Source organism: Paenibacillus puldeungensis (assembly GCF_042678945.1).
GTDB classification, from domain to species: Bacteria; Bacillota; Bacilli; order Paenibacillales; family Paenibacillaceae; genus Fontibacillus; species Fontibacillus puldeungensis.
In genome coordinates, this window is record NZ_JBHTLM010000001.1 from 115,344 (window position 1) to 173,014 (window position 57,671).

49 protein-coding genes and 4 pseudogenes (2 of these 53 cut by a window edge) are annotated in these 57,671 nt (G+C 43.3%); 42 read left to right on the top strand and 11 right to left on the bottom strand.

The window, feature by feature from the left end:
- Positions 1–481, top strand: the 3' portion of a protein-coding gene (locus ACFQ3W_RS00555; protein WP_379315546.1) for a DUF4256 domain-containing protein. The gene continues 56 nt to the left of window position 1, outside the view; the window shows 481 of its 537 coding nt (coding positions 57–537); its start codon lies off the left edge, out of view; the stop codon is at positions 479–481.
- 43 nt (positions 482–524) lie between these two features.
- Complete coding sequence (locus ACFQ3W_RS00560) at positions 525–1,253, top strand: histidine phosphatase family protein (RefSeq protein WP_379315548.1); 729 nt, start codon at positions 525–527, stop codon at positions 1,251–1,253.
- Positions 1,254–1,272: 19 nt separating this feature from the next.
- Here the strand turns inward: ACFQ3W_RS00560 and ACFQ3W_RS00565 are convergent, their stop codons facing one another.
- Positions 1,273–2,607, bottom strand: a complete 1,335-nt coding sequence (locus ACFQ3W_RS00565; RefSeq protein ID WP_379315550.1) for an aminotransferase-like domain-containing protein — start codon at positions 2,605–2,607, stop codon at positions 1,273–1,275.
- Positions 2,608–2,736: 129 nt separating this feature from the next.
- Between ACFQ3W_RS00565 and ACFQ3W_RS00570 the strand changes: the two genes are divergently transcribed.
- The 10 genes and pseudogenes from ACFQ3W_RS00570 to ACFQ3W_RS00615 all read left to right on the top strand — a co-directional run bounded on the left by ACFQ3W_RS00570 (position 2,737) and on the right by ACFQ3W_RS00615 (position 11,851).
- Positions 2,737–3,591 (top strand): GNAT family N-acetyltransferase, encoded by an 855-nt coding sequence (locus ACFQ3W_RS00570; RefSeq protein ID WP_379315551.1) that lies wholly within the window; start codon positions 2,737–2,739, stop codon positions 3,589–3,591.
- 48 nt (positions 3,592–3,639) lie between these two features.
- Positions 3,640–4,743, top strand: a complete 1,104-nt coding sequence (locus ACFQ3W_RS00575) for a serine hydrolase domain-containing protein (RefSeq protein ID WP_379315553.1) — start codon at positions 3,640–3,642, stop codon at positions 4,741–4,743.
- Between the two features lie 88 nt (positions 4,744–4,831).
- Positions 4,832–5,743 carry a helix-turn-helix transcriptional regulator gene (locus ACFQ3W_RS00580; protein WP_379315555.1) on the top strand — a complete coding sequence of 304 codons (912 nt, stop codon included), beginning with the start codon at positions 4,832–4,834 and terminating at the stop codon, positions 5,741–5,743.
- A gap of 72 nt (positions 5,744–5,815) precedes the next feature.
- Positions 5,816–6,616 (top strand): annotated as a pseudogene (locus ACFQ3W_RS00585) (SDR family oxidoreductase).
- Between the two features lie 26 nt (positions 6,617–6,642).
- Positions 6,643–6,990 carry a nuclear transport factor 2 family protein gene (locus ACFQ3W_RS00590; protein ID WP_379315557.1) on the top strand — a complete coding sequence of 116 codons (348 nt, stop codon included), beginning with the start codon at positions 6,643–6,645 and terminating at the stop codon, positions 6,988–6,990.
- A gap of 320 nt (positions 6,991–7,310) precedes the next feature.
- Positions 7,311–8,531, top strand: coding sequence for an MFS transporter (locus tag ACFQ3W_RS00595; protein WP_379315559.1), 1,221 nt, complete (start codon positions 7,311–7,313; stop codon positions 8,529–8,531).
- A 19-nt stretch (positions 8,532–8,550) separates the two neighbouring features.
- A complete protein-coding gene (locus ACFQ3W_RS00600; protein WP_379315561.1) occupies positions 8,551–9,561 on the top strand; it encodes an ROK family protein in 1,011 nt (336 codons plus the stop codon).
- Between the two features lie 81 nt (positions 9,562–9,642).
- On the top strand, positions 9,643–9,945 hold the full coding sequence (locus tag ACFQ3W_RS00605; RefSeq protein ID WP_379315563.1) for an ArsR/SmtB family transcription factor: 303 nt from the start codon (positions 9,643–9,645) through the stop codon (positions 9,943–9,945).
- Between the two features lie 29 nt (positions 9,946–9,974).
- Positions 9,975–11,366 (top strand): aldehyde dehydrogenase, encoded by a 1,392-nt coding sequence (locus tag ACFQ3W_RS00610; protein ID WP_379315565.1) that lies wholly within the window; start codon positions 9,975–9,977, stop codon positions 11,364–11,366.
- 35 nt (positions 11,367–11,401) lie between these two features.
- Complete coding sequence (locus ACFQ3W_RS00615; RefSeq protein WP_379315567.1) at positions 11,402–11,851, top strand: DUF1569 domain-containing protein; 450 nt, start codon at positions 11,402–11,404, stop codon at positions 11,849–11,851.
- A gap of 61 nt (positions 11,852–11,912) precedes the next feature.
- Here the strand turns inward: ACFQ3W_RS00615 and ACFQ3W_RS00620 are convergent, their stop codons facing one another.
- The gene (locus ACFQ3W_RS00620) at positions 11,913–13,025 is read right to left on the bottom strand and encodes a hypothetical protein (protein ID WP_379315569.1); all 1,113 of its coding nucleotides are present in this window, start codon (positions 13,023–13,025) and stop codon (positions 11,913–11,915) included.
- A 367-nt stretch (positions 13,026–13,392) separates the two neighbouring features.
- Here ACFQ3W_RS00620 and ACFQ3W_RS00625 point away from each other — a divergent pair, with 367 nt between their 5' ends.
- From ACFQ3W_RS00625 to ACFQ3W_RS00655, 7 genes are all read left to right on the top strand, one after another.
- Positions 13,393–14,028, top strand: coding sequence for a glycoside hydrolase family 11 protein (locus ACFQ3W_RS00625; protein ID WP_379315571.1), 636 nt, complete (start codon positions 13,393–13,395; stop codon positions 14,026–14,028).
- Between the two features lie 89 nt (positions 14,029–14,117).
- Positions 14,118–14,960, top strand: a complete 843-nt coding sequence (locus ACFQ3W_RS00630; RefSeq protein ID WP_379315573.1) for a formylglycine-generating enzyme family protein — start codon at positions 14,118–14,120, stop codon at positions 14,958–14,960.
- 359 nt (positions 14,961–15,319) lie between these two features.
- Positions 15,320–16,501 (top strand): iron-containing alcohol dehydrogenase, encoded by a 1,182-nt coding sequence (locus ACFQ3W_RS00635; protein WP_379315575.1) that lies wholly within the window; start codon positions 15,320–15,322, stop codon positions 16,499–16,501.
- A gap of 12 nt (positions 16,502–16,513) precedes the next feature.
- Positions 16,514–17,848: an aldehyde dehydrogenase gene (locus ACFQ3W_RS00640; protein ID WP_379315577.1), complete on the top strand. Its 1,335-nt coding sequence runs from the start codon at positions 16,514–16,516 to the stop codon at positions 17,846–17,848.
- A gap of 98 nt (positions 17,849–17,946) precedes the next feature.
- Entirely contained in the window at positions 17,947–18,855 is a 909-nt protein-coding gene (locus ACFQ3W_RS00645) for a bifunctional enoyl-CoA hydratase/phosphate acetyltransferase (RefSeq protein ID WP_379315579.1), read from the top strand.
- A gap of 28 nt (positions 18,856–18,883) precedes the next feature.
- Positions 18,884–19,987: a butyrate kinase gene (buk, locus tag ACFQ3W_RS00650; RefSeq protein ID WP_379315581.1), complete on the top strand. Its 1,104-nt coding sequence runs from the start codon at positions 18,884–18,886 to the stop codon at positions 19,985–19,987.
- Positions 19,988–20,008: 21 nt separating this feature from the next.
- Entirely contained in the window at positions 20,009–21,250 is a 1,242-nt protein-coding gene (locus ACFQ3W_RS00655) for an L-lactate MFS transporter (RefSeq protein ID WP_379315582.1), read from the top strand.
- Between the two features lie 107 nt (positions 21,251–21,357).
- Here the strand turns inward: ACFQ3W_RS00655 and ACFQ3W_RS00660 are convergent, their stop codons facing one another.
- The gene (locus ACFQ3W_RS00660) at positions 21,358–22,923 is read right to left on the bottom strand and encodes a PucR family transcriptional regulator (protein WP_379315584.1); all 1,566 of its coding nucleotides are present in this window, start codon (positions 22,921–22,923) and stop codon (positions 21,358–21,360) included.
- 327 nt (positions 22,924–23,250) lie between these two features.
- Between ACFQ3W_RS00660 and ACFQ3W_RS00665 the strand changes: the two genes are divergently transcribed.
- Genes ACFQ3W_RS00665 through ACFQ3W_RS00680 form a run of 4 tightly spaced genes read left to right on the top strand, consistent with a single transcriptional unit; the run spans position 23,251 to position 30,318 of the window.
- A complete protein-coding gene (locus ACFQ3W_RS00665; RefSeq protein WP_379315586.1) occupies positions 23,251–24,441 on the top strand; it encodes an MFS transporter in 1,191 nt (396 codons plus the stop codon).
- A gap of 13 nt (positions 24,442–24,454) precedes the next feature.
- Positions 24,455–26,905: a pyruvate formate lyase family protein gene (locus ACFQ3W_RS00670; protein ID WP_379315588.1), complete on the top strand. Its 2,451-nt coding sequence runs from the start codon at positions 24,455–24,457 to the stop codon at positions 26,903–26,905.
- A gap of 20 nt (positions 26,906–26,925) precedes the next feature.
- Positions 26,926–29,343, top strand: a complete 2,418-nt coding sequence (locus ACFQ3W_RS00675; protein WP_379315590.1) for a glycyl radical protein — start codon at positions 26,926–26,928, stop codon at positions 29,341–29,343.
- A gap of 18 nt (positions 29,344–29,361) precedes the next feature.
- Positions 29,362–30,318 (top strand): glycyl-radical enzyme activating protein, encoded by a 957-nt coding sequence (locus ACFQ3W_RS00680; protein WP_379315592.1) that lies wholly within the window; start codon positions 29,362–29,364, stop codon positions 30,316–30,318.
- Positions 30,319–30,397: 79 nt separating this feature from the next.
- Here the strand turns inward: ACFQ3W_RS00680 and ACFQ3W_RS00685 are convergent, their stop codons facing one another.
- A complete protein-coding gene (locus ACFQ3W_RS00685) occupies positions 30,398–30,571 on the bottom strand; it encodes a helix-turn-helix domain-containing protein (RefSeq protein WP_379315594.1) in 174 nt (57 codons plus the stop codon).
- 201 nt (positions 30,572–30,772) lie between these two features.
- On the opposite strand from ACFQ3W_RS00685, the gene ACFQ3W_RS00690 reads away from it, so the two are divergent.
- From ACFQ3W_RS00690 to ACFQ3W_RS00700, 3 genes and pseudogenes are all read left to right on the top strand, one after another.
- Positions 30,773–30,961, top strand: coding sequence for a hypothetical protein (locus ACFQ3W_RS00690; RefSeq protein WP_379316351.1), 189 nt, complete (start codon positions 30,773–30,775; stop codon positions 30,959–30,961).
- A pseudogene (locus tag ACFQ3W_RS00695) lies at positions 30,943–31,486 on the top strand (formylglycine-generating enzyme family protein); the annotation flags it as partial. The gene ACFQ3W_RS00690 and the pseudogene ACFQ3W_RS00695, both read left to right, overlap by 19 nt.
- A 55-nt stretch (positions 31,487–31,541) precedes the next feature.
- On the top strand, positions 31,542–32,249 hold the full coding sequence (locus ACFQ3W_RS00700; RefSeq protein ID WP_379315596.1) for a DNA alkylation repair protein: 708 nt from the start codon (positions 31,542–31,544) through the stop codon (positions 32,247–32,249).
- Between the two features lie 42 nt (positions 32,250–32,291).
- On the opposite strand, the gene ACFQ3W_RS00705 is transcribed toward ACFQ3W_RS00700, so the two are convergent.
- The gene (locus ACFQ3W_RS00705; RefSeq protein ID WP_379315598.1) at positions 32,292–33,347 is read right to left on the bottom strand and encodes an AraC family transcriptional regulator; all 1,056 of its coding nucleotides are present in this window, start codon (positions 33,345–33,347) and stop codon (positions 32,292–32,294) included.
- 119 nt (positions 33,348–33,466) lie between these two features.
- Here ACFQ3W_RS00705 and ACFQ3W_RS00710 point away from each other — a divergent pair, with 119 nt between their 5' ends.
- The 3 genes from ACFQ3W_RS00710 to ACFQ3W_RS00720 all read left to right on the top strand — a co-directional run bounded on the left by ACFQ3W_RS00710 (position 33,467) and on the right by ACFQ3W_RS00720 (position 36,900).
- Positions 33,467–34,936 carry a family 1 glycosylhydrolase gene (locus tag ACFQ3W_RS00710; protein ID WP_379315600.1) on the top strand — a complete coding sequence of 490 codons (1,470 nt, stop codon included), beginning with the start codon at positions 33,467–33,469 and terminating at the stop codon, positions 34,934–34,936.
- Positions 34,937–34,960: 24 nt separating this feature from the next.
- On the top strand, positions 34,961–36,349 hold the full coding sequence (locus ACFQ3W_RS00715) for a PTS transporter subunit EIIC (protein ID WP_379315602.1): 1,389 nt from the start codon (positions 34,961–34,963) through the stop codon (positions 36,347–36,349).
- Between the two features lie 62 nt (positions 36,350–36,411).
- The gene (locus tag ACFQ3W_RS00720) at positions 36,412–36,900 is read left to right on the top strand and encodes a PTS sugar transporter subunit IIA (RefSeq protein ID WP_379315604.1); all 489 of its coding nucleotides are present in this window, start codon (positions 36,412–36,414) and stop codon (positions 36,898–36,900) included.
- Positions 36,901–37,008: 108 nt separating this feature from the next.
- On the opposite strand, the gene ACFQ3W_RS00725 is transcribed toward ACFQ3W_RS00720, so the two are convergent.
- Positions 37,009–37,299: a helix-turn-helix domain-containing protein gene (locus ACFQ3W_RS00725; RefSeq protein WP_379315606.1), complete on the bottom strand. Its 291-nt coding sequence runs from the start codon at positions 37,297–37,299 to the stop codon at positions 37,009–37,011.
- A gap of 280 nt (positions 37,300–37,579) precedes the next feature.
- Between ACFQ3W_RS00725 and ACFQ3W_RS00730 the strand changes: the two genes are divergently transcribed.
- From ACFQ3W_RS00730 to ACFQ3W_RS00750, 5 genes are all read left to right on the top strand, one after another.
- Positions 37,580–37,876, top strand: a complete 297-nt coding sequence (locus tag ACFQ3W_RS00730; RefSeq protein ID WP_379315608.1) for a hypothetical protein — start codon at positions 37,580–37,582, stop codon at positions 37,874–37,876.
- Positions 37,877–38,194: 318 nt separating this feature from the next.
- On the top strand, positions 38,195–43,174 hold the full coding sequence (locus ACFQ3W_RS00735) for a pullulanase (RefSeq protein ID WP_379315610.1): 4,980 nt from the start codon (positions 38,195–38,197) through the stop codon (positions 43,172–43,174).
- A 553-nt stretch (positions 43,175–43,727) separates the two neighbouring features.
- Complete coding sequence (locus ACFQ3W_RS00740; RefSeq protein ID WP_379315612.1) at positions 43,728–44,498, top strand: flavodoxin family protein; 771 nt, start codon at positions 43,728–43,730, stop codon at positions 44,496–44,498.
- 47 nt (positions 44,499–44,545) lie between these two features.
- Positions 44,546–45,118 carry a TetR/AcrR family transcriptional regulator gene (locus ACFQ3W_RS00745; protein WP_379315614.1) on the top strand — a complete coding sequence of 191 codons (573 nt, stop codon included), beginning with the start codon at positions 44,546–44,548 and terminating at the stop codon, positions 45,116–45,118.
- A gap of 39 nt (positions 45,119–45,157) precedes the next feature.
- Positions 45,158–45,634, top strand: coding sequence for a flavodoxin domain-containing protein (locus ACFQ3W_RS00750; RefSeq protein WP_379315616.1), 477 nt, complete (start codon positions 45,158–45,160; stop codon positions 45,632–45,634).
- Positions 45,635–45,762: 128 nt separating this feature from the next.
- Here ACFQ3W_RS00750 and ACFQ3W_RS00755 read toward each other — a convergent pair whose 3' ends face one another.
- The 4 genes and pseudogenes from ACFQ3W_RS00755 to ACFQ3W_RS00770 form a co-directional block, all read right to left on the bottom strand.
- The gene (locus ACFQ3W_RS00755; RefSeq protein WP_379315618.1) at positions 45,763–46,047 is read right to left on the bottom strand and encodes a hypothetical protein; all 285 of its coding nucleotides are present in this window, start codon (positions 46,045–46,047) and stop codon (positions 45,763–45,765) included.
- Positions 46,048–46,081: 34 nt separating this feature from the next.
- Positions 46,082–46,261 carry a hypothetical protein gene (locus ACFQ3W_RS00760; RefSeq protein ID WP_379315620.1) on the bottom strand — a complete coding sequence of 60 codons (180 nt, stop codon included), beginning with the start codon at positions 46,259–46,261 and terminating at the stop codon, positions 46,082–46,084.
- Between the two features lie 3 nt (positions 46,262–46,264).
- A complete protein-coding gene (locus ACFQ3W_RS00765; protein WP_379315622.1) occupies positions 46,265–46,957 on the bottom strand; it encodes an ABC transporter permease in 693 nt (230 codons plus the stop codon).
- Positions 46,941–47,570: pseudogene (locus ACFQ3W_RS00770) on the bottom strand (ABC transporter ATP-binding protein); the annotation flags it as partial. The gene ACFQ3W_RS00765 and the pseudogene ACFQ3W_RS00770, both read right to left, overlap by 17 nt.
- A 163-nt stretch (positions 47,571–47,733) precedes the next feature.
- Between ACFQ3W_RS00770 and ACFQ3W_RS00775 the strand changes: the two are divergent.
- The 4 genes and pseudogenes from ACFQ3W_RS00775 to ACFQ3W_RS00790 all read left to right on the top strand — a co-directional run.
- Positions 47,734–48,408 (top strand): response regulator transcription factor, encoded by a 675-nt coding sequence (locus tag ACFQ3W_RS00775; protein ID WP_379315623.1) that lies wholly within the window; start codon positions 47,734–47,736, stop codon positions 48,406–48,408.
- A gap of 9 nt (positions 48,409–48,417) precedes the next feature.
- A complete protein-coding gene (locus ACFQ3W_RS00780) occupies positions 48,418–49,686 on the top strand; it encodes a HAMP domain-containing sensor histidine kinase (RefSeq protein ID WP_379315625.1) in 1,269 nt (422 codons plus the stop codon).
- A 224-nt stretch (positions 49,687–49,910) separates the two neighbouring features.
- The gene (locus ACFQ3W_RS00785; RefSeq protein WP_379316353.1) at positions 49,911–50,303 is read left to right on the top strand and encodes an ATP-binding cassette domain-containing protein; all 393 of its coding nucleotides are present in this window, start codon (positions 49,911–49,913) and stop codon (positions 50,301–50,303) included.
- A pseudogene (locus tag ACFQ3W_RS00790) lies at positions 50,206–50,562 on the top strand (exodeoxyribonuclease III); the annotation flags it as partial. The gene ACFQ3W_RS00785 and the pseudogene ACFQ3W_RS00790, both read left to right, overlap by 98 nt.
- An 85-nt stretch (positions 50,563–50,647) precedes the next feature.
- On the opposite strand, the gene ACFQ3W_RS00795 reads toward ACFQ3W_RS00790, so the two are convergent.
- The gene (locus tag ACFQ3W_RS00795) at positions 50,648–52,114 is read right to left on the bottom strand and encodes a serine hydrolase domain-containing protein (RefSeq protein ID WP_379315627.1); all 1,467 of its coding nucleotides are present in this window, start codon (positions 52,112–52,114) and stop codon (positions 50,648–50,650) included.
- 752 nt (positions 52,115–52,866) lie between these two features.
- Here ACFQ3W_RS00795 and ACFQ3W_RS00800 point away from each other — a divergent pair.
- The 4 genes from ACFQ3W_RS00800 to ACFQ3W_RS00815 all read left to right on the top strand — a co-directional run.
- A complete protein-coding gene (locus ACFQ3W_RS00800; RefSeq protein ID WP_379315629.1) occupies positions 52,867–53,490 on the top strand; it encodes a CPBP family intramembrane glutamic endopeptidase in 624 nt (207 codons plus the stop codon).
- Between the two features lie 355 nt (positions 53,491–53,845).
- Positions 53,846–54,604: an ABC transporter ATP-binding protein gene (locus ACFQ3W_RS00805; protein ID WP_379315631.1), complete on the top strand. Its 759-nt coding sequence runs from the start codon at positions 53,846–53,848 to the stop codon at positions 54,602–54,604.
- A gap of 2 nt (positions 54,605–54,606) precedes the next feature.
- Positions 54,607–56,961 carry an ABC transporter permease gene (locus tag ACFQ3W_RS00810; protein ID WP_379315633.1) on the top strand — a complete coding sequence of 785 codons (2,355 nt, stop codon included), beginning with the start codon at positions 54,607–54,609 and terminating at the stop codon, positions 56,959–56,961.
- A 347-nt stretch (positions 56,962–57,308) separates the two neighbouring features.
- Positions 57,309–57,671, top strand: the beginning of a protein-coding gene (locus ACFQ3W_RS00815; RefSeq protein ID WP_379315635.1) for a 5'-nucleotidase C-terminal domain-containing protein. It continues 1,776 nt past the right edge of the window; 363 of the gene's 2,139 nt are visible here — the first part of the coding sequence; it begins with the start codon at positions 57,309–57,311; its stop codon lies beyond the right edge, outside the window.

Sequence of the window (57,671 nt, forward strand, 5' to 3'; positions counted from 1 at the left end):
CCGCCATTTAGGTATTGAATGGGATCAGGTACGAGTAGAGCTGGAAGCTAAACCTGAAAAACTAAGGTCACTTGGTGAAATGGAAAGAACCGGCGGTGAACCAGATGTGGTTGGATATGATGCATCGACGGGAGAATACATTTTTTATGATTGTTCTGCGGAAAGTCCTAAAGGTCGCAGAAGCGTTTGTTATGACCGTGAAGCGCTGGAATCAAGGAAAGAGCATAAACCGGCCAATAGCGCAATGGATATGGCAGCTGACATGGGTATTGAACTTCTGACGGAAGAGCAATATCGCGAATTGCAGAAATATGGAAAGTATGATGCGAAAACATCGAGCTGGTTGAAAACACCTGCTGAAATTAGAAAGCTCGGCGGCGCTATTTTTGCGGACTATCGTTATGGACAGGTTTTCGTATATCATAATGGGGCGGAGTCCTATTATGCCGCCAGGGGATTCCGCGGCTCGTTAAGGGTGTAAATAGCTAAGATAGGCAATATAAAGGAATTTGGAGGTGCCATAAATGAAACTAATCATTATTCGCCACGGAGACCCTGATTATTCGATCGATTCTCTTACGGAAAAGGGGTGGCGGGAAGCTGAAATGCTGTCCGATCGAATTGCGGAAATGGACGTCAAGGCCTTTTATGTATCACCTTTAGGACGGGCAAAGGATACGGCATCGCTCACGCTGAAAAAGATGAATCGCGAAGCTGAGGTTCTTCCCTGGCTCCGTGAATTTCAAGCCCCGATAATGGATGAAGTCACGAAAAAGGAACGTATTCCTTGGGACTGGCTTCCTGCCGACTGGACGAAGGTGAATGAGTATTATGATAAAAATCTTTGGCACACCGCTCCGGTGATGCAGTCCGGGCATGTGATTGACGAAGCGGTGCGCGTATACTCCGGCCTGGATGAAATCCTAAGCAACCACGGATACGAGCGTGATGGGCAACTATACCGTGCGGTTAAACCGAACAACGATACGATCGTTCTGTTCTGCCACTTCGGCGTTGAGTGCATCATGCTGGGACATCTGCTTGGCATTTCTCCGATGGTCCTATGGCATGGTTTTTGCGCAGCTCCCACCTCTGTAACCACACTGATTACCGAGGAGCGTCGAAAAGGAATCGCCTACTTTAGAATGAGTGCTTTTGGCGATACTTCACATTTATACGCTGCAGGTGAAAAACCCGCATTTGCGGCAAGATTTTGTGAAACCTATGATAATATGGACGAGCGTCACGATTGATAGGACGAAAGCAAATCGTCTATTGCGGCATTTCATCTTTGATGGCTTCAATTACAGCACTTAGTGCCGCCAAATCTTTTTCAGGAACGCCGGATATGCACAACCTAAGGTTTTGTTCTACTTGATCGGCTATATAAAACTGTGAAGAAGAGCTAACCCGAATGTTATTTGCGGCTAGCTTTTCTGCAACCCGTTGGACCGAAACTTCGGCAGGCAGCGTTAACCATAGAAAAAGGCCCTGCTTGGGAACGTGAAAAGATAAGCCTGCCGGGCTCGTACGGGTGAGAATGGCTTTGGCTTTCAACAATTTGCGCTTGTAGCATGTGTTCACTTTTTGTATGTGCTGGTCATACATTCCTGATTTTATGAAGAAATCGAGTGCGCCCTGCGTAATGCTTGATGTGCTTATATCCAGCAGATACTTTTGATTAATGATAGGCTCATAGAGGGTATTTGGCATAACCAGTGCCCCCAAACGGATCCCCGGTATAAAGGTCTTAGAGAAGCTGCGAATGTAGATCGTCAGTTGATTTGTATCATAATAATATAACGGTAGGTTACGCTTATCGGTTCCTAGGTCGGCTAAATAATCATCCTCAATTAACAGGACTTGATAGCGGTAACAGAGCTCCACGATTCTTTTCTTATCTTTTTCCAGGAGTGAATATCCCGTTGGATTGTGGTGTCTCGGAATGATGTAGAATGCCTTAATATGCTCCTTTTTGAAAATGCACTCCAGTTCATCCAGATGAATGCCGTGAGCGGATCGGCTTATTCCTACGCAGTCAATATTAAGACTTTTCGCCATATCCAGCGCCAAATGATAGGTTGGTGTTTCTACTAACAGCTTGCCATCGGATGGGCTGGGGAATAAGGCTTTCAGAGACAAATAAATCCCTTGCTGCGCCCCATGAGTGATCAGGATTTGTGAACTCGAGGCGTAGACACCATTTTGCTCGAACCTTCCTTTTAAGGTTTCTCTTAAATCTTTTAAGCCTAACGGTGTTTCGTAGTTAAAAAGAGTTTTCTTATGCTCTTCAATGGCCCGGTTCATGGCATGAGTAAATGCTCTATAGGGAATCAAAGTGGGGTCCGGCGTTACGGTTTGAAAATCGATGCTTTTGGATATAGCCACCTCTTTCATATCAGCTCCGGCATAATAGTAGCCGCCTCTTGGCACGCAATAAAGAAGATGCATATCCTCCATTTCCTTATACGCTTTATTCACCGTAATTTTATTGACAGAAAGCCTTTTGGCCATTTCCCTGCACCCTGGAAGCCTCTCCCCGTTGCGAATTTTCCCCTGTTCAATCTCGTTCATGAGATAGCTTTTTACCAGTTCTGTTTTATTCATGATTCCATCCCCTGAAAATGACATCAACATAAGCTGTAGTAGTACAGATTCAATTTCGAATGTTTGAACTATTCATATCTGAATTATATACTGATGAATCATAAAAAGGATATGAAGGGATGGGGATATATGATGAAAGTACTAGAGGCTCGGGACTATAAAAAGGTGATACCGATCATTCGAACTGCGGACATCAATACGATGTTTGCAATATCTGTGTTGGAAGGAAAGGTAGACGGTACAGTGTTCGTCGATGAAGAGGCCTCACCGGCTGCATTTTATATCCTTCATCCCTATGGAATGGCTTTGCTTTATGGCGAATCCAGCAGGGAAGATTTTTATGTAAAGCTGGCAGCTCATATGCTCAATTTAGAGAATGCCCGGAATGAGTATGAATGGCTGCAGGTATATCCTGCTTCACTCTATTCGAAAATAGATGCTATCTTGGGAAGCCATTTGATCAAAAAAGCCCCGAATGAACCGTATAAAAAATCGTTCGTACCGGAAGAAGATAAAAAGGTATTAGAGTATCAGAGAATCAATTTTGCTTTTAACAAGGAAAAATACTTTGCATTTAAAAGAGACTTTATGAATAAGGACTGCAAAATTGTTGCCACATCGGAAGCTATTTTTAATCAGTTAGAGGGAAGTGTAGTGCCTAAGTTCTTCTGGAATAGTTCCAGTGATTTCATAAATAATGGGATAGGCTATACTATATTATCAGAGCATGATATTCCTGCATCCACGGCCTTTGCATCCTTTATTATCGATAATAAGCTTGAAATCGGAATTGAAACCTGTAAAGAAAATCAAGGTTCAGGTTTCGCTTCCCTTGTATGTGCCAAACTAATTGATTATTGTATTGTAAATGGTTATGAACCGGTGTGGTCATGTAATTCCGGAAATCTGGGCTCAAGGAAGCTTGCGCATAGATTAGGTTTTGAGGAATCGAAGAGAATACCTTATTACCGTCTATCAAAATGATTCTCATAAAGAGAGGTCAGTGCAATGACAATTCCATCCAAAAAGATAATGGTTATCATTAAAGTAATTGCAGTGATTGCAGTAATTGCTCTGGCTATAGCCGTTATCGTGCGTCCTGAAGCTGATCGAAGTGATAAAGCATCCATAACAAACATGATTCGTGAATATACCAAGGATAAAAGTGATGTTAAATTAACCGTCGGGCTGCTGAAGGGGCATAAAATAAGCTATAAAGTATATGGAGTCGGTGCCAAAGAACTTGACCCGGTTGAATACGAGTATGAAATAGGTTCTATATCAAAGACCTTTACCTCATCCATGCTTTGCAAAGCAGTTGCCGACGGCCGGGTAAATCTGAGCGATTCCATATCAAAGCATCTTCCACTGGATCCCCACACTTTTTACCCTACGATACTAAGCCTTGCCACGCATACGTCGGGATATGGAGAATACCCGTTCGACGCCTCTACTCTCTCTGAAGAAGAACTGGAAGCGATAAATACCAAGTTTTATGAAAAAAGGCTGAACATCTATCAGGGAATCAATAGAGAGGATACCCTTGGAAGAATAAAATCAAATGTTTTACAGGACAAGCCTTATGGTTGGGAGTACTCAAATTTCGGCATCGCCGTGTTAGGTACGGTTCTTGGTGAAGTATATGACACTACTGTAAAACAACGGTTTGAAAGCTTTATTAAGAACGAGCTGGGCCTTACTAAAACCCGGCCTGGAAATGGAACCGGAAATCTGAACAGCTACTGGACATGGAATGATGACGATACCTATTTTGCCGCTGGCGGACTTGTTTCTACGGTAACCGATTTATTAAAATATGGCCGGATGCATCTTGATGATTCTCCCGGATATCTTGCTTTATCGCATAAAACCTATCAAACTTTTGAAAAAGACGGTTTTGCCATGGGACTTGGATGGCTGATCGATCCCGAAAAAGGGTATCTGTGGCACAATGGAGGGACATCCTCCTGTACAAGCTTTATAGGTATCGATAAAGAACACGACACCGCTATTGTAATACTGTCAAATTATCCGGCAAAAGAGGGCACTAAAGATGAGGATGCTCTGGATATTTTGGGATATGCGCTTCTTGATAGCTTAAGCCATGGAGCGTATGTTCAATCCGGGTTGAATTAATGTTTATATGAGATGGATCGTATATAAGACATAAACATGACATGCTATTGTCAGGTTATATGCCTTATATTTATTTTGGGGTGATATTATGCAGATCAGCAGATTATTTCAAATCATATATATCCTGTTGGAAAAGGGAACAACAACCGCCAACGAATTGGCTGAACGTTTTGAAGTTTCGGTCAGAACAATCTACAGGGATGTCGAGGCTTTGAGCCAGGCGGGAATTCCAATCTATACAAGTCAGGGAAAAGGTGGCGGGATCTCTCTGACGGATAAGTTTATATTGAATAAATCGCTGCTTTCCGAAAAAGAGCAGGATGAAATTTTGCTTGCTTTACAGAGCTTGTCTGCTGTTCGATATCCTGAATTTGACGAGGTACTGTCAAAGTTAAGCGTTCTTTTCATGAAAAGTAATGTTAACTGGATCGAAGTGGATTTCTCTTCCTGGGGAAGTGAGCAACGGCAAAAGGAAATATTCAGCCTGCTTAAAAATACCATACTGGAACAGCGGGTAATAGCCTTTTCCTATTTCAGTGCTGCCGGTGAAAAAAGTGAACGACTTGTAGCACCTATGAAACTGCTTTTCAAGAATAAATCATGGTATCTTCAAGGGTATTGCCTTCATCGGATGGCCTGTCGGACCTTCAAAATAACACGGATGTCGGACGTTCGCGTCATAGGTGATTCCAGCGCGTACGAGTTCAAACAAGAGCAAATGACAACGGCAGCCCCGAATGATTCCGCTGAGATAAAAATACCTCTTAAGCTTAAAATATCGGCAGCCGGAGCCTACCGTGTGTATGATGATTTTGACGAGAAGGATATTACAAAAAATGAGAATGGTTCATACACGGTCAACGTTGTTATGCCGGGCGGCGAATGGATTTACAATTATCTTTTTTCCTTCGGTCCACTGCTTGAAGTCATTGAACCTCAGAATATTCGATTTGAGATGGCTGCTCGCATAAAAGATTTGATGGGCAAATACGCAATATAACTTGACGTACTGTCGTCAGGTTATGTTGGATATACTGGGCATGCAAATTAATTAAAAAGGAGGTAATGAAACATGGAAAATAGTCCATTTCTATTGGATATGAGCAAGGAACTTGAAGGCAAACGGGTACTTGTAACAGGCGGAACTAAGGGTATTGGTCAGGCTGTCGTTCAGCGCCTGCTGAGAACGGGCGCTACGGTAATGACAACTGCGCGGTCTCAGCCGGATGATCTGCCTGATGGCGTCGGCTTCATTCAAGCGGATGTCAGCAAACCGGAGGGCACTGAAAAAATCATCAGGGAAACCTTTGAGAAATTCGGCGGTTTGGATATTTTGGTCAACAATGTAGGGGGATCATCAACATCAACTGCGGGTGCTTTGGTATTAACCGATGACGATTGGCAGACAACTTTTAATGCCAACCTGTTTTCCTCTATCCGTTTGGACCGGGGCTTTCTGCCTTTCATGATCAAGCAGCACAGCGGAGTAGTTATTCATATTTCATCCATTCAGCGCAAGCTTCCCGGGAATATGACAATGGCTTATTCGGCAGCTAAAGCGGCGCTAACCAATTACAGCAAAAATCTTGCAACACAGTTCGGGCCGGACGGTATACGAATAAATACCGTAGCTCCGGGATTTACCGAAACAAAAGCAGCCGAGCGGTTAATCGAAAGAATGGCATAGAATTCCGGAAGTGATTATAATGCCGCACGTCAGCTATTAATGGATGCCCTTGGAGGCATACCTCTGGGGCGGCCCGCAAAACCGGAAGAAATCGCGGAATTGGTGGCATTTCTTGTATCTGACAGAGCCTCTTATATAACAGGATGCGAATACGCTATTGACGGCGGAACAATACGCACGATCTGATAATTGATTAGAAGGAGAATAAAAACATGGATATAAATCAGCTTCCACAAATAATAAATGATTTTTTGAACGCCTCGAATAAGCCTGATCCGAATGCCTTTGTCGATTGCTTTTCAGATGATGCGATTGTGGTTGACGAGGGACAAGAAAGAATTGGCAAAGCGGCGATAAAAAAATGGAGTGATGAAAACCACTTTGGAGCCAATGTTACGCTTGAGCCGAGGAATGCAAGACGGGACGATGATGAGATTATAGTCGCCTGTAAGGTTGACGGAGATTTTGACAAGACAGGTTTACCGGACCCTCTTGTGCTCAGTTATTATTTCCGTATGCAGGATGGAAAAATAGCGAGGCTGTATATTGAATTATCTTAAAGATATGTGCATGTGGAGTAACGCTGCATTTACCTATAAGAAAGCTGCCTATATTTAACGAGGCGGCTTTTAATAATTTATTGGAGTAAATCCACTTCTAGTAAACTGTAAAATCAAAAAGAATAGAGACAGGGCGATCTCCTTGTGGAAGAAAGTAGTCATCACAACAAACTTTCACATCAAGGATTGCCTTGACACAAAAGTGTCTCTATTATAAATTAATAAATGTACTTTATAAATCATATTTATTAAGTGATTAATAATCCACGAATTAGTTGAATCTACGAAAAAAGTCATACAACGACGAAAGAAGGTCTATCATGGCAACTTGGTTTCTCATTATTATTTATCTGGCGTTTATTAGCTTGGGACTTCCGGATTCTTTGCTTGGATCGGCATGGCCGGCGATGTGGCCCGACTTAGGCGCTTCCTTTGGCTCCGCAGGAATGGTGTCCATGATTGTAGCGGGAGGGACCATCATATCCAGTTTAGCAAGCGGGAAGTTAATTCAACGATTGGGGACGGGAGCAATTACTCTGATCAGTTGCTTGATGACTGCGGGTGCGTTACTGGGATTTTCAGCGGCACCATCGCTCATCTGGCTTGCTATTTTAGCCATTCCTCTTGGCCTTGGCGCAGGTTCTGTCGATGCGGCTCTGAATCATTATGTAGCTGAAAATTATGAGGCTCATCATATGAACTGGCTGCACTGTTTCTGGGGCGTGGGGGCAACCGCGGGACCAATCATTATGTCTTATTATATTGCCGAACATAACTCCTGGAGGGGCGGCTACACGGCGGTATCTATGATACAGTTCGCACTTGTCATTATTTTGCTCATAACACTCCCCCTATGGAAACGTGTTGCTGCAAGTCGCCAGCTTGAACGTTCACAACATGAGGTTCAGCCTGACCAAGCCCCATCCGAGCTGCCGCAGCCAGAGGGGAGCGTCAACGGTAGTGTACTCCGCATCAAAGGTGTAAAAAATACACTCATTACCTTTCTTTTCTATTGCGGGGTTGAAACTACGGTAGGACTATGGGGAGCCAGCTATCTGGTTGGCGCTAAAAATATGGCAGCAGAGACAGCCGCAGGCTGGGTCTCTTTATATTATGGTGGAATTACAATTGGGCGACTAGTTACCGGCTTTATTACGATGAAGGTTCACAATCGGCTGCTGATCCGGTATGGTCAGCTTGTTACCCTTGTTGGCGGGATGATGCTTTTGCTGCCTCTGCCGATCTCTTTTTCGCTCATCGGATTTATTTTGATCGGACTTGGGCTTGCACCTATCTATCCTGGCCTTATTCATGAAACACCTGCCCGGTTCGGAAGTGAAAACTCGGCAAAACTTATAGGGTATCAGATGGCTGTCGCCTATACGGGATCCACATTGCTTCCTCCGCTGTTCGGAGTACTTGCCACAGAGACGGGCATCGGCTTATTCCCGACTGTTGTGCTTGCTTTCCTTATTTTCATGCTGCTGAGTACAGAGAAGATAAACTACATTTTGAGCAAACGAGAGAAAGTGAGAAATTAGATAGAAGGGAAAGCTGGGCATGGGCAAAAAAGTGAATCTGATCAAAGAGATGAATCTAAATAAAGTTCGCAGCGTATTAAAAGAGGCTTACACCGCTACGAAACCCCAGTTAGCAGAGCTCACGGGCCTCAGTGTGGTAACTATCAATTCATTGGTAAACACATTGCTAGATGCCGGGGAGGTGTTTCCCGATACGATCTTGACTTCCGATGGTGGGAGACCTGCCGCTTCTTTTCGCTATAACAGTGGATTCCGTATGGCTTTGGTGATTTACATGCACGAATATCATGGGCGGGACACTGCGTTTTACTACGTTATCAATTTGCGGGGGGAGGTCGTTGAGAGAACTCTGCAGCATTTAGTGGATGTTGATGTGGAAAGCTTTGACGCCCAAATCGAAAAGCTGTTAGGCAAATTTCCGCAAATTAAAGTCATTTGTTTTGGAATTCCAGGCGGTGAAGTGAACCAAAAGCTTGTTATCAGCGATTATGAAAAAATGAGAGGCAAGTCTCTTTCAGGCCATGTTGGGGAAAAGTTTCACCTTCCTGTCCTGGTCGAAAACGATATTAACTCGGCTGTCATGGGCTACTGCCATGGGAATGAGATTCAGGATGATCAATGTGTCATTGGAATTTATTTTCCAGACAAGTATCCGCCGGGAGCTGGAATCTATTTGCATGGGGACGTATATAAAGGGAGAAATGGCTTGGCTGGAGAAATCGCATTTCTTCCCTTCGGAATGGACTGGGCATCTTTTGATTACAATCCTGCAGAAATCGAAAAATTTATTATCAAAACCATCCGGGCATTTTGTTGTATGTACAATCCGGATCGAATTGTGCTTTATGGAGATCGTTTCAATCAAGCCACCTTAAATATGATTCGCGAAAAATATCAGTCTCCGGTTGAGAAAATTATGCTTCCTGAGATCATCCTATCCACGGAATTAAACGCTGATTTTGAAGCCGGTATTAAACAGCTTGCTATAAAAATAATTGATACCGAACAGCACTCAGCACTTGATTGTTAATCAAGTTAGGAGTAAACTGTTCACAAACAATTGGTTTAAATGTTTAAACATTTAATCATACGAGATAGGGTGATCACCAGCATGGGGAAGCAGGCACTGGATATTTTTCGAGAAAGCCTTCCGATTCTTCAAGTATTAAGCGATCCGAACCGTCAGGATATTTTACTTTTCCTTTCCGAGAACGGTAAGATGACGGTCAACGAAATTACAGAACGGTTGACTTTATCGCGGCCGGCGGTTTCCCATCATTTGAAGCTACTCAAAAATGCAGGAGTCATTAAAGTCGAACAATTGGGCACCCAGCGTTATTATTATTTATCCATGCAGGAATCGGTAGACTTGTTAAAAAGGCTATTGGTCGCCTTAGAACGGGATTGTCTATAGGCTGATTTCATGAGAGGAGGAACATGGGAATGAAACCATGGACATTGGAGCAGGTTGAGCAAATTTTGCAGGAGCATCGCAAGAAATTTCACTCTGGCTATACGCGCAGCGTGGAGTTTCGCTTGGAGCAGCTAAAGAAGCTGTCGGATGCGATCAGACGCAATGAGCAGCAGTTACTGTCTGCGTTATATCAAGATTTGCACAAGGATGAATTTGAAGCCTATTCGACTGAAATCGGCTATACGCTGGACAGCATCCGATACATGAGTAAACACTTGAAGCAATGGATGAAGCCGAGAAAAGTAAAAACACCGTTCTATCACGCATTTTCGAAAAGCTGGATGCATAAGGAACCCTATGGGACTGTTCTAATCATCGGCCCCTTTAATTATCCATTCCAGTTGCTGATTGAACCTCTGATCGGTGCGATTGCGGCAGGGAATACTGTGGTTTTGAAGCCGTCCGAGAATACACCGACGGTTGCCGCCGCCGTCAAGAAGCTGATTCAAGAAACCTTTGATGAGACTTATATCCGTGTGATTGAAGGGGAGAAGGAAACCACCTCGGCGCTGATTCATGCTCCCTTTGACTACATCTTTTTTACTGGAAGCGTACCTGTCGGCAAAATCGTCATGGAAGCTGCGTCCCATAACCTTGTTCCCGTCACACTTGAGCTTGGGGGGAAAAGCCCAGTCATTGTGGACCGGACAGCGAACCTTGATGCTGCGGCCAGCAGAATTATTTGGGGGAAGATGATGAACGCAGGTCAGACGTGTATTGCCCCGGATTATGTTCTTGCGCACGAGGATATTAAAGAGGAATTAATTGAAAAGATGAAAGTTGTCATTACAGGCTTTTATGGACCAGATGCAAGCCAAAGCAAGGATTATGGCCGAATCGTAAATGAACGCCAGTTCGACCGGTTAGCCTCCATATTGGAAACAGATCAAGCCAACGTTCTATTTGGCGGCAAGAAATCCAGGGAGGAGCTTTATATCGAGCCAACGCTGCTGGCTGCGACTTCCTGGTCGGACGCTGCCATGCTGGATGAAATTTTTGGCCCGATTTTACCGATTATGGGCTTCCGGCAATTGGACGAGGCGATTGAGATGGTGAACAACCGTCCCAAACCGCTGGCGCTGTACTTGTTTACCGAACAGGATCATATCAAAAAGGAAGTGCTTTCTCGCGTATCCTTCGGCGGAGGCTGTGTGAACGATACGATCAGCCATGTTGCCAATCACCATCTGCCCTTCGGAGGCGTAGGCAATGCCGGGATCGGTGCTTACCATGGAAAATACAGCTTCGATCAGTTTTCCCATACCAAGAGTGTCATGACCAAAAGCACTAAGCTGAACATAAAATTCTTATTTCCGCCGTACGGAGACAAGGTAAAGTGGGTTAGAAAAATTATGCGTTAATGCCGCATTTGGCGGTGAGAAGGAGGCTGAAGAATATGAATGTGCAATTTTCATCGTTGGCTGATGTGAAAAAGGAACTGCTGGGAATGGATGATCGTGACGTCATCAAGACAACACAATGGCCGCTCTATGAGATTCTTGCCCATTGTGCCCAAACCATAGAATATTCCATGACCGGCTACCCTCAAATGAAGCCCAAAATTGTGAGAAATACAATTGGACGCATGGTCATCAAGAAATTTTTGAAGCAGGGTTATATGAAGCATAATTTGACGGCACATGTACCGGGTGCGGCCAAGATCGAAAAACAGGGAACGGTCAGGGAAGGAAATGCTTTGCTGCTAAAGGCAATCAATGATTTTGAGGAATATAAGGGGCCGCTAGCTCCCCATTTGATATTCGGAGAACTAAGCAAAGAGGAGTATGATCGGTATTTTACCATGCATATCGCGGATCATTTCTCTGAATTGCAGCTTGCTAGCTAAGCCCAAAATATCGCGATAGAGGTTGCTTTGATAGCAGCCTCTTCTTTTATAAGTCATTACGCTATTTTGCACTTTTGAAATAGTTGTATTCATGTAGAAAATGAATGGCCCAAAATGTGAGATCACATGTAATAGCATGATCTGATTTATAATCATCGGCAAGTCCTAATTCGCAATAAGGACCGGGATACATAAGATTTAGCTTAAATTTACTCTTCTCATAATTGCTATCAAATTTAACACGAAGCCCATCATTTTTATGTAATTCTTCTTGTAAAATTTCCGCGGTTTGCTTTGTTGCGGTAACCATTTCACCAATGCCACAACGGTTGATATCTGTTAGAACTCTTCTATTACAAACCAATTGTTTTCGCCAGTCGCCATAAGGTTTTATAGGCATACTGAACCCACCGCATGGGGCGTAATATCGATTTCCGAGTTTAATATGATAAGGGCTCTTCTCAGGCGTGATTTCAATTAGGTGATTGATTGCTTCGGCTAGTTGTTTCTTGGATGCTTCATTCCTCCATAGAGACGTATGAGAAAGAGTTTCTAAGTGATACATGCATGGCCACTGCTGTCCGATTTCCAGATAAGGATAATTATATTTTCGTTTTGCATTTTGTTTGAAAGTTGCAATATCCATGATACTTGAGCGTGATTCTATGCTTGTAAAAGCATCAAGACTAATGTTGATCATACGTTGGCAGTACCGATCCCCGTATCCAAGCAGTGCAATTACCGTATCAATTAATAGCTGCAGTCCCCAACCGGCTTCGTTTCCCAAATAGCGTTCCTTAAATCTGGTGATCTCAGGTCTGTGATATGAAAATTCGTGCTCTAAGACTTCATCGTCTGTAAGAGCGTCTATAAATCTTTTTATAATAAGACTATCTTTCGGTATCCCATAATTCGATAAAAGTCTTGCTGCAACCTCGCCATCCTGCAAGGCAGTCTCTTTGAATTTATCCCCGCTATGCATCCCGATACCTATATAGCCATTTTCTTTTTGATAGCCTTCGACAAGCTTGAATTTTGGGGAGTCAAATACTTTTTCAAGCAGGTTCTCTTCTTCATTTTTGTTGATGTCATGTAAGATTTCCTTGTGCAGACGGTACTTAATGATATGACTTCCATTCTCTAATAGGAAATCAATTGATTTATCAATACTCATTTTATGGACCACCTTTGAAAGTCATAAAGATACAAGTTTCTTCCAAATTATAATGTAGCACTATAAGAGAAAACCGTCTATTTTGTTATTTACAGCAGCTGTTGTAAAAAGCAAAAAGGGCCCAAGCTGTGGGGAATGCTTCATCTTCAACGATGAGAATGTGTGCCATAATTACACCTCCGCACCTATCTTAGCATAGGTACTAAGCTAGCCAATGTAAGGAAGTTGTAAAAAATTGAAGGTAAAATCTTTAATTTACAAAGTAAAATGTATCCGCTTACCTCCTATAATTTACTATTAAAGGAGGTGAAAGTAAGACGATCTCGGAATATGCAGAACTACAAAAAATATTTGAGGAGGGAAAGATATGTTTAAGTTCAATAAGAAAATTTTGACTTTATGCCTTGCGGCTTCAATGAGTTTTGGCTTGTTTGGAGCAACCTCAAATGCAGCGACGGACTATTGGCAAAATTGGACCGATGGTGGCGGAACAGTAAATGCAGTTAATGGCTCTGGTGGCAATTACAGTGTTACATGGCAAAATAGCGGCAACTTTGTTGTCGGTAAAGGCTGGGTTACCGGATCACCCAATCGGACAGTAAACTACAATGCCGGCGTATGGGCCCCTTCCGGCAACGGGTATCTGACGCTTTATGGCTGGACGAGAAACTCACTCATCGAATATTACGTCGTTGACAGCTGGGGAACCTATAGACCGACTGGAACATATAAAGGCACCGTGACCAGTGACGGGGGCACTTATGACATCTATACGACGATGCGTTACAATGCACCTTCCATTGACGGCACACAAACTTTTCAACAATTCTGGAGCGTCCGACAGTCGAAGAGAGCGACCGGGAGCAACGCTGCCATCACTTTTGGCAACCACGTTAACGCATGGAAGAGCAAAGGAATGAATCTGGGAAGCAGTTGGGCTTACCAGGTGTTAGCGACAGAGGGATATCAAAGCAGCGGGAGTTCTAACGTAACGGTGTGGTAACGGTTAATCTTTAAATATTTCAGAGGCCGTTCGGTCTTACAGCCGACGGCCTCATTATGTTATCCCTATCGTTTAAAGGAGATCTATCAATGAGAAAATGGTTGGTGTTCCTTTTAATAGCAGTAATTGTCGTTATCAGTGCCTGTTCGCAAGAAAAGCCAAGAAAGAATGATAACTTGGTATTCGTCAAAGGTGGGGCCTTCATCAACACACAGTCCAGCTACTATGGAAAAGAAATAACTCTATCGAACTTTTATATCGGCAAATATGAAGTAACACAAAAAGAGTGGATGGAGGTCATGGGCAGCAATCCCTCCGGGTTCACAGGCGACGATTTGCCGGTAGAAATGGTAAGCTGGTACGACGTTGTCGAATACTGTAATCAAAGGAGCATAAAAGAGGGCTTAGAACCTTATTATAATATAGACAAGAGTAAGAAAGACCCGAATAATAAGAGCGATAACGATAATATAAAATGGACCGTGACGATCAATGCGGAAGCTAACGGTTACCGATTGCCGACGGAAGCGGAGTGGGAATATGCCGCAGGTGGCGGTCAGATGAGCAAGAGTTACAACTACAGCGGCAGCAATCATGCCGATGAAGTATCATGGTACTGGAGAAACACTGGGGATAAATTTTTATCGGGAGACTGGAACTGGCCTATCATCGAAAACAACAATAGTCAAACCCAATCGGTCGGTGTCAAGAAACCCAACGAGTTAGGGCTTTACGATATGTCAGGTAATGTAAGGGAATGGTGCTGGAACTGGTACGGAGACGACTTGGATAGTAATATCGGCTCTTTTCGGGTTGTGAAGGGCGGCGGTTGGATCGGTGACGTGGGCAGCAACGAGTCGTCTTTTCGGGGAAAGTTCGAAGCGAATGGTTTTGGCCCTGATCAAGGTTTTCGTGTGAGTCGGAGCGAGTAAAACGGGTAGAGATATCCTCACAATTTAGATCGCGTTAAAGATGATTGATACCGAACAGGATTTTCTGAATATTATTTTCTAGGAAAAAGCTTGAGTAAGGAAAGGAGATATATTTCCTCCCTTACTCGAGCTTTTTGCGTTCAGCCTGTCGAATTTGTAAAATTTCACAATCCCACTCATTAAAAAAAGATAAAAGTGAGAGTGCTAGTCAAGTAAAAGTGCAAAAACCAATTTCAAATTGGCATTAAGTAAAGAAATAAACTCTCAGACTATGACGAAGAATTTTAAAAAGGTGAGTGCTACGATTAAATCGATCCTAAGGAACAGAGATTATAGACAGTTATAGGAGGGAGCAGCAGATGAAAAGAGGTGTTTATGAACAATTGGCCCCCATTTTATTTGGTTCAGGTACAGTTGTTCAAGTAGGTGACAAGGCTAAAGAGCTAGGAATGACAAAAGTTCTAGTTGTTACTGACAAGGGGATTGCCGCGGTGGGTCATCCGAAGAAAGTGGTAGATTCCCTAAAGGCGGCGGGGATTGAGTGTAAGGTGTGGGCTGAGGCAACAGGTGATTGTCCAACGGAAAGTGTAAGAGCTGGATCAGCCGTTGCAAGGGAATTTGGTGCAGATGGAATTGTCGGTATTGGGGGAGGAAGTTCTCTTGATACTGCAAAAGCGATCGCTTCGATCGCAGCAAATACGGATGAGATATTAGAACAAATCCCTGTTTATTTATCAGGTCAAAAATCTTATCCTAATGCCCCACTAAAAAGTATTTGTATACCAACAACTGCCGGAACGGGTTCGGAATGTACTAGAGTTGCCGTATTAAATGATGAAAAACTTGATATGAAAATAGGGCTTCCGGCATTTCCATCCCTTGGAATTGTTGATCCGGAGTTAACCGTAGGTTCCCCAGCTTCTTTAACAGCATTTTGTGGAATGGATGCTTTTGCACATGCTAATGAATGTTTGGCGTCTAAATTGAGGACACCTCATTCAGAACTGTTAGGGTATGAAGCGATTCGATTGATCACTAAGTGGCTTCCTGTAGCATGTGCAGATACCAAAAATTTAGAAGCTAGAGAGAATCTTTCACTAGCTAGCAACTTGGCGGGTATTTCATTTAGCGAAGGAGATATTCATTTAGGCCATGTAATTGCTCATGAATTAGGTCATAAATACAATATTCCTCATGGTCTTGGGGGTGCAGTTGCTACCCCGGCAATTATTGAATTTGTGGCATTGGAATATCCGGAGACGACAAAAAAGATAGGTGATGCGATGGGCCTTGATTTGACAGGCGTTACGGACGCTGCGGTTGGTAGAGAGGTTGCGGATGCAGTTCGAGAAATGATGCTAGAGATAAATATTCCTACGTTGGAAGAAAAGGGAATCCAATATTATCAGGTAATGGAAATGCTTCCGGCAGTGATGAACCATCCGTTGGCCGCCTCTTATGATGGAACTTTTACAGAAGACCAAGTCAAGAGAATACTGGAGCAGACTTATTATTGGAAAAGTAAATCATCAAACCAATAGGAGGAATAAAACATGTCTGGGAAATTAGGAGTATTTGATACAGCAAACGAAGCTATTGAAGCAGCAGTAGCAGCGCAAAAAGATTTAGTTCTAAATTATACGTTGGAGGATCGTGATCGCTTTATTGGTGCAATCCGAGCGAAGATTATGCCTGTCATGAAGGAATTGGCAACGAGTGAATTCGAGGAAACCGGTTATGGTAGATTTGAAGACAAAATTGCCAAAAATACGGGAGCCGTTATGTTGTCCCAAGGTACGGAAGCTATCCCGAAAAATATGTATGTATCTGATAAAGGACTTACGGTAGAGTACTATGCTCCATTTGGAGTGATTGGCGCAGTTACTCCAGTTACCAATCCGGCGGCAACGGTATGCGGCAATGGTATTGCTAACATGGCTGCAGGCAACGCTGTAGTATTTAATGCGCATCCAGGTGCGAAAAAGACTTCTGCCATGACAGTTCGTTTGGTAAACGAAGCGATTACAGAAGCAGGCGGACCAGATAACTTATTTTCAATGGTAGAAAACCCTACCCTAGAAACTTTAGATGAGATTATGGCTCATCCCGCCATTAAGTTATTGGTTGGTACAGGTGGTCCCGGAATGGTCAAGACTTTGATGAAATCAGGAAAGAAAGTAATTGCAGCAGGTGCCGGCAATCCGCCATCCATTGTGGATGAAACCGCAGATATTAAGAAAGCAGCAGCAGGATTGTATGCCTCTTCTTCATTCGACAACAATTTATTATGTATTGCTGAAAAAGAGATATTTGTGGTGGATGCAGTCTTTGATGACTTTATGAAACAATTGGAAGCACTTGGCGCATATGTTTGTACAAAAGAACAAGGAAAGAAATTAACTGAAATATGTGTATCCGAGCTCCCGAATGGCGGACACGGGGCAAATAAGAAATTTGTCGGTAAGTATGCCAATGTCATTCTTAAAGAAGCTGGCATCGAAATTGATTCTGATCCGAGAATTGCTATTTTTGAAGCAGAAAATGATGACTTGCTGGTTCAAACGGAGCAAATGATGCCGATCATTCCGATTGTACGTTGCAAAGATTTTGAAGAAGCTATGAAAAGAGCAGTACATGCAGAACATGGCTGCACGCACTCTGCCTCGATTTGGTCAAAAAACATTGATCGAGTTACAGCATTCGGTAAAGTGATCAATACCACCATCTTTGTCCAAAATGGCGGAACCATGGCTGCATTTGGTTTAGGGGGGAGTGGAACTAATTCCCCAACCATTGCTACTCCAACAGGTGAAGGCGTGACGGGGCCGCAATCCTTTGTGAGAAGAAGAAGATTCTGTATGGCTGATGGAGGAAATTACTTGCTGTAATTTTTAGACAACATAGATGGAGGCTATTAAGAATCTTTGAAAGCGCATTCTTAGTAGCCTTTTTTAATCCCAATATGTGAAATTGGAGAGTGCATATTATGAGTATAAAATGCTTTAAGGACTTGGTAGACAGTGTTCAAAAGAGAGAAAAGAAAACGAGAGTTGCTGTAGTAGCAGCACAAGACGAGCACACACTAGACTCTGTAGTACAAGCAACAAAAGATCAATTAATAGTGCCCATTTTGATTGGTGATGAGTCAAAAATCAAAGCTATTTTTGAAAGTATGGGTCAAAGGGCAGAGGATTACGACATTGTAAATGAACAGGAAATAGATGATTGCCTTCAAGTTGCAATTGGGCTTGTAAAAGACGGAAAAGCAGATGCGATGATGAAAGGTAAATTGGAAACAGGTCAATTTATGAAATCAGTTGTTAAAGATCCAGATATGAAAAAAGGCGGACTGATTTCGTTGATGGGTTTCTATGAGACAGATAAATATCACAAATTATTTGCTGTATCTGATATGGGGATGAATACTTATCCGGATCTTGAAGGTAAGAAAAAAATCTTATTAAATGCCGTCAACGTATTCCATGCCATCGGAATAGAAAATCCCAAGGTTGCAGTCATGGCAGCCGTTGAAAAGGTCAATCCAAAGATGCCGGAAACCGTGGATGCGGGTCAGCTAAAACAAATGAATCAAACGGGAGAAATAAGAGGTTGTATTGTTGAAGGCCCAATTTCTTTTGATCTCGCAACTAGTAAAGAGGCCGCTGATGTGAAGGGGTATGAGAGCCCTGTAGCAGGCGATGCAGATCTCTTGTTGGTTCCGGACATTGTATCAGGAAATATACTTGTGAAATGTTTGACAGGAATTGCAGGTGCCTCAACAGCGGGAATCATTATAGGCGCAAGGGTTCCACTCATCGTAACATCGCGTTCTGCAGAGGCATCTGACAAATATAATTCAATCGCATTGACAGCGTTTGTAGGTCAAAACTATTGAACATGATCGAATAAGGAGGAACAACATAGTGGAAGAAATCTATAGAATACTTGCTGTTAATCCAGGATCAACATCCACAAAAGTCGCTGTGTTTGAGAATGATAAAGAAGTGTTTATTAGGAACATTTCTCATGAAGCAGAGCAATTAAAAGAATTTAAAGATGTGCAAAGTCAATTAGGTTATAGAAAAGAAATGGTAGAGCAAACATTAAAAGAAGCAGAGATTGATTTGCACTCCATTGATATTTTTGTAGGAAGAGGCGGCGGACTTGTTCCATTGGCAGGCGGCACTTACTTAGTAGATGACCGATTATTGCAGGATGCCGCAATAGGTATGGCAGGGCAGCATCCAGCCCAATTAGCCTCTCAGATTTGCCATAAATTCGTGCAAGAATATGGTGGAACAGCATATATCGTAAATCCGCCAGATACAGATGAATTTGATGAAATATCTAGAATTACGGGTCTAAAAGGCGTCTATCGCGAAAGTAGAATTCATGCGTTAAATCAAAAAGAAATTGCACTCCGCTTTTGTAAAAATAGGGGCCTCGATTACAAAAAAGTGAACCTTCTGATTTGCCATATTGGAGGAGGAATCTCAGTAACTGCACATAAAGAAGGTCGTATGATCGATTCCAACGACATCATTGGCGGAGACGGTCCTATGACGCCGACACGCGCAGGCTCTCTGGCGACTGTGAAAGTATTAAAAATGTGCTTTAGCGGCCAGTACACGGAGAAACAGCTATACAACAGACTATCTAAAGAAGGCGGGTTAATCGACCATTTAGGGACGCCGGATGGACGTGAGATCCTGAAAATGATTGAAGAAGGGAATACCTATGCCAAGTTAGTATTTGATGCCATGATTTATCAAATTGCGAAATATGCAGGGGAGTGCGCTTGCGCTTTAAAAGGAAAAGTTGATGCAATCATTCTAACCGGTGGCATGTCAAACAGCAAATACTTAACAAGCAAATTAACGGAATACATTAAGTGGATTAGTGAGGTCTGTATTATACCAGGAGAATTTGAAATGGAAGCGCTTGCGGCCGGGGCGTTGCGGGTGAAAAGAGGAGAAGAAAAGGCTTTATTATATACAGGAGAGCCTGTGTGGAAAGGCTTTGAATAGACAAGAGGGTGAATATAGAGTATGAATCTTACGAAAAAAAGATGGATCGTTCTCTTTGCCAGCTGCATGATCAACTTATGTATCGGCTCAACCTATGCATGGAGCGTATTTGCTTCACCTATGGCGAAGCATTTAAGTGAGATAAATGGACTTACTGGCGCTTCAGCATTAACGGCAGGAAGTTTAGCGCTAGCATTTACAATCTGTAATTCGATCGGACCCGTTACCATGATAACAGGCGGTAGAATCAATGACATGATAGGACCAAGATGGGTTATCTTTATTGGAGGTTTACTCTTTGGGCTTGGCATGGTAGTTTCAGGATTTGCAACGAGTGTTCCGGTGTTGGTTATTGCTTATGGTCTCGGATGCGGACTAGGGATGGGGATGGTCTACGGCTGCACCATTAATAATTCGGTAAAATTTTTTCCTGACAAAAGAGGTCTGATTGGTGGTATTGCTACAGCTACCTATGGTCTTAGTTCAGTCATTGTTCCACCCATTGCCGACGCACTTATTGATTCTGTGGGGGTTACAGAAACATTTGAAATATTTGGAATTTTATTTTTAATTATTGTTTGCGGGGGAGCATTTTTTATCCAAAAGTGCCCATCAGATTTCGTGCCGGATGGATTTACTCCTCATATTCAGAAAGGTAACTCCGGAGTGGCAAGAGATAAGGATTGGAGACAGATGCTAAAGGATCCAATCGCCTATATCATGATTATTATGCTAACTTGCGGTGCATTCTGCGGATTGATGGTGGTATCACAGGCATCGCCTATGGCACAAAGCATTGTGGGTGTATCTGCAACCGTAGCAGCAACGGCCGTTTCTATTATAGCTTTATTCAATGCAGCGGGCCGTATAGTTGCCGGATATTTATCAGATAAATTTGGACGGATAAACACGCTTTCTATTGTATTTGTAATCTCAATGATCGGGCTTGGTCTATTATATGTTTCCAAAGCAGGGAATATGGCTATGTTTATGACAGGCGTATCTATCATTGGAATTTGCTTTGGTTCTTTTATGGGGGTGTTTCCAGGCTTTACAGCAGACCAGTTCGGACCTAAGCATAATAGTGTGAATTATGGAATTATGTTTATTGGATTTGCACTTGCAGGAATGTTTGGACCTATGATCGTGAGTAAAGTATTTGCCGCTACCGGTAAATATCAAGACGCCTTCATTATTGCAGCGGTAATGGCGATATTTGGGTTGTTATTAACATTTGTATATCGCAAGAGAGAGAAGGCGTAACTAAAGACGCAATCAGGTGCCTTTACCATGAATTTGGTTACTGGTACCTGACTGCGTTTTTTTTAAGTGATGATGGCGTCTATATCCCATTGTCTAACCGATGGTCATTACTCTGATTTAGGTGCATCCAGTTGGCTAAGGAGATCTAGGATCTTTTCTGAAATGATAATTTGAAACATCACTGTACTGTCCTCAAAATCAATATCGGTCATTTCTATTATACGGTTAATCCGATATTTCATCGTATTATAATGGAGATGCATTTCCTTTGAAGCCGTAGTAATATCTTGACGATGCCTTACGTAGCAGAATAGGGTTTGGGTTAAATCACTGTTTTTGTTTTTATCAAGCTCCAATAGATGTTTAACATCCTTATGTATCAGGTTTTGCAGTGAACAAGTTTTATCAAATTCCAAAAACATATGCGTCAGCTTTAAATCGTCATATTTATAGATTCTATTTGGTAGTGATAATTTTTTGCAAATATCTAGACAAGCTTCGCTTTGTTTATAGTGGATGTAGAAATCACTAATGGAATGAAAGGTCAAGCTGATCCCGGCAATACACTTGATTTCGGTCAGCAATTTTTCAAGAGAGGTCAGGTTAGCGGGAGAAAGCGTATGTTCAATATCTTTTGCATCAAGCAATATTACTATATGACTCTGAAAGATGACAATTGTGTGCTTATTGAAATAACTTTGCAGACGTTTCTTAATAAGGTATAAAACATCTGGGTTTTTCATTTTTTGGACATAATTCACTGTAATTATAACCATAGAATCTGGCAAATCAATATTAAAGAGCTTCATGCGTTCTTCGATAGCTGCCTTATTGGCAATTCGTATTTCCAACAGGGATGTTAAAAAGCCCTCCAAAATGGAATTATTTATATCGAAATGACCAGATGTTTCGGTTATTGTTATTGCTACAAATTGGCAGAGAATAATAAGGTATTGCTTATCTAAGAAAGTAATAGGTCGATTGCATTCAAAAAGCTTTAAATACCCTTTTAGATGGTTGTTGCGGACAATTCGTCCAGCCATTAGCCGATGCTTTAAAAAATCCTTTTCCCAGACAATCAATTCGGAAAAATCCGTATCTGTATTTGCCTCGTTTTCCTCTACTACAGCATCAAAAAACTCGGGCGTTATATATCCGTTAGCTAGGGTCTGTTCAATAATTGGCTCGTCAGACACAGATTCGGCTCCGGCATGACAGACAAGACAAAGTGAAGGATCCAAATAGAGAATGGGGTTGCCAAGGGCGGTGTAGCCTTCATTCAGCAACTCTTGCGCACTGGCCCCTTTTTGACACATATTCAACAATTTGTAGGCAAAGTCATTAATGCGTATTTGCATATCGAAGACGTCGCGTACATGTTCTCTCATTTTCTCAAATGAATACATATCTTTTGTAATAATCATGTTCAAGGAATTGACTTGGTAATACTCTACGCCTATCTTGTCATCTTCAAATAGCAACAAATTACAATTCAACAGACATTCTGGATTAGGAAGCTGCGAGGAATTCCCAATATACAGATAATCGGCTACAAAATGAGTTTCTTCATTACCTAGATTTCCAGTGCCAACGATCCCGCGATTCGGTGCAGGAGTAATTAGCTTGTACTGTTTATTTGCTATTGGACAAAATTGGGAAAATGTAATAGCCATAAGTATGCCCCCATCTTGAACATATGGATATTTACATTATGAAGAAGTGTAGAACACGTGTAAATAATCGTTTAAGCACTATGAGCATATCGCGAAAAGAATGTAATTTTCTATAAAAAATGTTCCGCTATTCATCATTATTTACAATTATTCATATAAAAAAAACAAAATTGAACGCAAGGATTTGTGAAAAAACTCAGAAGCCCTATGGCTTTTTATATGAAAATATCGGATAAGATTTCGAATTGTGCCAATGTATAAGAAAAGTGCGGATGATAAGATTAAATCGTCAAAAGACTTAAACTAAAAGGAAGAGAGGTCAGTAAAGTGAACAAACAGCCAGGAAGAGCAATTTTTTCAGCGTTTGCAGCTTATCTAATTGCTATGGGGGCAATCAGTATTTCGTCGGCATTGTCTGCAATTTCTGCAGATTTCCCGCAGTACAGCGACCTGACAATTCAGATGTTATCTACATTACCGCCATTATTTATTATGATTGGTAACTTAGTAGCACCTGCCATTGCGAATAAGCTTTCAAAGAAGAGAACGATTCTGCTGGGTTGTCTGCTTTTTGCAGTGGGTATGTTGCCAATGTGGATACAAGGATTTGCATTCTTAATGTCGACTCGTGTAATTATCGGTTTTGGCATTGGAATTATGATGCCGCTTTCAACAAGTCTTATCTTCACTCATGCAACTAGTCCGGAACAAGCGCAAAAAGGTGTTGGCTTGCAGCAATGCGGCGGTGGAGTCGGCATGCTGTTTATGTCATTGGTTGGAGCTGCTCTTGTTACGGTATCTTGGCACAGAATTTTCCTGGTTCACGTTATTGGTTTAGTAGCCTTCTTACTCGTCCTTATTTTCTGCCCGCAAGATCATCCGGAAACCGAAGCGCAGGAAAAAAGCGAAACAGGGTTTTCAAAAGGTACGGTTTATGTCTGCGTCATTATGTTTATATATTTGATCTTTTTCAACCCGCATGCAAGTATTCTGCCGTTCAAACTTGCACAAGACGGATTTGGAGATAAGGTGGCGGGAGTTACAGGTATTGCACTGAGTCTTATGGTTGTGGGCGTTACCGTTGGCGGATTGCTTATGGCAGCAGTTGTTAAGGTGCTCAAAAACTACACATTGCCGGTTGGATTGATTATGGCTGTCGTAGGTATGCTCTTGTGTGGTTTGAAAAATGGAGGTTCAGGAATAATTATTGCCGGCAGTTTGATTGTTGGACTTGGCATGGGGCTTGCAGTTGGTTCCCTGATGGGCATGGCTGGTGCGACGGCAAAAGGGCCACAGTATGTAGCGTTTGCAACAAGTATGGCTGGGATCGCTATGACGCTGGGTCAGTTTGTTTGCTTGTACATTACAGTACCTATTACAAAAGCAGTTTTTGGCTCAGGATGGACTTACGATAATGTGTATGTAGTATGCGGTATTGCTCTTGCAATTTTGGTTGTCGTGACTTTTATAAATAGCTTGAAGGAAAAACATCCAGAAGTGGAGTTAAAACAGAACTAGGGAGGCACGAGACATGTATGAATTCAGCCCTGTTACAGATCGTATCAGACGTGTTCATGACAGAATTCGCAATAGAGTTATTCGCAGTGATGCCGAGAGAGCACTGCTGATTACAGAAGCTTATAAAGAAAACGAACTTCTTCAGCCAATCATCAAAAGACCGCTTGCAACCTATAAAGTTTGCGCAAATATGACATGTTTGGTGGATTCAGAAGATGAATTGTTTGTAGGGAATCGAGGAAAGACATTCTGCGGGGCGGGCGTTAACCCAGAATGGGCAAGCGAAGGCTGGATTCCGGGAATGATTGAACAAGGGCTGTGGGAATTGAAAGATGATGGATTCTATCATAATCCGGAAGAGGAAGACTTGAATATTATTATGTCCCCGGAAGATTACGAAGCGCTGCTTGGCATTCGTGATTATTGGAAAACCAGAAGAATTACAGCGTCCGCTAACGCATGGCAACCTGAAGGATATAAGGAGTTTGCCAGATTAGGAGTATCGAGCTATTCGCCGCAATTTGATGTAATGGGGATTGCCACAGGACATTTAACGGCAGGGTTCCCTAAAATCATCAATGTTGGCTATAAGTCAATAAGACAACAAGCTCAGAATTGGTGTGACGAACATAAGGGCAAACTGATGGGCGATGATGTTGATAAATATATGTTCTATCAGTCAGCTATCATCGCGTGCGATGCAGCTATGATTATGATTAAACGATATTCTGAAAGCGCTACAAAAGAAGCGACGGCGTGCACAAACCCGGTCCGTAAAAAAGAACTGGAGTTTATGGCGGATGGTCTTGCCAATATTGCCGAGAATCCGGCGCGCAACTTTTGGGAGGCTTGTCAGGCGGCGCTTTTATATATGCTGTTTTTGGAAATTGACTCTTGTTATCCAGCCATGGCATTTGGCCGCTTCGATCAATATACATGGCCGTTCCTTAAGAAGGATTTGGATGCCGGAGCGTTAACCATGGAACAAGCGCAGGAGCTAGTCGATTCATTTTTCTTAAAAGCCAATTGTTATTATGACCTGGCCCATCCATTTATTAATATGATGGTAGGTTTAGGAAATACCTATCAGCATACGACCATTGGCGGATGTGATCCCAAAACCGGTGAAGACGCTACAAATCCGGTAACCTATATGGTCTTGGAAACACTGGGGAGATTGCAGCAACATGACCCGACCATTTCCTTGCGTGTTACCAAAGATACGCCGGATAAGTTATGGTCTTGCGCATTGGAAACAACGAAACGGGTTGGGGGACTGCCGCTATTTCAAAACGATGAGGTCATTATCAAAGGTTTGATGGAAAACCTTGGATTCAGCCTGGAGGATGCGCGTGATTATAGTCTGATTGGTTGTCAGGAAATCGTTGGTTCAGGCAACGACTATCCGGCACCCAACGGCGTTGTCGGCGGAAACGCAAGTATCCATTTTGGTGCTATTTTCGCTATGGCAATGAATGATGGTGTCAACCCATTCAATGGTGCTGACTGTGGAATTCGCTGCGGCAAATTATCTGATATGAAGTCGATTGAAGAAGTGAGAGAAGCCTTTAGAAAAATATCCGAGTATGTATTCAATTGGCAAATTACTATGAATAATTACTCGGAATATATGGCTCAGCGTTATGTGACACACGCGGCTTTATCGATCTCCATGGAGGGTTGTATGGAAAAAGGCAAGGATGCTGCCTGCGGAGGCTGCAAATACAATTCTTACGGGGGTACGTCTCCAGGTTTGGCAACCTGTGCAGATTCCATTACAGCGATCAAGTATTTAGTATTTGATAAAAAGATCTGCACGGCACAAGAACTGTATGACGCTGTTATGAAGAACTGGGAAGGTTATGAGCCTTTAAGACAGAGAGTTCTTAACGAAGCTCCCCATTTCGGAAATGCAGATGCCTATGCAGATGAAGAGATGAAATGGGTGATAGATCTGTACACAGATCTTTGCAGCCATGTCTACAGTTCAAGAGCCAAGGTATATAAACCAGGTCTATACGGTGCTGCAGACCATGTGGCTCAAGGCTATCATACATGGGCTACTCCGGATGGGAGAAAAACAGGGGAACCCATTGCAGACGCCGCTTCTCCTGCACAAGGCCGCGATAAGCATGGACCATCCGCTATTTTCATCTCCAGCTGTTGTTATGACAACAGTAAGTTTATGGATGGAGTCGCTTTAAATATCCGTATCCATCCTTCTGCATTAAGCAGAGAAGATGGTGTTGAAAAACTTCGTGATATGACAAAGGCCCACTTTGATAATGGCGGTATGGAAGCCCAATACAATGTCGTAAGTACGGAGGAACTGAAAGCGGCTCAAGAGAAACCGGAAGATTATAAGAATCTGGTTGTACGTATTGCGGGCTATTCAGCTTATTTCGTTGAAATGAACAGAGATTTGCAAAATGATATCATCTCCAGAACGGAAAATATGATTTAGCGAAGGGGGAGAGACAGCCCATGTATGAATTAAAACCTGTAACGGACAGAATAGCGCGCATTCGTAAACGCTATCGTGACACTAAACCTAAGGTTTGCATTGAACGGTTTAAGATCGTAACGGATTTTTACGAAGAGAATGTAGCTTTGCCGGCGATTCTCAAAAGAGCGTACAATTTTAAAAACCTATGTGAAAAAATGCCGGTTCTTGTTAATGAGGATGAGATTATCGTCGGGAGCCTTGCGTCCATGTATCGCGGCTCAGCATTATTCCCGGAATACTCTGTAGACTGGCTATATAATGAACTGCATTCCGGCAAGTTTTTGGAGAGAGAACTTGACCCCTATGATTTAGATCAAGAAGATATGGAATATCTGCTGACCAAAGAAGATTTTTGGATGAAAAATAATCTGTCAGCTAAAATGGACGCTTCCCTATCCGACAGGTTCTATAAAATCTTAGGAAATAATGTCACTACATTCGGTGTAAAAGGAACTTCAACAACTCCGGTAGGCCATTTCTGTGCCAATTATAATAAAGCAATCCGAAAAGGCTTTGGTGCAATAAAAGCTGAAGCAGAACATAAAATGGCTGAAATGGAAGGTAAGCTTTATGGCGAAGACGCTAAGAAGTATCAATTTTACCACGCCGTATCGATTGTTAGTGAAGGAATCATTCTCTTCTCCAAGAGATATGCTCAGGAATGCAGAAATCAAGCGGCTATAGCAACGGATGCAGCTAGAAAAAAAGAACTGTTAACCATGGTGGAAGGCTTGGACTGGATTATGGAGAATCCTTGCCGCAACTTCCGCGAAGCAGCACAATGTTTATTCTTATACCAAATTGCTATGGCATTAGACGGTAATCTTCATGGATTGACGATTGGACGAGCCGATCAATATTTGGGATCTTTCTATGAAGAGGACTTGGCATCTGGAGCGATTACACAAGAAGAAGCGCAGGAAATTATTGATGCATTTTGTTTAAAAGTATCAGAGATGAACAAGATATCAGCTGCACAAGTGACCTATGCCATTGGCGGTTATACAAGCGGACAACTTCTTACACTTGGCGGGGTAACTCTGGATGGAGAGGATGCTACAAACCCTGTTACCTATATGTTCCTTCAATCCGCTGGAAGATTAGTATTGCATGATCCGCCGATGTCGCTGCGTATTCACAATGAAACACCCGAAGAACTTTGGAAAGCGGGAATTGAAACTACGAAAATTTGTGGCGGCGTTCCTACTTTTGAAAATGATGAAATTATCATTCCGGCATTGCAGGGTAGAGGACTATCGCTTGAGAGTGCCAGAAACTACTGCCTTATTGGCTGCGTAGAGCCGGGAGGATGCGGGGACGAGTGGCCGGCATGCGGCGGACCTGGACAAGAATCTTTCTGGTTATTGCCTAACACCTTATTACTGGCTATCAATAATGGGCAAAGTCCAATGCCGGGACCTGATGGCCGATTAAGCGGTCAGACCGGATTACCAACAGGTTATTTGTATGATATGAAGACTTTTGATGAAGTACTAGAGGCAACAAAAAAACAAATAGAGTATTTTGTAGACTGGCAGGTGGCATTTACTAATTTACACGAGTATGTTGCTGCAACAGATATGCCGCTTCCTATTGTTTCGGCAACAATGGATGGCTGTATGGAGAAAGGTGCCGATGTAATGTGGGGAGGGGCCAAATACAACTCAACGGGTACTGCAGCAGTCGGATTGGGAACTTTAGTTGACAGCCTATGCGTTATTAAATACATGGTATATGACAAGAAGCTGATTACAGCAAGAGAAATGTACGATGCTGTGATGACAAATTGGGAAGGGCTAGAACCGCTTCGTCAACAAGTGCATACAGAAGTCCCGCGTTTCGGCAATGACAATGATTATGTAGATGAACTAGCCGTATGGGTAACGAAAGTATATGGAGAAAAAGTACTTTCAGCTACAGGTCCTAGAGGTAATAATTTTGCCCCTGGATTATATCCGGTTGCAACTCATGTGCTTTATGGTCTTATCTCCTGGGCTACACCTGATGGAAGAAAAGCAGGAGAACCATTCTCTGATGGTATTTCGCCAAAACAAGCTATGGATAAGAGGGGACCAAGTGCAACCTTAAAATCCTGTGCGAAAATTGACCATATCATGAATTCTAACGGAACACTCCTGAATATGAGATTTCATCCGAAATCATTGGAAGGAGAAGGCCAAAAGAAGCTGAAGGCACTTATGCAAACCTACTTTGATATGGGTGGGATGGAACTGCAATTCAATATCGTAAGTGCCGATACGTTAAGAGAAGCACAGAAGCATCCTGAAGAACATAAAGACTTGATTGTGCGTATCGCAGGATTCAGTGCATACTTCGTTGAGCTTTATAAAGGGATGCAAGATGATGTTATCAACAGAACGGAATTAGGGCTCTAACACAAAGGAGTCAGGGTTATGAAAAATCCAATAACCGGTAAAATATATGATATTCAAGGATTCTCGGTCCAAGACGGACCGGGAATCCGTACAACAGTGTTTTTGAAAGGATGCCCTTTGCGATGCCCGTGGTGTCACAGTCCGGAATCACAGCAATTCAAAAGTCAATTGTGCTGGATGGAAATGCGTTGTGTTGGAGTAGATTTATGTGGCCTCTGCTTGGAGGCATGTCCAAAGGGGGCTATACATCCAGGCGAACGAGTATACTCTGAACTTAAGAAGAAAGAGATGCAAAGTGTGGTAGTAGATAGAGATCTATGTGATGATTGTGGGGAATGTGCTAAGGTATGTTACGCAGAAGCGCTATATATGTGCGGTAAGGACTATACCGTTTCCGAAGTAATAGATCGAGTCATTAAGGATAAGCCGTTTTACGACAAATCCGGAGGTGGCGTCACCATTTCAGGTGGAGAAGCATTAGCACAACCAGAGTTCACACTTGCCTTATTAAAGGCATGTAAAGAAAATGGACTGCATGTAGCGCTGGATACTACCGGGTTTGCCAAATGGGAGCTGGTGAAACAGACTTTGCCATATGTTGATTTGTACCTATATGATTTAAAACATATGGATAGTCAAAAGCATCAAACCGTAATCGGAGTCCCCAATGAAAGAATACTGGAAAATGCCAAACGAATCGCAGAGGCCGGCGGGAAATTGCAAGTGCGAATACCTGTAATCCCTCAATTTAATGATTCAAGAGAAAATATTAAAAAAACAGGCGAATTTTGCAAAACGTTAGGGGATGCAGTAACACTTATACAGCTCCTCCCCTATCATAATCTTGGAAATATGAAATACGAACGTTTGGGGAGAAAGGCCCTGTTACTTGAAGCTAAGCCCCCAAGCGATAGAAAAATGAATGTGTTAAAAGAATTATTAGAAGGTATGGGATTACCGGTAAGTATACATTAGAAATAAGAGCAACGGTGCACGTTTAGGGGGGGCTGTATGCTATTTCGAGCGGACTCAAAACAGGCTTATTATATAAGTATCATGTATTTCTGTAGTCACTGGGTGTCACACCGATTTTTGCACTGAAAACTTTAGTAAAATAGCTTGGTGAATTAAAACCACACATTAAACAGATCTCATTGACACTTAGGGTTGCGGCATTCAGAAGCTTTTGTGCTGCATTTGAAATATCCTGAAGCGTCACTGAATTCATGAAATTTCCTTGTATAAATGAAATCATCTGCTGCAGTCTCACTTGAGATTGCAGCTCTTTTTTTATCTTGAATAATTTTAGGGATTTGATCCAAATGGCGGAAATAGGGCTTGTGACAATACTTCCATTACGAAATACGAGGAGGAGTTAACTTGAAACAATTATACTCACGATTCCGCATCTATTATGGTTATGAAAGACATGAATGTTTGGGCAAAAGCATGCTTTGAGCTTACTGATTTTAGCACTCATACGGTTGTCAGTGTGGTTACAAATCATATGTCCAATGATGCCAATGGCTGTAATATTGAAGGAAAGGCAGTTTGGTTTGGTTACAGGTCGCACGAACCGACAATCCTTTGCTTTCCACTATTCAACAGTATGAAGTAACTCAAAAAGAGTGGATGGAGGTCATGGGAAGCAATCCCTCCGAATTCACAGGTGACGATTTGCCGGTAGAAATGGTAAGCTGGTACGATGTTGTCGAGTACTGTAACCAAAGGAGTATAAAAGAGGGCTTAGAGCCTTATTACAATATAGACAAGAGTAAGAAAGACCCGAACAATAAGAGCGAAAACGATACTATAAAATGGACTGTAACGATGAATGCGGGAACTAACGGTTATCGGCTGCCAACGGAACTGGCCTGCCATCGAAAATAACCATAGTCAAACCCGATCGGTCGGTGTCAAGAAACCGAACGAGCTAGGGCTTTATGATATGTCAGGTAACGTAAGGGAATGGTGCTTGAATTGGTACGGGGAAGACTTGAATAGTATTAACGGTACTTTTCGGGTTGTGAAGGGCGGCGGTTGGATTGGCGACGTTGGCAGCGGCGAGCTGTCTTTTCGGGGCAAGTTCGAAGCCAATGGTTTTGGCCCCGATCAAGGCTTTCGTGTGAGTCGGAGCGAGTAAACGGGAACAGACTATCCCAAAAATTAGAATTGAAACTACCAGGAGTTGGTGAACAATGAATCTAGAAATGGTTATGCAGGAGCTTGAAGCTCTCGGCAAAGAACGACTTAAAAAAATGTACGTATCCAACGGCGCGCGAGAACCGCTTTTTGGCGTGGCTACAGGAGATATGAAACCTCTTTTCAAAAAAATCAAAATCAATCAGCCTTTGGCGGATCAGCTTTACGCTACAGGGAACTACGACGCGATGTACTTTGCCGGCATCATAGCTGATCCGAAGGCGATGACAGAAGCGGATTTTGAGCGTTGGATGGAGAGGGCATATTTCTATATGCTGTCCGATTTTGTAGTGGCCGTAACCTTGGCGGAGGCGGATATTGCCCAAGAGGTTGCCGATAAGTGGATCGCCAGCGGCGAAGAGCTGAGAATGTCGGCGGGCTGGAGCTGTTACTGCTGGCTTTTGGGGAGTCGACCGGACAGCGAATTTTCCGAAAGCAAACTCGCCAAAATGCTGGAGATGGCAGAACAGACGATTCACGAGTCTCCCGAACGAACGAAATCCGCGATGAACAATTTTATTTATACCGTCGGGGTATCCTATTTGCCGCTCCATGATAAAGCGGTCAAGACCGCAAAGGCAGTCGGCCCGGTGGAAATCAAACGGGACAAGAAGAAAAGCAGCATCCTGCAAGCTTCCGACAGCATTCAAAAAGCAGTAGATAAAGGACAGCTTGGTTTCAAACGAAAGCATGTACGGTGTTAAATGGGCGTAAAGAGGGGGCGGTGAACCCCTCTTTTTTGCTGCCTAATCCAGTTTTGTAAAGAACCTGATCTCTTCTTGTTCCGCACGGAGCCCAACCGACTGGTTTCTGTGTGCAAACATTTTTCTGTATTCGGAAGGTGTTTTGTTATAGACTTCTTTAAATTTATTATAGAAATAGGTAGGATTTTTAAGTCCTACTTGCTCAATGATTCCAGTAATTGAGAGCGATGTATTGATTAGCAGAAATTCCGCCCGTTTTAATTGTTGCTGAAGCTTTAGAGCAGAGAAGTTACTGCCTGTCATTGACTTAAGCAATTTGAAGATATAACTGGTGGAAAAGTGGGTGTGCTTAGTCAAACCGGCCAAAGAGCAGTTAGAGAAATTCTCCTCGATATATTTTAAGATTTTCATCATATTCTTTTGATTTTCATTAAATTGATAATAACTTGCTGTATTTTGATGGAGAGTATTGATTAGTTCCAAAAATAAAATGGACAAGTAATGCTCGATAAGGCTTGCATGACAGGAAGAAGGCCAATAGTATTCGAACAAAAGCAAATCAACAATGGAAAAAAACTTAGGGTTTTCTTTGGTACGAAACACAAGGTAGTTATCATGAGATCTATTGTCAATAATGGCATTCAGAAAAAAATCACCGAGTATACCCTTGTCGGCGACTTCTGCTAAAAAATTTGAACTAAAAAAGGATTTGCGAAAAACAATATTAAATACAATGTCATTTTCTCCTTTATATTTAGCGCTGTGAATGACATCCGTGTCTATAATGCATACGTCCCCCGTTGTTAGCCTCATATCATTCCCTTGAATATTAAAAGTACATTCTCCCGAGTATACGATGCTTAATTCCATATCCTTATGATAATGCAGAGGGATTTCGGTAAATCTCGATTCCCTGACGATTCCTACAGAATTCTCTTTTAATGTATTTACAAAATCAAAGCAGTAGCATAGCTGATCGTTATAATATTCTTTTTGCAGCTTTTCGTAAAATGGGCTAAATAAACCTGGATGCTCCAAATGCCATTTTTCACCATCCGAGACCTTAAATATTTCTCTATGAAGCTTTTGAGTATCCATAAATAACCATGCCCTCCGGTAACGAATTTGATAAAGAATTATATCATATTTGCCGTTTTTTTAAAACGCTTTCTTTTGTATTATTGGCTTGTAAACATAGTGAAGGGGAGAGATCGATAGTGAAACCTACTGGATTCAATAGTGAATTTTTATGGGGAGGAGCAATAGCTTGTTCTCAGGCAGATGGAGGCTTTAAGGAAGGAGGCAAAGGTGTTTCTACCCAAGATTTAAGATATCTGGATTCTAAGTGGACGCCGGAGGAGATTGAAGAAAAGCATCAAAACAACCCATTCTCTCTTGATGAATTCAAAGCAGCTTTACAAGAGGATTCAACCGAATATTATCCTTTGCGAAGAGGGATCAATTTTTACAACAATTATAAAGAAGATTTGAAGCTAATGGCGGAAATGGGCCTTGAAATTTTCAGAACATCCATTAGTTGGTCGAGAATATTCCCTAATGGTGATGATGAATCACCTAATGAAGAGGGCATTCAATTCTATATTGACCTGTTTTCAGAATGCAAGAAATATAACATGAAGGTCTTGGCAACAATGATTCATTATGATATTCCTGTCAATCTCGTAGTTAAATACGGGGGGTGGAAGAACAGAGAGATCATTAAATTCTTCGAAAGATACGTAACCGTTTTGTATGAAAGACTTGGCGAATACGTGGATTTTTGGTTGCCGTTCAATGAGATCAACGCAGCTAAATTTTCCCCTTGGGATGGAGTTTGCTTGATTCCGGGCAATGAGGAACATATGGATCAGGAAATTTTCCAATGTCTGCATCACCAGTTCCTATGCAGCGCAAAAGCAGTGCAAATTGGCCACAGGATGGTTCCGGGCAAAAAAATTGGTGCCATGATTGCCAGGTTTACAACTTACCCGGCCACATGCAAACCAGAGGATAATATGCAGGCTATCCTGGATGATCAGTATTCCAACTGGCTTTACCTGGATGTAATGGCAAGAGGAAGTTATCCGAAATACATTAATCGTTATTTTGAAGAACTGAACATTAAAATCGCTATGGACGAAGGGGATCTTGAAGTTTTGCAAAATGGCACAGTTGATTTTGTGTCTTTCTCATACTACTTTTCACAAGTATCTACCAATATTGAAGGATGGGAGAAAACAGCGGGCAATTTGATCATCGGCAAGAAAAACCCTTATTTGGAAGGGAGTGAGTGGGGGTGGCAAATAGATTCAGTCGGTCTTCGATTTACGCTAAATCAGGTTTATGACAGATACCAGTTACCTATAATTATTGCTGAAAATGGTCTTGGCGCCTACGATACACTCACGGACAGCGGAGAAGTTCACGACCCCTACAGAATTGATTACCTGAGAAAACATATTAAAGAAATGAAGGAAGCTGTTATTGATGGGGTTGAACTCCTTGCTTACACGATGTGGGGAATTATCGATATAGTTTCTTGCGGGCCGCTTACAATGGATAAACGTTATGGAACTATTTATGTTGACCTGGACAACGGCGGCAATGGGTCAGGCAAACGATTCAGAAAAGATTCGTTTTACTGGTATAAAAAATGCATTGAGAGCAATGGGGAAGACCTCGACTAAATCCTTTCGAAAGAAGGTAATTCTATGAATACTAAAGCTACTGCAGAGCAAGTCGTTAGTTTGCTTGGTGGTAAAGAAAACATTACAACTTATTTGCATTGCGTTACCAGATTGCGATTTAATTTAGCGGATGACAGCAAAGCAGATATGAAGAAGATCAATTCCGTTCCCGGAGTCATGGGCACCGCTATTCAAAATGGACAGTATCAAGTGATTATCGGAACGAACGTGGAACAGGTTTTTAAGGAAGTTGATAAACTCTTGAAAACGGAAAATTCCGCCGACCATCACGCCGAGCCTCACAGCGATCAGCCGCAAAAAAGAAAGGTCTCATTAAATGCCATTCTGGATGTTATTTCCGGCATCTTCGCACCTATTCTGCCTGCACTCGTTGCAGGCGGGATTCTAAAAGGGATTCTAGCGATCATTTTGAGTTTGAAATGGGTGGACGAGGGGAGTACGACCCTGGCGCTGTTCAATCTGATAGCTGACATTCCCTTTTATTTCCTGCCTTTCTTGTTAGCGGTTTCATCCGCCAGAAAGTTTAAGGTCAATGACTATTTAGGGATCTGTATGGCTGGGGCACTACTATATCCAAGTTTTGTGGATGCACTGAACAATAAGGATTCAGCCTTTAGCCTGTTCAATTTGCACATTCCGGTTTTTAATTATGCCAACTCTGTTTTTCCCGTTATTCTGGGTGTCGGTTTAATGGCTATTATTTACCGGACGGTAGACAAGTTTATTCCAAGTGTACTGAAGATGGTTGTGGTGCCCTCGGTTACATTGATCATTTCCGTTCCTATTGCCCTATTGGTGATTGCCCCCTTAGGTGCTTATGGAGGTATTTACCTCGCTGACGGCATTGTCTGGCTTTTTGATACCTTTGGTATATTTGCAGGTTTTCTACTAGGGTTCTTCACACCCCTAATCGTTTTAACCGGTATGCATCAATCCACCTCACCTATACAAATACAAAACATTTCTTCGCTGGGGTATGATTACTTGCTGCCAATATCCTTTTGCCACAATATGGCTGAATCTGGAGCCGCATTTGGCGCTGCACTAAGAATGAAGGACAAAAAAGTCCGTTCGGCCGCGTTCTCAACAAGCTTCTCCGCATTTCTCGGCATCTCTGAACCGGCGATGTATACAGTAAACTTCGTCCACAAAACACCATTTATCAGTGCTATGATAGCCAATGGTATTGGCGGGGCATTAACGGTTATATTTGGGGTTAAATGTTTTGCCTTTGTTATGCCCGGAATTACTTCTTTGCCTGTATACGCCGATCCCAAAGGTGGGCTGACTAATCTGTTACTAATGGTTATCTCGATCTTGTCTACTTTTGTTATTGGTCTTATTATCTCCTATATAACTGGTTTCAAAATAGCCAGAGGGGAAGAGAAGTAAGCAAATCATCATTGAGAGGTTGACCGGAGTCCGGAAAACTAAGGCATTTAGGAGGATCATTTATGTTTGGTTTTAGAAAGAAACAAGCTTTGAAGGTTCGAGAGATTTCATTGCCTCTCGTTGGCAAAATTGTACCTCTTGAACAGGTAGAGGACGAAGCATTTTCCAGTGGGGTAATGGGGAAAGGTATAGCTATACAGCCTGAAACGGGTAAGGTATTCTCTCCTTTTAAGGGCAAGGTTGCCCATCTGATGGACAAGAGCAAACATGCCATCATACTGGAAGATGAGTGTGGCTTTCAGATTCTGATCCATGTGGGGATGAACACTGTTTCTCTTAAGGGTGAAGGTTTCACCGCTCATGTCAAGACAGGTGATTCCATTGAGGAAGGACAACTGCTGCTTGAATTTGATATCGCTGCCATCGAGCAAGCGGGTTACACTGTTGTCACTCCGGTCATCGTTCCGAATGGTCAGGATAAGGTGAAATCCGTAGAAGTTAACCAAGGGAATACAACTGCGGAGACGACAATTCGGATACACTTAAACTAAAAAAGTCCGATTTTCTGGCCGGATAGCGGTTGTGTGGTCTTCTTATCTTGATAGAGAACAACAAACAATAAGAGCGGGATAGGCTACCATTAGCCTTGCATCCCGCTCTTATCTGTTCTCTTCACCCTTCTTCTGCCGCATCGCATATTCATTTTCAACTAGTTTGAAAAAATCCGAGGGCTTGATTTTTAAGCCACTGCAAAGTTCAAATATTTTAGTAACGGATGGTTCATTCCGGCCAACTTCAATCATGGAAATATAAGATCGATCTACATTGCATTCGTGCGCTAGATCCTCTTGGGTTAAGCCTTGTTTGATACGTATGGCTTTGACCGTTTTCCCGATGATTTGCTTGATGATCATGGACTCGTACAAATAAATTTCCCCTTTTAAGTCCATTATCAGTCTGTTATACTAACCACAACAGATAAAGTTTTCAACAAAATGTAATTATTTTACTTAATCTAATTACAGAAAATGGAGGTCTGTTGATGACTCCTTTACTTATTGCACTAGAGATGGAGAGACGAAAGTTAAATGAATTGGGGCTTAAATCTATCGAACGGGGAATCCCTCTTTTTGAAAACGACGCTCTCCAAGCCCAGAGCAGAAAAGTGGATGAACTCATTTTCCAGTTGTACGAAAAAAGCGGATTCGTATAGTGATCAAGCTAGGTAATTTGGAAGGAGGACCAGAGGCGATGCAGATTCCGCCATGGTTTCAAAGCGCGATTCAGCAACGGTTGGATGCCGTTATGGCTCAAATCGAACGTCAGCCCGACCTGCGTAAGCTTCGCGCCGAAGAGCACGAAGCCTTTGATGCCATGTTTCCGGGCGTGGATAAAACAAGGCTGCCGGGGTTTATGGAATGGGAGGATAAGCATCTCTTCAGGCGCGCTTCCGAGAATGAACGCTTGTATATGCAAGGCGTACGAGATGGCGTGCAACTTGTTATTGCGTTGCTGAATGATTCGTAGACACCCGGCTTCCACCGAGTGTCTTTTTGCCTAACACTTCTTTACGAGGCCCCGTTCATTTGATGCTGAGGAAGGAACGATTAACTATTTTTGTCCATATAAAAAAGCAGACAAGTAGTACAAAAGATGAATTGACGCGACTGAAGTCATGGAATAAAATTGGAATGCAAACGTTTTCTTGATCGTATGTTAATATGGTTAGTCTTTTTAGGTATTCCGGCTAGCAATGTTCGCAAAATGGCCGGAGTATCTTTTACACTGTTGTGAAAACGTTTGCACAAAAACAAAAACGGTGTTGAACAAGGAGGATCAGTGTGCATGAGTAAGGCTGCAGCGAACAAGCGGATATGGTCTGTGATCATGGTTTTCATCCTTGTAGGTTCCATGCTTGGTATTCCGCCGGCTCAGGCGAACGCGGATGGCGGGACGAGCAAAGTGGTGTTGGTGGGCGATCTTCAGTCAAAGCTTGGAGCATCGAGCGATTGGGACCCCGCGTCGGAGGCTACCATCTTAACTAGTTTGGGAAACGGCGAGTATGCGTTCACGGGGGATTTACCTGCCGGGACGTACCAGTACAAGATAGCACTTAACGGGACCTGGGATACTAACTACGGCTTTGACAAGTATTCCAATCCGAACGGCGCGAATAAGGACGGAAACATTCAAATTACTCTGCCTCAGGATTCTAAGGTAACCTTTTATTACAATGACTACACACACAAGATTGCGGACTCCACCTATTACACGCCTATTGCAAAAGATCACTTTCCAAGAGTGATCGGCAGTTTTCAGACCGGGATTGGGGAAGCGGCAAACTGGTCTCCGGCGGATGCGAAGCTCATTATGCAGGACCCGGACTATGATCAGGTGTATACGGTGACAGCGGATGTCTATGCCGGGGATCATGAATATCAAATAGCACTGGGGAACGATCCATCCAGTGAGATATACCCATCAGTAAGAGAATCGCTGAAGCTGCCCCAAGATTTGAAGGTTACCTTCAAATACAATGCTGTCAATCACGAGGTTTCGGCGGAGTATACGGTTCCCGTATCGCCTGCGGAGCCGATTGCAGATCATCACTTGCGGGTTCATTACAAGCGGGCGGATGGAAACTATAATTCGATGGGGCTGTGGTTGTTTAAGGATGTAGCGAAGCCTTCAAAAGGCTGGCCTTCGGGGGCCACGCCGTTTCCGGCTGGGCAAACGGATAGCTACGGCGCTTTTGTAGACATTCCGCTCAAGGAAGGCGGTCAGAAGGTCGGAATCGTCGTGGTCGATCGGGTGAGCGGCAATAAGGACGGGGGCGACAAAAATTTTGCTATTGTTTCCCCGAGTATGAACGAAGTATGGTTTAATGAGGGTTCGGACAACGTTTATCATTTCGAACCGGTGGAGCTTCCCGCAGATACGGTTCGGATTCACTATACAAGACAGGACGGGAAATACTCATCGTACGGCTTGTGGCTGTGGGGAGATGATGTAGTTACACCATCCAAAGACTGGCCGACAGGTGCAACGATGCTCCCGAATGGACAGACGGACCGCTACGGTGCCTATGTGGACATTCCCGTAAAAGCGAACGCCAAGAAAATCAACTTTTTAGTGCTCGATCCGTCCAAAGGGGATGCAGGCAAGGATGGGGGCGACAAGAGCTTTGCGTTGCTGGACCGGTACAAACATCTTTTTGTCAAAGAGGGAGATAGCAATGTCTACGTTTCTCCGTTTAGTGAATTGGCAACAGGGCTGGTTTCGGCGGAAGTTCTAACCCCAGGCAAGCTGCGGCTTGGCTTTACGATGACAGACGGATTGGAGGCAGATGCTTTAAAAAATGAGCTTCATATTCAAAATAATAAAGGCCAGGATGTCGCCATCGACAATGTGCAGATTACCGGAACAACTACGGTGGAAGTTACAGCCCAGTTCACTCTTGACGATGTTCCGTTAAAGGTAGCTTATGCGGGCCAAACTGTATCCGCTTCCACCGGCTGGAGAGCGCTGGACGCCATGTACTATTATGATGGCAGCGACCTTGGTGCAGTCTATCAGGCAGGTGGAGCGCAGCTGAAGCTGTGGGCCCCGACGGCATCGGCTGTGAAGGTGAATGTATACAGCAAAGACGATGCGGCCCAGCTAATCGGCTATAGCGAATTGGTCAAAGGCGGCAAAGGAGTATGGTCCGTCAAGCTGAAACCGGGAGATCTCGGGATTTCGGATTTCAAAGGGTACTTCTATCAGTACGAGGTAACGAACAACGGCGTGACTAAAAAGGTGCTGGACCCTTACGCCAAATCCATGGCTGAATTCAGAGTGAATACGAAAGGGGAGCCCGGCCCGGATGGCGATACCGTCGGCAAAGCCGCGATCGTCGATTTGAGTGGAACAAATCCGGCAGGCTACGGTTTAGCGCATATCCCGGGTTATGAGAAGAGAGAAGATGCGGTGGTCTGGGAAATCCACGTAAGGGATTTTACTTCGGATCCTTCGATTGCAAACGACCTGCATAACGCTACATGGGGAACCTATGGCGCCTTTAAGGAGAAGCTTGCGTACATCAAATCCCTCGGCGTGACTCATGTCCAGTTGCTGCCTGTGATGGCCTGGTATTACGGCGATGAGGCAGCGATGAAGGAAAGGGAGCTTAAGTATTCTACACAAAATAACGAATACAACTGGGGTTATGATCCGCAAAGCTATTTTTCGCCGGACGGGGCCTACTCCGAGAACCCTAAGGACCCGGAGCTGAGAATCAAAGAGCTCAAGGCGATGATTAACGCCATTCATGAGGAAGGCATGGGCGTCGTGCTGGACGTGGTATACACGCATATGTCAAAGTCCGATTTTTTGAACGATATCGTGCCTAACTATTATGCATTTCAGGATGCGAACGGCAATTTCATCGGCGGGTTTGGCAACAATTTGGCCACGAATCACAAAATGGCCGAGAAGCTGATGGTGGATTCCGTCAAATACTGGTTCAGCGAATATAAAATCGACGGCATGCGCTACGACATGATGGGTGACGCGACCAATGATGCCATACAACACGCCTATAATGCCGCCGCAGCGATCAATCCGAAGGCGCTGTTCATCGGTGAAGGCTGGAGAACGTTTGGCGGTGCAGCTTCCGACCCGTCCCTTGCGGGAAAAGGCGCCGATCAGGATTGGATGGACGAAACGAACGATGTCGGCGTATTTTCCGATGAATTCCGCAACGAATTGAAATCCGGATTTGGCAGCGAGGGGGAACCGAGATTTATTACAGGCGGGGCTCGCGATATTCAGACGATTTTCAAAAATGTTAAGGGACAGCCAAGCAATACCCCGGCGGACGATCCGGGCGATATGGTGCAGTACATCGAAGCGCATGACAACCTGCCGCTGTACGATGTCATCGCGCAATCGATCAAGAAGGACCCTGCGATCCCCGAGAACAATCAGGAAATTCTTAAGCGAGTCCGGCTTGGCAATCTGCTGACGCTGACCTCGCAGGGAACGGCCTTCCTCCAAGCAGGTCAGGAATACGGCCGGACGAAACAGTGGTTGGGCGAAGGCGTACCCGAGCAGAAGTATACCGAGCTTAAGGATGCGTCCGGAAAGAGCTTTGGCTATTTTATTCACGATTCCTACGATTCTTCCGATGCGATCAACAAATTCGACTGGAAAAAGGCAACCGATGATAAGGTTTATCCGGAAAATAACAAAACCCGTACGTACACGGCCGGATTGATCCAGTTGCGGGAATCGACCAATGCCTTTAGATTGGGTGATCAATCTCTAGTCAACAGCCGTGTGACGCTTCTGAATGTTCCTGAAGTCAAAGCCCAGGATTTAGTGATTGGCTATAAAACGCAGGCGACGGATGGAACCGGCACGTATTACGTGTTTATAAATGCCGATTCAAAAGCAAGATCGCTCACGCTTGACCAGGATTTAACCTCAGGTAAAGTGCTGGTCGACAATGACGAGGCGGGAGCCAGCGGGGTCAAAGCCAAATCGGGCTTTGCGTTAACCGCCAAATCGCTGACACTTGATCCTTTGACCGCCGTCGTGATCAACATGCCGGCTGGCGGAGGGGAAGGCAATCCAGGGGGCGGCACCGGTGGAGGAACTTCCACAGGAAGCCAAGGTAGCGGAACGGTCACTGCCCCGGGGAACGCCTCTAATGTTTCTCCAGCTCAAGGCCAAATCGTCATCAAGGAAGAGTCGCTGCGTAGTGGCAAGGACAAAGTAGTGGTTCAGCTCGGTGGGCAGGATCAGGAAGTAATGCTTCCGGTGAAAGCCGGGGAGCTTCTGGATTCGAAGCCGCTTGAAATCCAAGCGGGCGGTCTGACCGTACAGCTTCCTTCATCTGTATTGAAGGGGCTGCAGAAACTGATCCCTTCCGGTAGCTCCACCGGGGATGCGGCGATCTCACTCAAACTGGCGGCAAGCGAGCCGCAGACAACGGAGGAATATCTGGCAAAAGCGGAGGCAGATAAAAAGCTTAAGCTTAAGCTGGGAAGCCAGGTATACGATATCAACCTTTCCGTAAAAATGAAGGATGGCAAGGAATATAAGCCGGATCATTTTGCCGCACCCGTTTCGGTAACCTTTGAAATGAAGGCAGGGATCAATGGCAAATTGGCTGGAGGATACTTGCTGGGGAGCCAAGGAAGCCTTCAGTACGTTGGCGGAACTTTGGTGAACGGCCTGCTAACAGCAAATGTTGATCATGGCGGCAAATATGCCGTACTGGAGTATGACAAAGCATTTGCGGATCTCGCTAGCCATTGGGTGGGGGCGGCTATTCAGGAACTGGCAGCAAAGCATATCGTGGAAGGGACAAACGATACCATTTTCAATCCCGATCTGGATGTGACGCGGGCACAATTTACGGTGATGCTGGTTCGATCATTGGGTCTGGGGCTTGAGGGTCAGGAAGGAGCTTCCTTCAAAGATGTGGACAGCAAGGCCTGGTACGCTTCCGCTGTTGCGGCAGCCGTTCAACACGGACTGGTGAACGGAGCAAGCAAAGGCTTCTTCACCCCGAACGCCAGCATTAGCCGCGAGGAAATGGCGGTCATGCTTGCCCGCGCTTACCGCCTCAAAGGCGGAGAAGTCTCACCGAGGGCCAGATCGGGGGCGGTCGTAGCGGATAAGGACCTAATCTCATCTTGGGCCGAAGATGAAGTGGGCCATGTCCTCACATGGGGCTTAATGAAAGGACAGGGCCCAGGAAGATTTATGCCTCAGGAGACTGCGACCCGTGCAGAGAGCGCGCAGGCCGTGTTGAATTTGGTGAATCTAGTGAAATAAACGGATAAATTTAGACGCCCGGATAAATGCATCCGGGCGTCTTTTAGATATACTGGAATTTTGCGGAAATATAAGTATACGCTTAAGCAAATGAAGAAAAGGAACGGGGTTTTAGATCTGCTGATGGTTTTAAATGCATTTAATACAGTTAAACAGCGCCTTATTGGAAGTATTGAGCATTTAAATGCAAAAAGTACATCTAAAAGGAATAAAATAACCCTTTTCATACAAATTAGCCCAATTTAAATGTACATTTTGCATCTAAAATCCCAAAAACCACATTTTGCCCAGAAATAGATGTACTAAATACATTTAATGGTGAATGGTGAGAGGGGAAAGAACCTAAGAACCTAAATGGATGCGAGCAAACGCAAAAACTACCGAGTTTCAAAAGCTGCAGGGAGCAGGGCGTAGAACAAAAAAAGGGTATGGGGCTCAAACGTGCAATCCGTCTTTAAAAAGCTTGACGGGGAAATAGGTTGGTACTACAATATGAATGAATAATTTTTTATTCATTCACTAGCTTGTGTTATGTGTAGGAGGGTGGCCTCTAATGAAAAAAGTTACCGCGTTTATGGGTAGTGCTCGAAAGAAGGCAACTTATGAAGCCGTCCGTGAATTTGAGAAATATATGAAATCGTACACGGAGATTGACTTAGAGTATGTTTGGTTAAAAGACTATAGGCTTGATTATTGTATAGGCTGCAAGCAGTGTTTTGATAAAGGTGAACAATTTTGCCCTCTACGGGATGACCGCGATTTGCTGATTGATAAAATCAACCATTCCGACGGAGTTATTTTCGCCACACCGAATTACTCATTTCATGTTTCGGCGCCAATGAAGAATCTATTGGATCGGCTCGCATTTATTTTTCATCGGCCGCGTTTTTTCGGCAAAGCCTCTACGGCCATTGTCACGCAGGGTATTTTCGGAGGCGGCGCGATTGTGAAGTATCTCGGCAATATGGGAGAAAATTTTGGATTCAGAGTTTCGAAAGGCTGCGCTCTAAAGACACTGGAGCCTATAACAACGGCTATCCGGGACAAGAATTCACACAAAATCAAAAAGGCTGCCGCGAGATTTTACAAAGTGCTTATGCATCCTGAACCTCCATCTCCTTCTTTTTTCAGACTGATGATGTTCCGGATGTCCAGGACAAGTATGAAAGTAATGCTCAGCGACAAATATTGTGATTATCGGCACTACAAGGAAAAAGGCTGGTTTGAGTCGGATTATTATTACGATGTTTCCTTGGGGCCCGTCAAAAAACTGGCAGGACGGATTTTTGATTATATGGGACGTCTGATGTCCAGACAAAATTAGCAAAACGGCGCCGACTTAATAAGCAGAACATATAGGAGGATCATTCATTGAAGGATACGAGAAAAGACATATTTGATTGCGGAAAAGAACTGTTCAGTCTAAACGGCTTTAAGGATACCAATGTATCCGATATAACAAAAGCGGCGGGAATCGGGACGGGTACGTTTTACAATTACTACTCCTCTAAAGAGGATCTTTTCATGACGATATTTATGGAAGAAAACGAAAAGCTTAAGAAAGACATTCTGGAATCCATTAACCCGGATGAAGATCCGCTGATTTTAGTTAAAGAATTAATGTCACTGAATTTGAAAGGCATGAATTCGAATCCAATCCTGAAGGAATGGTACAACAAGGACGTGTTCAGCAAAATAGAGCAGCATTTCCGTGAGAAAAAAGGCCTGGAACAGGTTAATTTCATGTACAACAGTTTTTCGGAGATCATCAAAAAATGGCAAACTGAAGGGAAAATGAGGAACGATATTGACAGCGAGACCATTATGGCTATTTTCACAGCCATCGTTACCGTCGAAACCCATAAGGAGGAAATCGGACTTCAACATTTCCCGCAGATTATAGATTACCTTACAGAGTTTACGCTAAAAGGCCTCACCAGTTAGTTCGTAATGATATAACGATGGTATAGGAGGATTTGGAAAATGAGTACGTTAATCGCTTATGCAAGCAAATACGGATTTACAAAAGCATGCGCTGAGAGGCTTGCCAAACAACTTGATGAAAAGGTAGACATCATGGATTTGAACAGTCAACGTCCCAATCTTGCACTGTACGATAAGGTGATCGTCGGAGGCTCAATCTATGCGGGGAGGATTCGCAAGCCTACGGCGCGATTCTGCTCCGAAAATCTCAATATTCTGAAGGGAAAAAAGCTTGGCCTCTTTATATGCGGCATGGCTGACGGAAATGACGCCCTGAAACAGCTCGAGTCCGCTTTCCCTAAAGAACTGCTATCCGCCGCTATCGCTAAGGAGTCTTTTGGCGGAGAATATGATTTTAGTAAAATGAATTTTCTGGAGCGCTTTATAATTAAGAAGATTTCCGGCTCAGATAAAAACCAGTCACGCATGATGGAAGAAAGCATAGCCCGCTTTGCCGTTCAGATTAATAATGCATGATTGCAAACCAAAGTTTAGCGTTATGGCAAATTCTTAAAGGGGCACTTTTTGTACAGCAAAACATGAGAGAAGTATTTAGTTCATCTTTTGTGGCCAAATCGTGCCCTTACTTGCCTGTGTTCTAGCTATTATTTTATGGCTTTCCGCAGCTTCTTACCACAAAAATAAAACAATAATGCAATAGGTATGGATATCGGAAAAGCCCACAAATCAGGGACTTCCCAGTTGCCAATTTTAAATGCCGCAAAAGACATATCAAAGCCTAATAATGATCCGGCAGTTATAGCAATTCCCCCGACTAAAGCTAAAAAAACACATAAATAGAAACACCCTGCTAACACGTTTAAAAACGTTCCTCCAACACTTGTCCCTCTGCTCGTACGGTTAAAGTCTTGCATTTTTTTGACGTCCATCAAGCACATTTCCTTTCAAATTTATATACTGTATTTAATTTAAAAATCTTAAAGCATTTGCCCCTGCGGTAATGAGCGCACACACACCGGCAAGCATAACCCATGAGCAATACTTGCACTTCTTGCCGCTCTTTTTTGCCGCTAAAAACATAAAACCTCCAATGACTAGTAATATCACACCTAAGATTACGCCTAAGATAATGCCAATTTTCATGACCTAAACCTCCATTTCTTTAATCTGTTTACTTGTTGAAAAGGCAAATATAAGTCCGATAGCAAATAGGAGAATCACGCCGATAAGTACATAGATATTTACACCCAGCCCTGTCAGGACATTTCCCAATACAGCAGAAAGGATGATGGCCGTAACGATGGTGGTAGAAACGGATTTATGAATAAAGCCGATTCTCAAAGCAATGAAACTAACGGAAATAATTGCCAGGATGTTGGCGGCAGCATTAATGATCTGCGATAGAACCAGAGTCAACGTGATATGGCCGCTCAGAATAGGAAATAGACTCTCAGTCAGAAAAAATAAAGCGTTGGGAACGATGGTGGACAATAAATATCCAAATGTAATAAACCCAACGACCAAAACCAATTTTGCCATGAACATTTTTGACCTTGATACCGGATATGAAAATAGCAGCAGCGCCCTTTTTTGGCTGTAATCCTCAATAATGAATTTGGCATATATGACCACCGAGAATACGGTAAATACAATAAAGGCGACTCCTCTGTGCAGCCTCAGGATGTTTTCATAATTCATAAATTCAATCTCGTGCTCCACCTTGGTAATGGTTGCAATCATATACAAAAACCCGGTCATGGCTGCGAAAATCACGGCGAGAGCAATATAGTAGGGCTTTAGTTTGTTTCGTTTCAGCTCCAGTTTAATCAGCGTTTTCATTCGATTTCATCACCCCTCCCATGACCTCAAAGTAGTAATCCTCCAAGCCGTTGGAATACCGCTTTTTGATGTCGCTCATTTTTACCTGTTCTTGTACAATCCCATCTGCCAAAATCCCTACTGTATCGGCTATATATTCCACTTCGCTTAACGCGTGGCTGGAAAGGAGTATAGTTTTACCCTGCTCCTCAGTAAGCTTCTTAAACAGCTCCCGCATATCGCGAATCCCCTGGGGGTCCAGACCGTTGACGGGTTCATCCAAAATCAGAATCCGGGGGTTATGGATCATCGCCCTCGCTATAGCAAGACGTGCTCGCATCCCTAAAGAAAACTTGGACACCGGACGATCATCAATATCCCCCAATCCTACTAAGGCAAGGGCTTGAGAAACATCTCCATCGGCGGTCATATAAGCCAGGTGAATTTTTAAATTTTCTTCGGCACTCAAATGCTCATAAAACACAGGAGTTTCAATGGATAACCCTACGTTTTTTAAAATCTCATTGTTATGCTTTTCCGTATCCAACCCCAAAATATTGACGAAGCCTGCATCCTTATGAAGAAGTCCTAGCATTAGTTTGAAAACCGTCGTTTTCCCTGCCCCGTTTGCGCCTAAAAAAACCGTGTATTTTTATTCTCTAGCCTGAAGGATGTCAATAAAGCCCAAAAGTTTGCTGGGTGTCGTATGAATTCATGCTCGCTTTTTTAAGAAGGATGCTGCATTCGGGCGTGCTATAATAGATTCGGTTATTCACGTTAATTGTGGAGGAACAAAAATGCCTAAATACGACTGTTTAATCGTTGATGATGAAGAAGCGTTGTCGATAAGCACCTGTGAGTACTTGAATATGTTTGGAGTGAAAACCTATTGGGCAGCCGATGAGAAAGCCTGTTTTGATTTTTTAGCCGAGAACCGAACGGACTTAATCTTACTGGATATCAATCTGGGGCAGTCCTCCGGATTTGAAGTATGCAAAAAGCTGAGAAGCACAACCAATATACCTATTTTGTTCATAAGCGCACGAACGAGTGACGATGATGTGCTGCTCGCTCTAAACATTGGTGGAGACGACTATATCCAGAAGCCATACGCACTCAGCATTATTTTGGCGAAAGTAAAAACGGTATTAAAAAGGTATAGGAGCGATGCGGATCGCCTAAACTTTGGCAGCTTTACAATGGATCTTACCGCGGAAAAGCTGATGAAGGCTGGCAACGAAGTTAAATTAAAGGCCATGGAGTTTAAGCTGCTCGCTTACCTCATCCAAAATAAAAATCGCCCTCTTTCCAAAGAGGAATTGTTCTCTAACGTTTGGAACGACGCCATTACGAGTGACGGGACCTTAAATGTCCATATCCGCAAGCTGCGTGAAAAAATTGAAGAAAATCCTAATGATCCGCGTTATATTAAGACGATCTGGGGAACCGGTTATGTGTTTGAAGCCGACTAGGGGTGGAAGATGAGAATCAAGAAGGTAACGATTCTGGGCTTAGCCATTCTATTTATGGGGATCAGTGTCATTCTTCTTATGTTTCGCAGCTTACATGATGAAGGCATTGATGTGGTTGCTGTGAACGATATTACACAATCGCTTGCTGAACATTGGGGAAGTCTGGACCCAGCGGAATTACCAGGCCAGCAATACAAGCTCGATTATGTCGTACTCGATAAACACGGGGATTTCACTTTGGCAACCAGACGTGGATTAAATGAGCGTATTGACTCTGCCATACAGCACAGAGATACGATCGTGGATATTGTGCAAAATGATGGTACGGTGTTGGGAAAATTAATAATTTACAATAATGCACGTGAGCAATGGGAGAATTATCGAGATAAAGTGCTTATTTTTTTTGGGGCAATTGTGATTTTTATCACTTTGTTTTGCGCTGTCTATGCGATCTATATCGACAGATCGATTTATCGTCCGTTTCGTAAACTGCAAGCATTTTCTCGTCATGTGGCAGAGGGTAAGCTGGATATGCCGCTCGAAATGGAAAAGCGCAACGGGTTTGGCGCATTCACAGAAAGCTTTGACTTAATGCGAGAAGAGCTCGCCAAGGCACGTGAAAATGAAAGATTGGCTAATCAGAGCAAGAAGGAGCTGGTAGCCTCACTTAGCCATGATATAAAAACTCCTGTCGCCTCCATTAAGGCGGTTTCCGAGGTGATGATGCTGAAATCTGCGAATGAGGCTGACAAACGCCAGCTGGAAGTGATTAATTCAAAAGCGGACCAGATCAACACACTGATCACGAATATGTTTAACGCTACTTTAGAAGAGCTGCAGGAGCTAAACGTTACCGTAACGGAGGAGTCGAGTATAACACTGGGCGATTTAGTTCGAAATGTTGATTACAATAATCGAGCAGCGGTATCGCCTATTCCTGAATGCATTGTGCTCGTAGATATGCAGCGCCTGATGCAGGTCGTTGACAATGTAATTAGCAACTCCTATAAATACGCGGGAACCTCCATTAGTGTATCGCCAAGCATCCAAGGCCAATACCTGGAGTTCGAGTTCCGAGACTATGGACAGGGGGTCTCCCCGGAGGAAGTCCCACTGCTATGTAACAAATTCTACCGCGCCAAAAATGCAGTAGGCAAAAGCGGCACAGGACTTGGTCTGTACATATCCAAATATCTGATGAGTAAAATGTCCGGAAGCATGGAATGCAGGAATGTGGACGGTGGCTTTGCGGTAGTTTTAAGATTACTAATCGCGTAGCAAGATTTAAGAATTGGTTAAGAACCGATTAAAGACCCGTTAAGGACTTACAAGCTAAGATAAGGCTGTAACTAACAGTCTTATTTTTATTAGGGGGCCAAGTCATGAACCAAGCCATTATCACTACCAACAAACTTAGCAAAACGTTTTCCAGCGGGGGCGTCCAGCAGCATGTACTTAAAAATCTCGATTTGGAGATATTTGCGGGAGATTTTACCGTTATTATGGGTTCTTCCGGTGCGGGAAAATCCACACTGATGTATGCCTTATCCGGGATGGACAAGCCGACGCTCGGCTCTATTACATTTTTTGATCAGGAGATCGCAAAGCTATCCAATGATAAACTGGCAGTGTTTCGTAGAGCAAATTGCGGCTTTGTATTTCAACAAATGTTCCTGCTCGACAATATGAGTATACTGGACAACATTCTTGCCGCGGGGCTGCTTGTCAGCAATGACAGAAAGGCGATTACAGCAAGAGCCAAGGATCTGCTTACGCAGGTGGGGTTAACTGAAACCAGAGCCGGTGCTGGTGTGCGGAGACCTGAATGTAGCCCATCAGGAGATCGATTTGAAGAATGCCAAAGCCAACCGCGGGAATTCGGGCTTTACCGATGAAGAACGCGGAAAGATGACCGTACTCTTGGACTCGGGATTTATGGATACGTACCGACACCTTCATCCCGATCAGGAAGGAGCCTACACCTGGTGGTCTTATATGCCGAAGATCAGAGAACGGAATGTAGGCTGGCGAATCGATTACTTCCTGGCCTCTTTACGGCTTGCACCGCAGCTGGTACTGGCGGGGATAGAATGCAGCGTATTGGGCAGTGATCATTGCCCGGTGGTTTTGCAGCTTGAGGCTATGCCAGAATAAAATGTAGTTTTGGAATAAAACTAAACAAGGGCCGTGCATCCCATCTCAGGGGTGTACGGCCCTTTGCATGACTTCAGGTGTTCGTTTACACCAAATGGCCGACAATTACTGTTTCCAGATCTTTGGCTGACACGGAAACATCAGGAAGTTGTTTTAACGCAATGGAAGACTCATGGAACGTGACCTCAATAGTGTAACGGAAGGGAGTTTCTACGAACTGTAAAGTCAGTAGCAGAAGGTCCGCGGTGGCCCAGGTAAAACTGGACATGATCAGGTTTCTGGTATTGTCCAGAATGTTGGCGGAGCTTTCCACCCATTTCCCACGCCCCAATGAAACCTTTTGTTCACCTGACATGCCTTGCAGAGTTAATTCAGCCACTGATTCGTTAAAAACAACCGCGAGTCTATCCAACTGCAGCGAGTTGGCTTCCAGCTGATAGACATTGCCGCTCACTGTTTGCTCCAAGACCGAAGATGGGGTGATCTGTGGAGACTGTATGCTTAGCTGAGACAGCTGGACATTCAACTTCGTTGCAGCAGCAGGATCATGATCAACAACCGCTATTTCCGTTGTCATTGCAGGCAGAAGATGCTCCCATACCCCGTTCATAATACCCTGTAGATCACGGCTCCCGCTTGTTATGGCAACAACAGCATCCTGCTCTGGCATTACGATGCAGAACTGGCCAAAGGCGCCATCTCCACGATATACGTTATGGCGGCACCGCCAGAACTGAAAGCCATAACCTTGTGACCAGTCGCTCGAGCTGTCACCCGGATTGCCACCATCATTGCTGATTTGCTTGGAGGTCGCAGCGGCAATCCATTCTTTGGTCAGCAGTTGCCGGTTATTCCACACTCCTTGCTGCAAATACAGCTGTCCGAATGCTGCAATATTCTCGGTAGTGATATTTAATCCAAATCCGCCTAAAGTGATTCCCCGTGGGCAGGAGCCCCAGGTTGGATGTTGTATGCCCAGCGGTACAAACAAGCGGGGTTCCAGGTATTCCAGTAAAGTGAGGCCGCTTACTTTTTGTAAAATGGCAGACAGCATATATGAGGCACCTGAGTTGTATTGGAAATGGGTGCCGGGTGTCTTATCAACCGGAAGCTGCAAGAAGGCTCGAACCCAGTTGCCGTCCTCATTGTTCATAATATGTTCCATGGTATCCTCTGTATGGCCGGTACCCATCATCAGCAGGTGGCTGATATTCATCAGTGCCAGATTGGGGCTGATGTCTGCCGGGGCATCTCCGGGGAAGAAAGAGACAACCTTATCTTCCAGTGACAATAACCCTTCTGCCACCGCCATACCTATGGCTGACGAGGTGAAGCTTTTACTGAGTGAGTACATAGAATGCTGCAGCTCAGGCTGATAAGGCGACCACCAGCCCTCCGCGACTACAGCACCATGGCGCAGCAGCATAAAGCTATGAAGCCCCAATTCCTGCTCTTCCATGGCATGTAGAAAAGAAGAGATTGCTGCCGACGGGATTCCCTGCGCTTCAGGCAGGCTTCTTGGTAATTGACTTGTGATTTGCACATTGTTCATAATTTGATCTCCTTTGATAGATGTGGATAAGAACTGTACAGATTATAGTATACCAATTATGGACAACTAAAGGGGAATCCCGCTTGGGACCCCTATCCGTTCATGTTATGGAATCTGATAATGGCTTCCCGGTATCCGCTCGCTGCTGATCAGGCCAGGTGATCCTGTTGCAGGTCCTGCTCAGTTGCTCATATACCAGTAATCGCGGCAGCAATTCAGCGGGCAAAAGCGGAGCCGGGCTTGGCTTGTATATTTCAAAGTATCTGATGAGCAAAATGTCCGGAGACATGGAATGCAGAAATATGGATGGCGGCGGCTTTGCGGTGATCTTAAGATTACTCATCGCGTAGCAAGATTTAAGAATCAGTTAAGAACTGATTAAAGACCCGTTAAGGATTTACAAGCTAAGATAAGGCTGTAATAAAACTTTAACTGCTCCACATGCAGTAAGTTTTTTACAGTCTTATTTTATTTGGGGGAATAGAAATGAGCCAAAAATATATAATCTTAATTGATGTTTTTTATGGTTCGTGATTTAACTTTAGAAATCAAGATTATACATTATCAAAGTCTGTTTTGTTAATGCAAAATAAGGAAGGGAAAGTGGATATGAGTAAGGAAATAAAAGATATTTAAGCTGCTCATTCGCATCATCATGGATTTTATGGGGGATTATAATAATTGCAAATCTATTTAATCAACTGCAAGCTTGGACACCATCGTTTCTTTTATTTTTTATAGGCGGCGCAGTAATGCCACCTATTTGTGCAATATTAATTAAAAAGAAATATAGTACAAGTGAGGATTATAAATCGTTTATCAAAAGTATAATCAATCCAAAACATCACATTGGTTGGTATATTTTTGTTATTGGGGTAGCATTTACACTTTTATTTATACCAACTCTTGTTGGAGCAGGTTCTTTGGAACATCCACTATATCTAGCAATATTAGCGTTTCCCAAAATGATATTTGGAGGGGGATTGGAAGAAGTAGGATGGAGGGGATTTTTATTACCAGCTTTAAAGAAAAAGTTCTCACTAATTACTAGCACGGTAATTGTGAGTAGTATATGGGCTTGTTGGCATATTCCATTGTGGTTCATTTCAGGTACATCTCAATCTAGCACGAATTTCATATTGTTCTTTATTGAACTCGTTTCAGCGTCATTGATATTATCAGCAATTTACAATGCAACGGGAAGCATATTATTATGTATTATTTATCATGCTATATGGAATTCTTTTTATGAGGTATTTGTCATTAACTATAATTTGATATCATTTTGTTTAGTGCTACTGTTTTCTATAGTAGTTTTCTTAGTTTTAGGAAAAAGAACAGCAAGGAAATTGAACCAGAATACACAGTATGAGTAATTTAAACTGTGAACTGTGACCCTGCTTGTGGAGAGTTTGAAAAAGAAGACCTATATTAGGCAGAGAGCAGATGGCTTCTGAATTCATCAGGAGTCATCTTTTTTAATGCCCATTGGTATCTTTCAGTTCTCCAGTGTTCGTTCTACAACTGAGCTAACCGTCACAGTAACGGAGGAGTCGAGTGTTGTACTGGGTGATTTAATAAAAAACAGCTCGCGTAAAAAGATTTAAGAATTGGTTAAGAACTGAATAAAGACTCGTTAAGGATATATAAGCTAAGATAAGACTGTTAAAACTTTAACTGCTCCACATGCAGTAAGTTTTAACAGTCTTATTTTTATTAGGGGGCCAAGCCATGAGCCAAGCAATTATCACAACCAACAAGCTTAGCAAAACGTTTTCCAGTGGAGGCATGCAGCAGCATGTACTTAAAAATCTCGATTTGGAGATATTCGCGGGAGATTTTACCGTTATTATGGGTTCTTCCGGTGCGGGGAAATCCACACTGATGTACGCCTTATCCGGTATGGACAAGCCGACGCTCGGCTCCATTACATACTTTGATCAGGAAATCGCCAAGCTGTCCAATGATAAACTGGCGGTTTTTCGCAGAGTAAATTGCGGCTTTGTGTTTCAGCAAATGTTCCTGCTCGACAATATGAGTATACTGGACAATATTCTTGCCGCAGGACTGCTTGTCAGCAATGACCGAAAAGCAATAACCACAAGAGCGAAGGATCTGCTTACGCAGGTGGGGTTAACCGAAACCATTTGGAGAAAATTCCCGACCCAATTATCCGGTGGAGAAACGCAGCGTGCTGCAATTGTGCGTGCATTAATCAACCAGCCCAAGGTTGTTTTTGCCGATGAGCCTACAGGGGCTCTGAACTCCGCGTCAGGTAAAGCGGTCCTTGATGTGCTGACCGAGTTTAACGACAAGGGACAGAGCATCATCATGGTAACCCATGATTTGAAATCGGCAAGAAGGGGAAATCGGATCCTATATATGCGGGATGGTGTTATTCAAGGCGTCTGTAATTTAGGTAAATACGTAAGTGGCGACAGGGAGCGGCACGACAAGCTCCAGGCCTTTCTCTGTGAGATGGGGTGGTAAATTTGCGAAAATTAGCTATGCTCAGCTTTGCCAATATACGAAAAACCAAAGGGCACACGGTATCATTGTTGATCATGTTCCTCATTGCCGGATTATTGTTAAATGCGGGATTGCTGGTCTTTGCAAATTTCGGTAGTTATTTTGAAAAAAACGCCAAAGAGCTTAACGCATCCGATGTGTATTATATTATGCCAAGTCGTTTATATAGCGGAGAGGTAGATAAATACATTAGAAATAATAAGAATGTCTTAAAAATGCAAAAAGAGGAAGCTTTGTGGACTAAGGCATCCTTCCCTTATCATGGGGATACACGTGAGGCTAGTTTTATTTTAAATGATGCTGATCAAAGCCGCGATTTCTCTAAATGGAAATTTGTTGGTGAACATTTGCCAGCTGATTCCATGTCAATCTATTTGCCGTATGTACTGAATATTGACGGTGGCTACAAGCTGAATGATAAATTTCAAATGACAATAGATGATGCCGTCATTACATTTACGATCAAAGGGTTTACGGAGGATATCTTTTTCAGTTCCCTTGACATGTATAGTTTAGGGGCTCATCTCCCTCATGAAACCTATGAAAAGGTGAAGCAGCAATTGGACGACCAAAATACTGCAACACTCATTTTTGCGGATCTTGATAAAGTGGATAATAAAGTTGAGACAGGGATAAGAGAATTAATGCATGAGGATCATGTTCTTGCCGGGGCAGTCGATACCAGAACATTATCCGGCATAGACTTACCAACGGTGAGATTGTCACGCACTCTTATGGCAAGTATGTTGTCCGTAATGACGGTGGCTTTCGCTGCGATTATCGCCATCGTATGCCTGATCGTTGTTAGATTCAGAATTGGCAATAGTATCGAAGAAGATATGACAAAGATCGGATCTTTAAGGGCGATTGGATATACCAGCAGACAGATCATATCTTCTATTGTTATGCAGTATTTGCTCATTGCCTTTGTCGGCAGTGTAGCAGGAATATCGTTATCCTATTTAACGACTCCAGCACTTTCCGATGTCTTTGCACATCAATCCGGACTCATGTGGGTACAGGGCTTTGATGGGGTTGTCAGCAGCATTACTTTGTGTGTAATCCTATTCGTTGTGCTCATTGTTTCTTTGATGACTTCAGGACGGATTCGTAAGCTTAATCCGATCGTAGCCTTAAGAGGTGGAATCGTAACCCATAGCTTCAGAAAAAATCATTTGCCGCTTCATAAATCAATAGGCAGCCTACCGGTCGTTCTTGGGTTTAAATCCATGCTGCAAAACAGGAAGCAAAGCATCATGATCGGAGTGATTCTGGTTGCTGTATCTTTTGCCAGTACATTTGGTGTGGTGATGTTCTATAACACCGTCATGGATACAAAGGCATTTACAGAGGTTCCCGGAATTGAAATTTCAAATGCGGTGGCTGTTCTGAATCCGGATGCGGATCATGCCCAGCTTGTTGAGAGCATTAGGAACATGGATGGTGTAAGGAAAGTCCAGTTTATTGATCAGACTAGGATTAAAATAGACAACAATGATGTAACTGCTTATGTGATGGAGGATTATTCTGCAAAAGAAACCAATACCGTCTATAAGGGAAGATATCCGCTCCACAGCAATGAAGTTGTACTTGCCGGCCGGGTAGCAGATATGCTGGATAAGAAGGTCGGGGACCGTGTGGCGATAAAAACCGGCGCAGGACAGCCTCAGGAGTATATGATTACAGGCTTATCCCAAGGAGCGAATATGGGCGGGTTGAACGCTTCTATAAGACTGGACGGTATCCTGAAGATTGCCCCAGACTTTAAACAGCAAAGCCTGCAAATCTACCTGAACAAGGATCGTAAAGCTGATGAATTTGTTAACAAGCTTGAACATGACTATGGACATTCACTCATCACAACCGTAGATATGGATAAATTTATGAAGCAGGGCACTGACATGTATGCATCGATTGTCTCAAAGCTCGGCACTGCCATGATCGTGATAACCGTATTTGTCGTGATTCTTGTGCTGTATTTTGTGATTAATGCTTTGATTGTCCGTAAGAAACGTGAGCTGGGTATCCAAAAAGCCATTGGCTTTACAACCTTCCAGTTGATGAATCAGCTTTCGCTCGGGTTCCTGCCGCCGATTATGATCGGGGTATTGATCGGAAGCGTAATTGGGGTTACACAAACCAACGCGATCATGTCAGTAGCACAGCGGGCGATGGGGATTATGAAGGCAAATTATACTATTATGACTTCCTGGGTTGCTTTGTTTGGAGTGGCGCTAGTCATTGTTTCGTACCTTACTTCGATGCTGATCACCTACCGTATTCGTAAAATATCAGCATATGGTTTGGTAAGTGAGTAGATTAGGATGTGGCCTGTGAGGGGGAATTCGGATAATTTCGTGAAAAAAATGTATTAAGAGAATATGTAAGTTAAGACGCTGGGTAAAACTAGCGTCTTTTTTGTGTGAAAATACAATAAAATGAATATGAAAGGTAAAATTTGAAGTGTCAGTGGGAGATTTGTTTTCAAGTATGACGAAGTTTACATAAAATTTACCCCCACCTGCATTTTCATTAATAAAACAAGCATACAATGGGTACGTGATGAAATTGATCTAGATATTTGTAAAATATTAGGATACTAAACTGGGCTTCTCGAAGTTTCCCGAACGGCTACAAAATATTAATTATAGAGGGAGAAATGACAGTGAAGACAAAATTACTTACGCTTGGCTTAGCTGCAATGATGACATTTTCAATTAGCGGCCCGGCAACGACACATGCGGAAGAAGCTGCAAAACCTTTTGATTTAACCATTCTGCACCTGAATGACCACCATTCGCACTTGGATAGCCAATCCTATGATTTAAACCTGGATTATGACGATACGCAAAAAGACGAAAAGGTGCGCGTGAAATTAGGTGGCATGTCCTACATATCCTCATTAATCAATGCAAATAAGAACGACCACTCCTTGTATTTGGAAAGTGGCGAATTAAACGGAACCCTATACTTCAGCCTCTATAAAGGCGAAACCGACATGAAAGTCCTAAACGCCATGAAGCCGGAC

Coding starts and splice junctions, on each gene's coding strand:
- ACFQ3W_RS00560 (WP_379315548.1), top strand. CDS start 525: ATGAAACTAATCATTATTCGCCACGGAGACCCTGATTATTCGATCGAT.
- ACFQ3W_RS00565 (WP_379315550.1), bottom strand. CDS start 2,607: ATGAATAAAACAGAACTGGTAAAAAGCTATCTCATGAACGAGATTGAA.
- ACFQ3W_RS00570 (WP_379315551.1), top strand. CDS start 2,737: ATGATGAAAGTACTAGAGGCTCGGGACTATAAAAAGGTGATACCGATC.
- ACFQ3W_RS00575 (WP_379315553.1), top strand. CDS start 3,640: ATGGTTATCATTAAAGTAATTGCAGTGATTGCAGTAATTGCTCTGGCT.
- ACFQ3W_RS00580 (WP_379315555.1), top strand. CDS start 4,832: ATGCAGATCAGCAGATTATTTCAAATCATATATATCCTGTTGGAAAAG.
- ACFQ3W_RS00590 (WP_379315557.1), top strand. CDS start 6,643: ATGGATATAAATCAGCTTCCACAAATAATAAATGATTTTTTGAACGCC.
- ACFQ3W_RS00595 (WP_379315559.1), top strand. CDS start 7,311: ATGGCAACTTGGTTTCTCATTATTATTTATCTGGCGTTTATTAGCTTG.
- ACFQ3W_RS00600 (WP_379315561.1), top strand. CDS start 8,551: ATGGGCAAAAAAGTGAATCTGATCAAAGAGATGAATCTAAATAAAGTT.
- ACFQ3W_RS00605 (WP_379315563.1), top strand. CDS start 9,643: ATGGGGAAGCAGGCACTGGATATTTTTCGAGAAAGCCTTCCGATTCTT.
- ACFQ3W_RS00610 (WP_379315565.1), top strand. CDS start 9,975: ATGAAACCATGGACATTGGAGCAGGTTGAGCAAATTTTGCAGGAGCAT.
- ACFQ3W_RS00615 (WP_379315567.1), top strand. CDS start 11,402: ATGAATGTGCAATTTTCATCGTTGGCTGATGTGAAAAAGGAACTGCTG.
- ACFQ3W_RS00620 (WP_379315569.1), bottom strand. CDS start 13,025: ATGAGTATTGATAAATCAATTGATTTCCTATTAGAGAATGGAAGTCAT.
- ACFQ3W_RS00625 (WP_379315571.1), top strand. CDS start 13,393: ATGTTTAAGTTCAATAAGAAAATTTTGACTTTATGCCTTGCGGCTTCA.
- ACFQ3W_RS00630 (WP_379315573.1), top strand. CDS start 14,118: ATGAGAAAATGGTTGGTGTTCCTTTTAATAGCAGTAATTGTCGTTATC.
- ACFQ3W_RS00635 (WP_379315575.1), top strand. CDS start 15,320: ATGAAAAGAGGTGTTTATGAACAATTGGCCCCCATTTTATTTGGTTCA.
- ACFQ3W_RS00640 (WP_379315577.1), top strand. CDS start 16,514: ATGTCTGGGAAATTAGGAGTATTTGATACAGCAAACGAAGCTATTGAA.
- ACFQ3W_RS00645 (WP_379315579.1), top strand. CDS start 17,947: ATGAGTATAAAATGCTTTAAGGACTTGGTAGACAGTGTTCAAAAGAGA.
- ACFQ3W_RS00655 (WP_379315582.1), top strand. CDS start 20,009: ATGAATCTTACGAAAAAAAGATGGATCGTTCTCTTTGCCAGCTGCATG.
- ACFQ3W_RS00660 (WP_379315584.1), bottom strand. CDS start 22,923: ATGGCTATTACATTTTCCCAATTTTGTCCAATAGCAAATAAACAGTAC.
- ACFQ3W_RS00670 (WP_379315588.1), top strand. CDS start 24,455: ATGTATGAATTCAGCCCTGTTACAGATCGTATCAGACGTGTTCATGAC.
- ACFQ3W_RS00675 (WP_379315590.1), top strand. CDS start 26,926: ATGTATGAATTAAAACCTGTAACGGACAGAATAGCGCGCATTCGTAAA.
- ACFQ3W_RS00680 (WP_379315592.1), top strand. CDS start 29,362: ATGAAAAATCCAATAACCGGTAAAATATATGATATTCAAGGATTCTCG.
- ACFQ3W_RS00685 (WP_379315594.1), bottom strand. CDS start 30,571: ATGAATTCAGTGACGCTTCAGGATATTTCAAATGCAGCACAAAAGCTT.
- ACFQ3W_RS00690 (WP_379316351.1), top strand. CDS start 30,773: ATGAATGTTTGGGCAAAAGCATGCTTTGAGCTTACTGATTTTAGCACT.
- ACFQ3W_RS00700 (WP_379315596.1), top strand. CDS start 31,542: ATGAATCTAGAAATGGTTATGCAGGAGCTTGAAGCTCTCGGCAAAGAA.
- ACFQ3W_RS00705 (WP_379315598.1), bottom strand. CDS start 33,347: ATGGATACTCAAAAGCTTCATAGAGAAATATTTAAGGTCTCGGATGGT.
- ACFQ3W_RS00715 (WP_379315602.1), top strand. CDS start 34,961: ATGAATACTAAAGCTACTGCAGAGCAAGTCGTTAGTTTGCTTGGTGGT.
- ACFQ3W_RS00720 (WP_379315604.1), top strand. CDS start 36,412: ATGTTTGGTTTTAGAAAGAAACAAGCTTTGAAGGTTCGAGAGATTTCA.
- ACFQ3W_RS00725 (WP_379315606.1), bottom strand. CDS start 37,299: ATGGACTTAAAAGGGGAAATTTATTTGTACGAGTCCATGATCATCAAG.
- ACFQ3W_RS00735 (WP_379315610.1), top strand. CDS start 38,195: ATGAGTAAGGCTGCAGCGAACAAGCGGATATGGTCTGTGATCATGGTT.
- ACFQ3W_RS00740 (WP_379315612.1), top strand. CDS start 43,728: ATGAAAAAAGTTACCGCGTTTATGGGTAGTGCTCGAAAGAAGGCAACT.
- ACFQ3W_RS00750 (WP_379315616.1), top strand. CDS start 45,158: ATGAGTACGTTAATCGCTTATGCAAGCAAATACGGATTTACAAAAGCA.
- ACFQ3W_RS00755 (WP_379315618.1), bottom strand. CDS start 46,047: ATGGACGTCAAAAAAATGCAAGACTTTAACCGTACGAGCAGAGGGACA.
- ACFQ3W_RS00760 (WP_379315620.1), bottom strand. CDS start 46,261: ATGAAAATTGGCATTATCTTAGGCGTAATCTTAGGTGTGATATTACTA.
- ACFQ3W_RS00765 (WP_379315622.1), bottom strand. CDS start 46,957: ATGAAAACGCTGATTAAACTGGAGCTGAAACGAAACAAACTAAAGCCC.
- ACFQ3W_RS00775 (WP_379315623.1), top strand. CDS start 47,734: ATGCCTAAATACGACTGTTTAATCGTTGATGATGAAGAAGCGTTGTCG.
- ACFQ3W_RS00780 (WP_379315625.1), top strand. CDS start 48,418: ATGAGAATCAAGAAGGTAACGATTCTGGGCTTAGCCATTCTATTTATG.
- ACFQ3W_RS00785 (WP_379316353.1), top strand. CDS start 49,911: ATGGGTTCTTCCGGTGCGGGAAAATCCACACTGATGTATGCCTTATCC.
- ACFQ3W_RS00795 (WP_379315627.1), bottom strand. CDS start 52,114: ATGAACAATGTGCAAATCACAAGTCAATTACCAAGAAGCCTGCCTGAA.
- ACFQ3W_RS00800 (WP_379315629.1), top strand. CDS start 52,867: ATGCCACCTATTTGTGCAATATTAATTAAAAAGAAATATAGTACAAGT.
- ACFQ3W_RS00805 (WP_379315631.1), top strand. CDS start 53,846: ATGAGCCAAGCAATTATCACAACCAACAAGCTTAGCAAAACGTTTTCC.